The sequence below is a fragment of the Actinomyces israelii DSM 43320 genome (assembly GCF_000711965.1).
In the GTDB taxonomy this organism is placed as follows: domain Bacteria; phylum Actinomycetota; class Actinomycetes; order Actinomycetales; family Actinomycetaceae; genus Actinomyces; species Actinomyces israelii.
On sequence record NZ_JONS01000005.1, the window covers coordinates 1 to 56,665 of the forward strand.

Below are 56,665 nucleotides of genomic sequence, written 5' to 3' on the forward strand. Positions count from 1 at the left end.
ACGGCCGCCGGCGCCCCGGAACCAGGCCGAGACCGAGGACCCGGACCAGGACCTGCCCGGCGCCGGGACGCAGGACGCGACCCAGTCGCTGGCGCACACGACCAGGATGCGGCCCTTCCTGCACCCCCTCGTCACCTACACCAGGACCCGCTACCCGCGCATGGGCACCCACCGCCCCCCGTGAACCGCACAGCCCAAGAACGACCCCGGCTCCACCAGCGGCGCACCGGCCTGGACACCACCTTCCTGACCCTCGCGTGCCTGATACTCCTAACAGCAGTAGACGCAGAAACCTACAAGATCATCCTCAAATGACCTACAGAACACGAGAAGGGGCCCGCACCACACGGTGCAGGCCCCCGCCCTCTGTTGTTACTTCAGACGGTGGCCGGAAGCCTGTCGACGATGCCGGCGAGCCGTTCGTCGAAGTCGGAGCCGTATGGCAGCAGAGTGCTTGCCTCCGAGCGCTCGCGCGACGGCTCGTCCCGTCCGCTCAGCGTCTGGAACACAGCCAGTGTTCTCCCCTCGGACTCGATCGAGGCGGTGACGCGCTTGCGCCGGCCGGAGCGCAGCCCTACCGTGTTACTGCGCACCAGCCCTCGCGCTGCTACCGCCGAGCTGGACATGAGGTCTGCGATCTGTCGGAAGATCTTCGTCGTGAACCGCTCCCCCTCGCGCTCGCGAATGAAGGCGAGACCCTCCGCGCGTACCGCTGCGAGAGCCACGAGGTTGAGAACGTCGCCGATATTCTCGTTGGCGGTCCGGGCCGTGATCTCACCGCCCTCAGTACCCGGGTCGCCGGGAACGAACGCTCCTGCCGGTCGGGCGATCCTGTCCCAGGCTGTCAGGAAGAACGGGGAGTCGGTTGCTGCGCCGGCGGTGCGGAGATGAGACATGGTGGAGCCGTCGTCGGTGATGACCCACCCTCCGGCGCTGGCGCGCACGGACAGGACGACGCCGTCGTTGTCACTGTAGTAGGCGGGCACCCAGACGACGAGTCCGTCGGGTGTCTCCATCGCCTCGAGCCCGTCGTTGAGGGCTCCCAGGTACTTGGAAGTCATGGTCCTGGCGTCCACGCTGATCACCTCTCCTCCTTCTCTGGCGGATCGACCCATGTCAGCGTGTCGGTAGACACGTGGCAGAGGCCGGCGAATGCCATGAACATCATGCGCCGATCGTCGTTGGTGACGCTAGAGGAGATGGGGCACTCGGGGAATGAGTCGGGCACGAGGACGCACTCCTCGCCGCCGTCGGCACTGCGGTAGGTGTGCATGTGGGTGGCATGGCCGAATCCGTGCCCGTTGCCGTGGACGCAGACGCGGCGGATGGGCACGTCGGCCCCACGGTAAAGCAGAGAGATTGCCCAGGGGCGAGGCGTGTTGTACTGCATCTGCAGGTAGACGCCCTCAAACCTCGATGGTGCCGGTAAGAACCGTGACGCGGTTACGGACGTCGCGGGGCTTGTCTGAGGTCCACACCATCTCGCCGTCCGTGCGAGCCCCGGATGACTCCCCGAGCAGGTATCCCATCACCGCGGGGCTGATCGCCCCGACCGCGTGGCGCAGCCTCTCGCGCTTCACCATGAAGGCCTCCACCCGCCTGCCAGGCCGACCAGAACAGTTCCGACAGGGGTACGCCGACGCATAGAGAGTCCTTACCGGGAAGAGCCGGAGCCCTGAAGATGTTATGCGCTCACGGCTGGGATCGTGCGCGGTAGACGACCCTGACCGCAGGCGTCAGCTACTGCAACAGTTTTTACAGTGGGCGCGTATCAGGCGGCTTCGCTCGTGCCTGCCGCGATCTGTCGGCTCTCCCGGTACTGCTCGGCGGCGGGCTCCTCGGTGAACTCGAGCAGGTTGCCGGCGATCCTGGTCAGGGCGTCGCGGACCTCAGCGGGAGTGACGTAGAAGAACTCGCGGCGGTTGTTGATGCGGTTGACGCGCTTGTCTGCGAAGTGGTGGTGGAGGCTGGTCTCCACGCCTACCGCATCCTCGGAGAAGAACAGGGCGTGGACGTCGAAGTTGAATGGAACGGAGGCGTCGCCGAGCTCCTTGACCCGGTCCATCGGCTCGAGGCGGCGGGTCATGCCGATCTTGACCATGCGCTCCCCGAAGGAGCCGATGTTGGAGATGACGTAGACGTAGCCGGCGCGGATGTTGGCGGTGCGGAAGTCGACGGTCTCGATCTCCGCGTCGACCTCCTCCATGCGCGTGCGCATCTCGACGGCCTCCTCGGTGCGCCCCTGCGCCTCCAGCTGAGCGAGGACGTTGCGGTAGTGGTCTCTCTGCTTGGCGAGGCGGTCACGCTCGGCCTGCAGCTCCTTCTGGGCCTTGCGCTCCTCGCGCAGCCGGGCCCGCTCCTCGCGTTCCGCCTCCTTCTCCGCCTTCTTCGCGTTCTGGTGCTCCAGGGCCAGCCGGAGCTCTTCGAGGCGCAGGTGGTGGTAGCGGTAGTCGATACTCAGATCGATCATGGTTCCGAGCCTCTGAGCCTGGTCGCGAGCACGTTCTAGGCGCTTCCTGGCGGCCTCGCCGTTGCCGGCCTTGACAGTGAGGACGCAGTTCTCGGCCTCGGCGTTGTAGGCCCGCAGCATCATCTTGGACATGTCGGCCACGAACTTGCGGCCCTGGGCGGCCGAGTTGTTGAAGGTGAAGGTGGTGCTGGCCTGGACGGCCGTCTTGTCGCGAACCATCTTCTTGATCTTGGCCCTCGTGTCGTCGAGCCTCTCCTTGAGCCTTACAGAGGACTCTGCCGGGTGGGGGTAGCTGCTCAGTCCGGCGTCGGTGAGGACCTGGGCGTCAGCCAAGTGTACGTCGAGGTCCGCGAGCCGCTGGGCGCGGGACCTGATCTCTCGGTCGGCAGCCCTCACCTGCGCGTCGCGCTGGCTGAGGGCCGCGTCCAGCGCCTGAAGCCTCTGCTCGCCGTTGATCCGTCGGTCCTCCTGCTCTGCGTGGATGCTGTCATAGCGCGCCTGCTCCTGGGCCACGGCGTCGCGCATCCGCAGGACGTCACCGCCACCGGCCTGCACCAGGACCTGTCGTAGTGCGGCGATCTCCTGCTGCGCGGCGGCGTACGCCTGGTTTCCTGCCGCGATCTGCTGCTCGAGCTGGGCGATCTTCCTTGATCCGAACACAGACCTGCTCCTAAGAGATGCTTCGGGGGGCGAGCACATGATAGTCGCCTCTTTTATGCTTGTGCGACGGCGATTATGCGACGCGCGCGGAAAGGCTCCTGGAAGCCCTCGATCGCCCAGACGGGGTACATCGAGCTCGGCGGCGGTCGCCCCGGCGCCGGGGCGACCGCCCGTCCGGCCGGCCGACGGCCGGCGGCTCAGCCTCCCGGCGCACCGCCGTCGTCGGGGCTGAAGACCTCATCGACCCGCAGCCCGAACACCTCGGCGATCGCGAAGGCCAGCCGCAGCGACGGGTCGTAATTGCCGTTCTCAATGGCGATGATCGTCTGCCGCGACACCCCCAGCGCCTCGCCGAGCTCCGCCTGGGTCCAGCGCCGCTCCCGGCGCAGGCTCCGCACCCGGTTCCACATGGCAGGCCGCCCGCGGGTCAGAAGTAGCGCCGCCGGGCCAGGAACGCCCCGAGCAGCCAGCCGGCCATGAGGATCGCGTAGGCCCACATGAAGGACAGGTCGGCCAGGCCGAAGGCCTGGAAGAGCCCGATCACCAGAATGATCGGGGTCCCGACGGCGAAACCGATGGCGAGGGACTCCACCACGAGGCTGCGGGCGAGCTCGTCCACGTCCCGCCAGTGCAGCATGATCGCGCGCACGAGCAGCACGACGGCGGGCAGCACGACGGCGGCGCCGAGCATCCGCCACGGCGGGGCCGCGGCCCGCCCGATGAGCAGGGCGACCGCGAGCAGCGCGCAGTAGGCCGCCATCGCCACGGACAAGCGCACGAGGTAGCGGCGGGTCGCGGGCTCCATGTTCCGAGGCCTCACAGGCTCCACCACCCTTACTGCAGCGACCAGATCAGCATGGGAAGCCCCAGTCCGAGCAGGTCCATCAGCCAGTGCCCGACGGCCAGCGGCGCCACCCGCCTGCGCCATGTGAGCAGCCCGGCGAACACGAGCCCGGCCAGGAAGGTCCGCACCACGTTGGCGACCATGGCCTGGGCGTCGGGAAGGGCGAAGCCGATGTGCTGGAGGCCGAAGACGACGGAGGCCGCGAGCACGGCCCCGACCAGCCCGATGCGCCCCTGGAGGCGGGGCTGGAGGTAGCCGCGGTAGAGGGCCTCCTCGGCGAGCCCGATGGTCACCGGCATGATCGTGATGCTGAGCACCCCGATCCACAGGGGCACCGGAGGGTACGACGGCGCGGGCGGCGCCCCCTGGTAGGCGACGAGGTTGCCGACGAAGAAAGCGGGCATCCACGCGACCAGGATGATGAGCCCGCACAGCAGGCCCCAGCCGACGTCGGCGCCCCGGAAGCTCAGCAGGTCGGTCAGCCCGCGCCCCTCGGCGCGCAGAAGGCGGTGGACCAGGGCGAGGGTGACGACGTCGATCACGACGATGAGGACGTTCATCCACAGCAGGGGCCGCCCCATCGCCCAGAGCGCGGCGCCGAAGGCGATGACGAGAGCGGGCCGGGCCCCCATGGCCAGGGCCAGGCGGGACCAGGGGGTGCCGACGACGGGGGCTGCGGCGTCGGGAACCGCTGCGGCGTCGGGGGCGACAGGGGCAGCGGCGCCGGGAAGGGCGGGAGCGGCAGTGCCGGCGCCGACGCCCGGGGAGGCGGGATCGGAGGAGGAGACCATGGGCAGAAATGTATGGTTTCCTTGACATTTGCGTCAAGAGTCCTTCACATTTTGAGATAGCCCCGCCTCGCTCAGGGAAAACCCGGATGCCGTCCCCCGCGCCCTTCCCTACGCTGGTCAGTCGTGAGTACCACGACGTCGCGACCCACTGCCCGCCGGCCCCGCTTCCTCGTCGTCGCCGGGCACCCCGACCCGCAGAGCTACTCCCACGCGCTGGCTCGCGCGTACGCCGACGCCGCCCAGCAGGCCGGCGCCACCGTCACCTTCCTGGACCTGGCGACCACCGACTTCGACCCGGTCCTGCGCGGGGGCTACCGGAAGCGCATGCCGGAGGACCCCTTCATCACCCACTCGCAGAACGAGCTCGTCGCCTGCGACCACCTGGCCCTGGCCTTCCCCACCTGGTGGTCGGCCGAGCCCTCCCTTCTCAAGGGCTGGTTCGACCGGGTCCTCACGCCCGGCATCGCCTACCGGTACCGGACCGGCAAGCTGATGCCCGAGCGGCTGCTCGACGGTCGCACGGGCACCATCATCACGACCTCCCACGGTCCGCGCCTGTGGACCCGGCTGGCGCCAGGAGGGTCGGTGTCCCGCGTCGGGCGCGCGGTCCTGGGCTACTGCGGGGTGCGCGTCACCCAGTGCCTCGTCATGGGCGGCATGGAGGGCGAGAAGGACACCCCGCAGCAGCGTCGGGACTTCCTGGGGCTGGTCGCCGAGGCGGCGACCCGCGAGGTCGAGACCATCAGGCGCTCCCGCTGAGGCCGCCGTGCCCGCCGCAGGCGCGGCGACCCCGGCAGGCAGGTGCGGGCGCCCCGTGAGCCCCGACCGCCGGCGCACTGCCACACAGGTCCGGTAGAGGGGCCGGCTCAGTAGTGGTACCGCACCTGGAGGATGATCAGGTCATCGCCATCGACGAGGTAGACGAGACGGTGCTCCTCGGTGACTCTCCGGGACCAGGCTCCGGGAGCGCCGTACCTGAGCCGCTCGGGCTTCCCGATTCCCTCATAGGGGTCGCGGAGCACGGCGTCGATCAGCCTGTTGACCCGCCTGAGGACGGTGCGGTCCGCGCGCCGCCAGTAGACGTAGTCCTCCCAGGCCGACTGGTCCCACACGAGCCTCACGGGCTCAGTCCCGGTCCAGGTCGTGCCCCTCGGTCCGCCCGGTCCGGGCCCGCTCATAGGAGTCGAGGAGCCTGCGGGCATTCGCAGGGGACCGGAAGAGGTAGGCGGTCTCCTTCCACGCCTCGTACTCATCGGCGGGCATGAGGTAGGCGCGGCCCTTGCGTGAGACGATCTCGACCGCCTCACGATCCTCGTTCACCTGCTCGATCAGCGGGTACAGGGTCCGGCGGGCCTCACTGGCGGCAATGGACATCACTCACCTCCGACTCGTACCGCTTTATGGTACAAGACGACGGCGCGCCGCGGAAGCCCTTCACACGGCCGCTCCAGCCGCCCCGTCATGCCGGCAGAATCAGGCGGCCGGCAGGCACCGTCTAGGCGGCTCTGGACGCGGTCCTGCGGCCGCGCCCGCGCCCGCCGCCTCCCGTGCGACGCCTCCCGCGCTGTCCGCCCTGCCGGTCACTCCGCCGGTCATCGCGCCGACCCGTCTGCCGGCCGCTCTGCTGCCCCCTGCGTCCGCCGGAGGGCCCGCGCCCGTAGCGCGGTCGGGTTCCGCGCCCCGCCTGCTCGGCCGACGCCCGCCCCGCAGGGCCGCCTCCCTTGACGGCGACGCCCTCGGGCATGTCCTCGGCGGCGACGACCGGGGCGACCTGGCCGACCAGGGCGGTCACGGCGTCGTCGTCGGGCCGGATGCGCTCGATGCCGGCCCGGATGCCGGCCTTCCTGAGCAGGGCCCGGACGTCCTCCTTCTGCTCGGGCAGCACGAGGGTGACGACGACGCCGGCGGCCCCGGCCCGGGCGGTGCGCCCGGAGCGGTGCAGGTAGGCCTTGTGCTCGGCGGGCGGGTCGACGTGGACGACCAGCTCGACGCCGGAGATGTCGATGCCGCGGGCGGCGATGTCGGTAGCGACCATGACGTGGGCCTGGCCGGTGGAGAAGGCGCGCATGGCGCGCTCGCGCGCGTTCTGGCTCATGTTGCCCTGGAGCTCGACGGCGGGGATGCCGTCCCGGGTGAGCTTGCGCGCCAGGCGCCGGGCCAGGTGCTTGGTGCGGGTGAACAGGATGCGCTGGCCGGCACCGGAGGCGAGGCGGCGCACGACGCTGTCCTTGACGGCCTTGTCCGCCACCATCCACACGCGGTGGTCCATGGCGTCCACCGGCGAGGTCGAGGGGTCGACGGCGTGCTGGAGCGGGTCGTGGAGGAACTCGTCCACGATCCGGTCGACGCCGCCGTCCAGGGTGGCGGAGAACAGCAGGCGCTGGCCGCAGGCCGGGGTGGCGCGCATAATGCGGCGCACGCCGGGCAGGAAGCCGAGGTCGGCCATGTGGTCGGCCTCGTCGAGGACAGTGACGGACACGTCGTCGAGGCTGACGACGCCCTGCCCCATGAGGTCGAGCAGGCGCCCGGGGCAGGCGACGACGATGTCGATGCCCCCGGCGAGGGCCTTCTCCTGGGGCCTCTGGGACACGCCGCCGAAGACGGTGGTCACGCTCAGCTCGAGCGCGTCGGCCAGGGGCCTGATGGTCTCGGCGATCTGGAGGGCGAGCTCGCGGGTGGGGGCCAGGACCAGGCCGATGGGGTGGCCGGCGCGGGCCATGTCCTCCTCGGCGAGGCGCTGGACGAGCGGCAGGGCGAAGGCGAGGGTCTTACCGGACCCGGTGCGCCCGCGGCCGAGCACGTCGCGCCCGGCGAGGGTGTCGGGCAGGGTCGCGGTCTGGATGGGGAAGGGGGCGGAGAAGCCGCGGGCGTCCAGGTCGGCCACGAGGTCGGCGTCGACGCCGAGCGAGGCGAAAGTCGCGGGCACGGCGGCGGGCGCGGCGGGCCTGGTGGCGGGCGCGGCCGCCTTGGAGCGGCGACCGGAGCGGGAAGAAGTGCGCGTGGTGGGCACGGAAGTCCTGTCGTTCGGGACCGGGCGCACGTCGGACGCGGGGCGGCCGGGGCGTGCGCGTCGGTGCGTTGAGGTGCCGGCGTTCGGGGCTCGACGGCGCGAGGTCGTCCTCGGACGCGCGCCGGAGCCGGGGCACCAGCCGGGCCGCGGCGGGACGCCGGGCCGGTGGCACACTCTTCCACACGCCGCCTGCCCGCGCCATGATACGAGCCTCACACGCGGCGCCGGCAGTGCCCGACAGCCGACCGCACGACCTCCGCACCCTCGGAGGCCGGCTCCGCCGGGCCCACGAGCGCCGAGCCGGCCGGAGCTGCACATGGGAGAGCGGGCCCCTGGCGGAGCTGACGCCGCTTTTCGCCGGGATTCCGCCAGTTCTCGACGTACGGCCAGATTCGCTGACGTGCTCCCATGTGCACAGAGGGGGGTCTGCGCACATGGGAGCGTCTCGTCCGCGGCCGCCAGCGCAGCGATTCCGCATGATTCCGCGGTTTTGTCCGGTACGAGTCGCACTCGAATGTGCAACACCCTCTTGACCGGCTCTCAGGTCCGCGGCTGGGCGCCGCCGAGCCGCGCCTGTGCGCCCCGGGCCCCGTCCGAGTGGCGAGTCAGAGGTTGTTGACCCACGCCTCGCGGTGGTTGGAGAAGAAGCTCAGCGGCTCGTAGATGACGACGAACTGCCCGCCGGCGGCCACATCGGCGTCGAAGCAGACGTCTCCGCTCGTGCTACCGCCGTCAATGAGCTTGCCGGACTGAAGAATATTGGTCGACCCGGTGAACCCGGTATTGACGATGGCCCCGGAGGGGGACAGCAACTTGAACTCCAGGATATTGAAGTCGACCTCTTTTCCGGAGGAGTTCTGCATAGTGACGCTGGTGCACGCAGTGGAACCAAGCGTCGAGTCTCCCGCCACCAGCGGGGCGGAGGTGATGGTGACCCCCTTGGCAGTGATGGACTCACCGGCGTTGACCGCCACGTCTCCGTCCTGAATACCGTTGTAGGTGGTGGTCGACGAGGGGTCGCCCGAGTCGCCGGAGTCGGCCGCGGGAGCCGCCTGGCCCGCGGGAGCCTGGCTCCCCTGGGCGGCCGCTCCCCCGTCACCGCCGGGCGCCGTGGAGGTCCTGGCGGTGGTCCCCTTGTCGCCGCCGCCCGATATCGAGCCGATGACGCCAATGGCCAGAAAAACCGCGAGGGTGATGAACCACCACCTTTTCCATAGGGGCTTTTTCGGTTGAGGAGCCGGAACATAAACTACTTGTGGCTGCTGACCCCCGTAGGGTTGCGCAGGCTGAGACACAGCAGACTCCTTTGCGACACAAAAAGGGAGGGGTGCCTCGAAGATTACCTTCCCCCCGCTCCAATGCAAGTCCTATTTGTCGCAAAACAGGGCCGCGACAGGCCCTATTTATCACGAACTGGTCGCGGTCCCGCCCGCATCCCGTCGAGATAGACATTTTCGGATGAGGTAGACGGTGTCACCGTCTACCTCATCCGAAAATGTCTATCTCGACGAGGGGCCTAAACGACCCGGAGGACGAGGGCGATGGCGCCGATGACCATCATGGCGACCACCGACAGGACCGTCTCCATGAGCGACCAGGTCTTGAAGGTCTGCCCCACCGTCATCCCGAAGTACTCCTTGACCAGCCAGAAACCGGCGTCGTTGACGTGGGAGAGGAACACCGAGCCCGCCCCGATCGCCAGCACGAGGAGGGCGACCTCGACCGGGGGCATGTCCGCGGCCAGCTGCGCCATGATCCCCGCGGCGGTGATGGTGGCGACGGTCGCCGACCCCGTGGCCAGGCGCACCGCGACCGCGACGAGCCAGCCGGCCAGGAGCGCCGGAACCGCCGCCTGCTGGATCCAGGTCGCGATAATGTCGGCGATGCCGGAGTCGACGAGGGTCTGCTTGAAGCCGCCGCCGGCGCCCACGATGAGCAGGATCCCGGCGATCGGCCCGAGGGAGGCGCCCACCCGGCCGGCCACCTCGTCGGCGTGCAGGCCCAGGCGGGTGCCGAAGACGTACATCGCCACCAGCACCGTGATCAGCAGCGCGACAACCGGCTGGCCGACGAACAGGGCGGCGTGCACGGCGGCACTCGCCCCCTTGGGCGCAACGGTCTCCACGACGGTGCGCAGGAGCATGAGCACCACGGGCAGCAGGACGACGGCGATCGAGGTGGCGAAGGAGGGGCGCGGGCCCTCGTGGGCCTCGTCGGAGCCGCCGAGGGGCTCGGGCGCCTCGATGGGCACCCACCGGGCCATGACGCGCGCGGCGAGGGGGCCGGAGATGATGACGGTGGGCACGGCCACCAGCAGCCCCAGGCCGAGCGTCAGCCCGAGGTTCGCACCGACGGCGTCGATGGCGATGAGCGGGCCGGGGTGCGGGGGCACGAGCCCGTGGAGGGCGGACAGGCCGGCGAGCGCAGGCACGCCGACGAGGATCAGGGGCTGGTGGGCGCGGCGCGCCACGATCATGACCACGGGGATGAGCAGGACGATGCCGACCTCGAAGAACAGCGGGATGCCGACGACGAAGGCGATCAGCGCCATGGCCCACGGAAGGCGGGGCCCGGGCGTGCGCGCCAGGATGGTGTCGACGATCTGGTCGGCCCCGCCGGAGTCGATGAGCAGCCTGCCGATAATCGCCCCGAAGGCGATGAGCGTGCCCACACCGCCGATCGTCGATCCGAGGCCGGCGGTGAAGGCGGTGAAGGTCTCGCCCAGGGGGATGCCAGCGACGACGGCGAGCACCGCCGAGCCGAGGGTGAGCGCGAGGAAGGGGTGCATCTTGCGCCACACGATGAGTGCGACGATGACGGCGATGCCGAGGACCGCCGCGGCGACGAGCCGGGCGGGGCTATCGGTATGGGTCACCGGGTCGGCGGCGGGAAGAGCGAGTGTCAGAGTGGACATCGTTGTCGTCTCCAGGTCGAGGTGGATGGGTTGAATAGGTCTCAGGCAGGGCGGTCCGCGCAGGCGCGGCGAGGCGGATCAGGCGTGCTCGAGCGCGGCGAGGATGGCGTCGAGGGTCTGCTCGGGGGTGGCCCGGGAGACCACGGTGACGCCGTCCTCGTCGTCGGCCAGGGGCTCGAGGGCGGCGAACTGGGAGGGCAGGAGGGTGGAGGGCATGAAGTGGCCCTTGCGGTGGGTCATGCGCTCGCGCAGCTCATCGGGCTGGGCGACCAGGTGGATGAAGAAGACGCGCCCCTCGGCCCCGGCGAGGAGGTCGCGGTAGGAGCGCTTGAGGGCGGAGCAGGTGACGATCGTCCTGACGCCCTCGACGGCGCGCGCGCTCATCCAGTCGCGCAGGGCCTCCAGCCAGGGCCACCGGTCCTCGTCAGTCAGGGGGACGCCCCGGCTCATCTTGGCGATATTGGCGGCCGGGTGGAAGTCGTCGGCCTCGGCGATGGGCCAGCCGAGGGCCCGGTGGAGGTTGTCGGCGGCGGTGGACTTGCCGCAGCCCGCCACGCCCATGAGGACGAGGTGCTCAACGGAGGTGGTCATGAGATCTCCTTGACGACGTCGTTGTCGATCACTAGTACTACTAGTATAGCGTAAACGTAGCATCAATGGAATGGGTGTGGGCTCGTTCCGCGCCCCGGGCGCCCCGGCGGACGCGGACCGCCGTCAGCGCCGAAGGCGCGTTTCTCGATCAGGCCTCCGCCGGCCGCCCGCTACACTGGCGCCGACCGTGCGGGTCGGCCGCGCCGCATGCCCGTACAGGTCGCCGCCCGGGTCGCCGCATCTTGCCGCCCCACCCACGCCTCACCCCTCCGGGAGCCCGACCATGCCCGCCACCGACCGACGCCACGAGGTCCTCGACGCCCTCGGGCGCGCCATCGTCGGCGGCGAGATCGCCCCGGGCGCCTCACTGACCCTGGAGGACGTCCAGTCCCGCCACGGGGTGTCGCGGACCCTGGCCCGCGACTGCGTGCGCACCCTGGAGTCCCTCGGCGTGGTCGAGTCGCGCCGTCGTGTCGGCATCGTGGTGCGCCCCCGCGAGACCTGGTCGGCGCTGGCGCCCCAGGTGGTGCGCTGGCAGCTCGACGTCGACCCCCACGGCCCCAAGCTCGGGGCGCTGACCGAGCTGCGCGCCGCCATCGAGCCGGTCGCGGCCGCGGCCGCCGCCCGCCGCGCCACCGAGGCCCAGCGATCCACGCTGCTGACCCTGGCGGACGCCATCCGCTCCACCGGGACGGCCACCGGGAGCGTGGCCTCCTACCTCGGGGACGACATCGCCTTCCACAGCCTCGTGCTCGAGGCGAGCCACAATGACGCCTTCGAGGCCCTCACCGGCGTCGTCGCGGAGGTCCTCTCCGGGCGCGCGCGGCTGACCGGGCAGGTCCAGGTGCCCGTGGCGGAGGCGCTGGAACTCCATGTGCGCGTCGCCCGCGCGATCGCGACCGGGGACGCCGCCGCGGCCGAGGCCCGCATGCGCGAGCTGGTCGCGGAGGTGCGCGAGGCGCTGCTGGACCGCGGCCTGCGGGGCTTCCTCGACAGCTGAGCGCTCCGGGCGGCGCCCCGCCGGCTCAGCCGCAGGCGCGGCGCCCGACCGCCCGCCGTCGCGCCCCGCCGCTCGCCCCCGCCAGGGCGACGGCCGCGGACACCAGCGCGAGGCCGGCCATCTCCCATCCGTTGGGCAGCTGGCGCAGCAAGACCACGCCCACGAGCAGGGACGTGGCCGGCATGAGGGAGGACAGGAGCGCGAAGGAGTCCGCACCCAGCCGCCCGAGCACCACCTGCTCCAGCCGGTAGGGCACCGCCGTCGACAGCACACCGACCCCCGCCACCATGGCGGCGGCGGCCGGAGAGCCGAGGGCGCCGCCGGCCGTCCCCACGGCGAAGGGGGCGTAGACCAGGGCGCCGACCACCATGCCCACCGCCAGGGAGTCGGCACCGGCGCCGGCGGCCGCCACGCGCCCGCCCAGGATGATGTAGGCGGCCCAGGCGGCGCCGGCCCCCAGCGCGAGCAGCACCCCGGCCCTCTGACCGGGCTCGCCCGGGTCGACTCCGAGCCCGGAGATGGAGACGACGCCGAGGAGGGCCAGGGCGGCGGCCGCGCGCGGACGCCATCCGCGCCCGGTCACGACGGCGACCGCCACCGGCCCCAGGAACTCCAGGGACACGGCCGTCCCCAGCGGCAGCAGCGAGATCGCCGCGTAGAAGACGACGTTCATGGTGGCGGTGGCCGCTCCGAAGACGGCGGCCGCCAGCAGCGCCCGCCCGGTCCACCGGCGGCGCCAGGGCCGCCTGAGGGCCACCAGCACGACGGCGCCCACCGTCAGGCGCCACCAGGCCACCGTGGTGGAGGGCATGAGCGCGAACAGGGTGACCGCCAGCCCCGCCCCGAGGTACTGGGAGAGGGCGGAGGCCATGAAGATCAGCGGCGCCGGGAGACGGTCGGCCGCGGAGGCGACCCCGGCGCCCGTCCGGGCCTGAGCGGCCCGCGGTGCCGCCCGGGCCGGGGTGCGGGAGTCGTCGGAGCTCACGGCCGCATTGTCGGCGCCTCGGCGGCCGTCGCGCGAGCTGCAGCCAGTGCCGTCCAGACAGACGCTTTCGGACGAGACAGACGGCGACCCCTCCTGCCTCGTCCGAAAACGTCTGCCTCGACGCCGGGGCCCGGCCCGCCCCCTGGCGCTCAGCCCAGCACCGCGGCCGCGAGCAGAACGACCGGGACGAAGCCGGCGGTCGTGATCAGCACGGCGTCGCGGCCCAGCGGCTTGGCCACCCCGTAGCGGGAGGCATACATGAAGACGTTCTGGGCGGTCGGCAGGGCGGCGGCGGTGATGGGCACGAGCAGCCCCGGCCCGCGCAGTCCCGCGCCGAGCCCGAGCAGCCCCGCCAGGCCGGGCGCGACGAGCAGCTTCCACCCCACGGCCCAGCGCAGGGCGACCCGGCTGGCGGCGTCGTGGGCCGGCTCGGGCGGTGACGCCGGGGCGTCGTCTGCGAGCGGGGCGCGCATGCGGGAGGCCGCCAGGCTCATGCCGAGCGAGAGCATCATGAGCGGCACGGCGATGCGCCCGAGGGTGTCGAGGGCCTCGCGCAGGCGCCCGCCGGCGACGCCGTCCAGGTCCGCCCCGCTGAGGTTGACCGCGGCCCCGGCCGCCACGGCCAGTAGCAGGGGGTTGCGCAGCGGGATGGTGAAGGTCGCCAGGCGCGAGGGGCTGCCGCGACGGGTGACGGTGTCGAGGATGACGAAGGCCGCAGGCGTGATGACGAGCAGCTGGAGGAGCAGGACCGGGGCGATGGGGGCGGCGTCTCCCAGGACCAGGACGAGGACGGGGATCCCCAGGTTGGCGGCGTTGACGTACCCGGAGGCGAGCGCGCCGATGGTCGCCTCGGCCGTCGTGCGGTGCAGGAGTAGGCGGTGCAGGACCCAGGCGCTCAGGATCGCCGCCGACTCGGCCGCGAGCGCGACGAGCGTGCCGGTGCCGGCCACCGCCCCCAGGTCGGCGTCGGCCAGGGTGCAGACCAGCAGGGCCGGGGTGGCGGCGAAGAAGCAGACGCGGGTGAGCACAGCGTCGGCGTTGCGGGGGACGGCACCGGTGCGCACCAGCAGCCAGCCGACGCCGATAACGGCGGCGAAGACGGCCAGGCCGCCAATGACCCCACCCACGGCCGGGCCTCAGCCGACCGGTTCGAGGTCCACCCACGTGCCGGCGTGGTCGGAGACGACGAAGGTGCGGGTCCCCCAGGATGCGGCCTGCAGGAGGGGGTGGCGCGCACCGCTCCAGGCCGGCGCGCCCGCCGCCGGGAAGGCGGGGGCGCCGTTGACGCCGGTGGGCCACGGGTCGGTCAGGACGTGGTCGATGCGGTGGTCGGGGCCCCGAGCGGGGTAGGTGGGCCCCTCCCCCAACCGGCGGCCGATCCCGAGCGGGGCGACCTGCTCGGCGCGCAGGTTGTAGTCGCCCGCCAGGAGGTGGGGGCCGGGCAGGGTGGCGAGCGCGCCCCAGGCGTCGGCGAGCTGGCGGGCGGCGGTGTCGGCGCGGGTGGCCAGGTGGGTGGAGCCGACCGACAGCTCAGCGACGCCCGCCAGCGCGTCGCCCGGGGCCAGGGTGGCGGTCAGCAGGTTGCGCATGGTGGAGGTCGCCAGCTCGTAGCCGCGGGGGTCCCAGGCCGGGCGGTCGGCGCGGCGCGCGAGGGTGGCCGGCCCGCGCCCGAGGCGCCGGACGCGCCAGGCCGCCACCGGGCGCCTGCTGAGCAGGGCGTTGCCGAAACCCGCCGGGGGGCGGCCCAGCAGGGTGCGACCCAGGCCGAGTGCGTCGTCGGCGGGTGTGGCCAGGGCGGATCGCCGGGGGCGGCGGCGCAGCCCGGCGACGGGCCCGGCATAGGTGGCGGCGAAGCGGTGGTGCTCCCAGCCGAGCAGCTCGGCCAGGACGGCGGCCTGGTCGAGGCGGCCGGAGCGGGCCTGCCCCTTGTCGACCTCCTGGAGGGCGACGACGTCGGGGGCGAGCTCGGCGATCTGGCCGGCCAGGGCCGCCAGGACGGCGCGGGCGGCCTCGGGGTCGCGGATGTCCGCGCCGGCGACGCCGGTGTCCGGGGCGTCGGCGGCGCCCGCCCCGGGTAGGGCGTGCTGGAGGTTGAGGCTCAGCAGGCGCAGCACGTCAGGTCCCCGGGACGCCGTCGGCGGCGGCACTGCCGGCGGTGCCGCCGCCCGGAGCGGCGTCGAAGGTCAGGGACACGGAGTTCATGCAGTAGCGCCGGCCTGTGGGAGTGCGGGGCGCGTCGTCGAAGACGTGGCCCAGGTGGGAGCCGCAGGCGGCGCAGCGGACCTCGGTGCGCACCATGCCGTGGCTGGTGTCGGTCAGCAGGGTCACGGCCTCGGAGTCGGAGGGGTCGTAGAAGGAGGGCCACCCGCAGCCGGAGTCGAACTTGGTGGTGGAGCGGAACAGCTCGGCGCCGCAGGCGCGGCAGCGGTAGACGCCCTCGCGCCTCTCGTCCAGCAGGGCGCCGGTGAAGGGCCGCTCCGTGCCCGCCTCGCGCAGGACGTGGTACTCCAGCGGGTCGAGCAGGGCGCGCCACTGGGCGTCGGTGCGGGCGATGGCCGCCGGGTCGAGGCGGGGCGCCGCAGCGTTCTGGCGGCTCTCGTCATTGTTGTCGGTCACGCCCCTATGGTGACCCGGCGTCGTGGCGGAGGCGAGGGGCGTTCACGCACCGGGAACGCGAAAAGCCGGTCGGCCCGGCGGCGGGCGCTCCCCGCCGCCGGGCCGACCGGCTCCGGATGCTTACTGAAGGTACTTCTTCTGCTCGTCGGTGGAGATGATGCTCGTGGACTGCCCGGCCGCGGTGTCCGCCCGGTGCTGGGGCTGGGGCACGGGGGCCCCGTCGGCGCGCCACTCGGCGTCGCGCGCCAGGATCCGGCGTCGGCGCACCTTCTCGCGCCGCGTGCGGCGCAGGCGGGAGTGGCCCTTGGCGGCGGCCCGCACACGGGCGTCCTCGATGGGGTCGTCCTCCTTGGGCCGGCGCACGGCCGTCGTCTCGGCGCCGGGGCCGACGGCGGCGCCGTCGTCCTTCTGGAGGGCGACGAGCTCCTCGGCCAGGCGCGCCACCTGCTCGGGCTGGGGGTCCTGGGTGACGGCGACCTGATCGACCTCCACGCGCGTGCGCGGCAGGGCGTAGGGCGCCTCCTTCTGGAGCCAGGCCACGATCTCCTCGCGCACGTAGCACTGGAGGGTGAAGACGTCGGAGGGGTTCTTGCCGGACACGGCGACGCGCAGCGTAACCGTGCCGCCAGCGGTGTCGGTCACGTCGAGGTTGGCGGTACGGCCGTCCCAGACGGGCGAGGATGCGACCAGGCGGGCGAGCTCGGCGCGCACCGAGGCGACCGGCACCCGCCAGTCCAGGTCGAGGGTGAGGGTGCCGGTGTGCTGCGTGCCGCGCCGCGACCAGTTGGCGAAGGGGGTCTTGGTGAAGTAGGTCGAGGGGTAGATGAGACGGCGGTCGTCCCAGACGCGCACGACGACGTAGGTGAGCGTGATCTCCTCGATATAGCCCTGCTCCTCGTCCACGACGACGACGTCGTCCACACGGATCGCGTCGGTCACGGCCAGCTGGAGGCCGGCGAAGACGTTGCCGAGCGTGGACTGGGCGGCGAGACCGGCGATCACCGAGACCAGACCGGCGGAGGCGAACAGGGAGCCCATGGCGAAGCGGGCCTCGGGGAAGGTCATGATCGCACCCACCAGGCCGCAGATGATGATGATCGCCTCGGCTACGCGCCGCAGGATCTGGGCCTGGGTGGTGACGCGGTTGGCGCGGCCGGGGTCGCCGCTGGAGCGCACGCCGCTGACGATGCTGGCCTCCAGCGCCTTGACCAGGCCGACGACGACCCACGCGACGGCCAGGATGATGCAGATGCGCAGCGTCTGCATGGCGTACTGGACCCAGTCGGGCGTGGTGACCGCGAAGACGGCCAGCTGCGCGCCGAGGTAGGCGCCGGTGAGCCCGCCCAGGGCGTACAGGGCGTTGCGCGTGTAACGGCTGATCTCCGCGTAGATGGTCTGACGGCGTCCGAGCGTGCGCAGCACGACAATGCCGACGAAGGCGATGGCAATGCCTGCCAGGGCCCCCAGGCCCGCCCGCAGGGCGATGTAGAAGACGTTGACCGTGGTCGTGGCGACCGCTTCAACGGTCTGGGTGACGTCGGTGGTCGAGGGGGCTGAAGGAGAAGGGTCGGTGGAGGGATCGGCATCAGCGGCCGCCCGCACGCCAGGTGCGAGGGCCGCACTCGCCAGGACGGCGAGAGGAAGGGCGGTCATGCCGGCACCCTAGGGCCCGGTCCTGGGAGCCGGCTGTGCGAGACGGCAGGCGGCGGGGGCCGGGCAGCTCGACCTCCACCTCGATGCCCGTCGCTCAAAGGTCCTCGGCCGCCCCCAGCAGGCACTGCCCCACCTCGTCGACCAGGTCCACCCGCGCCGTGGGCGCCGGGGCGGGGCCGACGTCGTCACCAGCGCGATCGGCTCCATCGGCTCCGTCTTGGCACCACCACCTGGCGCTCCCTCTCTTCGTCGAGATCGGTCGTATTCCGGCTCGAGATCGGTTCACTTCCGCGCCGAGATCGGTCCGGTCCGACGGCAGGCGCCCCCACCGTCGGCCGTCCGCCGCCTCTGCGGGTCCCGGCCCGCCCCTGCACGCGGTCGTGCCCTCACTCACCGGGCCCGGTCGGTCAGGCGATGTCCGCGCGCCGCAGCACTGGCCGGCGCCGCCGCTCCGCCGCGGAACCGCGGAGTCCCGCCGATCCTCATCGAGTACGGCAGTGCCGGTCACCTTAAGAGTGCGTGGGAGCCGTCTTTTCCGGCCGAGACCGACCCCCAAGACCCCGGCAGCGCCCAGCGGGCCACGGACCGGCGCACGAAGAGTCCGCCGGACGCCGCGATCCACCTGCGTCCGCCTCGGGGCAGGCCGGGGCGGGCTCCTAGACCGTGATCGGGTGCAGCGCCCGGGCGCCCGACCGTCCCGGCCCTCGCCCCCGGAAGCAACCACCTGGATGATCGAGCCCGGGCGCCACGACGCGGCGACAGCAGCACAATAACGCTAGACGTACTACGTCTATCATAGTACGTTGGATGTATGAAACCTGCTCGCCCCCCGACCGGAGGAGGCGTCCGCGAGTGATCAGCGCCGACGCCATCCGCGGCTACATCGACCTCATTGTGCTGTCTCTCCTACGGGACCGCCCCTCCTACGCCTACGAGCTCGCCAAGACCATCACCGAGGTCGCGGCGGGCGAGTACACGATCAAGCAGACCACGCTCTACTCCGCGCTCAAGCGCCTGGAGGCCGCCGGGCTCGTCTCCTCCTACGCGGACACCTCGGCCTCCGGCAAGCCCCGCACCTACTACCGCCTCACCGACGACGGCGCCGTCCACCTGACGGACAAGCTCGCCGAGTGGGAGGACACCAAGACCCTCATCGACCGATTCGCGCAAGGACACCGCTGATGGACGCTATCGACACCTTTCTCGACGCCATGTTCGCCCCCTACCCCACCACCCCGCGCCTTCTGGAGGCCAAGGGCGAGCTGCACGCCATGATGGAGGACGCCTACGCCGACGCCATCAGCAGGGGCAAGACCCACAATGAGGCCGTCGGTCAGGTCATCACCGACTTCGGCAACCTCGAGGAGCTCGCCCCGGCTCTCGGCATCCTCCCCGACATCCGCTCAGCCCGGACCGGCAGCGCGGCCGCTGCGCCTCAGGCCGCGCCCGGCGTCGGCGGGGCGCCCGGCAACGGTGCGGCACCCGCCGCAGAGCCCGGATACCCCGCCGTCACCCTTCCAGAGGCGCAGGCGCTCGCCGAGGCCCGCCGGACGACCGGCCGGCTGCTGGGCCGGGGCGTCGCCCTGTTCATCCTGTCCCCCATCCCCCTGCTCATCGCGAGCGGGCTGAGCGGCGACGGCACGAGGCCGAGCGGCCTCGGCGCGCAGTGGACCGTCCTCATCGGCCTCGTCCTCACCCTGGGGACTGTCACGGCTGGGGTGCTCACCCTCATGCGGCGGCACCGGTCCTTCGTGGGCCTGGAGCACCTGATCGACGGAAGGTTCACGCAGAACCCGGTCGCCTCCGCCTGGGCCGCCCGCCTGCGCGTGGACAACGAGGGGCCCCGCTCACGCGCCCTCATGGCCGCCGTCGGGCTGTGGATCCTCTCGCCGATCCCGACCGTGGCCGCGCTCACCCTCTCCGGCCAGTACAACCTCTACCCCGCCCTCGGCGTCGCCCTCACTCTCGCGCTCGTCGCGACCGGCCTGCGCATCCTCCTGCCGACCTCCTGGGCGTCCTCGACCCACGAGACCCTCATCGAGGAGGGCCGCCCGGCGGCCGGTCCGGGGCAGTGGGTCCGGTGGGACACGGGCAACCCCGTCGTCAGCGCCATCGCCGCCATCTACTGGCCCACGACTCTCGTAGTCTTCCTGGTCTGGGGAGTCGTCTTCGACGGATGGGGCATCTGCTGGATCGTGTGGCCGGTCGCCGGCGTCCTCTTCGGCGGGTTCTCCGCCTTCATCTCCGCCCTGTCCGGTCGACGGGTCGGGCGCTGAGGCCGCCGGGCTCGCCCCGAGCATCCCCCTCGGCGCTCTCCACGCCGCGCCCGGCCCCGACGTCGGGACCGGACCGATCTCGACGCGGAGGTGAACCGATCTCGGCGAAGGGGGGCGCAGGAGCGGGAGGGGCGAGCGCGGGGCGGACAGGGGCGGCCTCAGACCTGCCGGTCGGGCTCCCACCGCCTGGCCATGCGCTCCAGCTCGGCAATGACCTCACCGGTGTCCCACCGCCCGGCACCGGAGACATAGCCGACGACGAAGGCCGTCATGGGCGCACCCGGGCGGGAGGGCCCGTGGGCCACGGCGGAGATGAGGGCCAGGAGATCGTCGCGGTGCTCGGCCACCACCTGCGGGTCGAGGTCGAGGCGCTCGCACACGGCGTCCAGCCAGTGCTGCATCTGCTCCATCTTGACCCGCTCGTCCCGCAATCCCCGCCCCTTGTCGTTGCGCCCCGGGAAGGGGCCGTGTCTCACAGGCGGGCCCGTTCCCGCCTGGCCGGTGCGCCGCGCACCCGACCCGCATGATACTCACACGACCCGGATGCCTGCACACCCCTGGAAATCGGCTGCTCGGCCGTACCACACAGGCGCCTTGCGAGCCGCGCCGACCCGGGCTACGCCCGCGCCGTCCCCGGCCGCCCGCGGGCCCTCTGCGCATCAGAAGGAGGACTGGACCCCGACTCCGCCCTGGAGGAGGTGGAGTGGGCCCTCTCCGCATCAGAGGGAGGACCGGCCGTCTTCGACAGCGCCTCCAGGACCCGGCTGCGGCCCAGAGAGGTGCGGCCCGACGCCGAGATCCGCGCCAGCTGCCAGGGAGGCGCCAGGGAGATGAAGGTGTTCATCACCAGCTCCGGGGCATCGACCATCCCGGTGCGCATCCAGGAGGTGATGACAACCAGGGTGTTGTGGACCTGCTGGGATATCGCCATCGTCACCCACAGCTCGCTCACCGGCTGGTCGAGGTGGCGCACGAAGTCCTCGACGTACCGGGCGACCACCTCCTCGAAGTAGGCGGAGATCCGGGCGCGCACCAGCGCCCCCTCCTCCCCCAGGAACACGTGGCGGTAGATGTCGGCGTCGGCGCGCACCTGCTCGAGCACGCCGATGTAGGCCTGACGCCAACGCAGCAGGTAGTGCTCCGGGTCGTCCTCCAGAAGCGTGTCGAGCCCGGCCAGGGAGTCGGAGAGCCGGTCAATGAGATGGGCGGCCAGCAGGTCCGCCGGGGTCTGGGCGTGGGCGTAGAAGGTCGTGCGAGACACCCCGGCGCGCGCAGCGATCTCCGAGACGGTCAGGAGCTCGGCGGGCCTCTGCGCGGCGAGCTCGCGCAGGACCTCGATCAGCCGGTGGCGGGCGCGCAGGTAGCGGGGATCGTCCTGGGTCCTGCGGGACACGCTCCCGTCCTTCCTGCGTCCAACCGCCGGTAGCCTGCCTCAATCCTCCCACCGTGCGCGCCGTCGAGCAGCGAGCGGACGCGCCGTCTGAGCGATTCTCGGCATCCGCACATCACGCATTACAGCATCCCGGCACGCGCTCGCGTGCCGGCGAGGCCGATCTTCCCCAGCGATGGCGCCGCGCCCACGACAACTATCCAACAGATGTTCATTAAAGATACTCTGGGGTCCCGGGATCGACGACGTTTCACCGCTGTCAAAGGAGACACCTGTGACCCCAGCTGACTCCAGGGTCGTAGTCGGCCCTTCCGCCGGAACCTCCCGGCGCTCCTTCCTCAAGTGGTCGGGCATTGCCGCCGGCGCCGCCGGCCTGGTCGCCACCGCCACCTACCTGGGGATGCCGAGCAGCAGCCCGCCGCCGGCCCGCGCCGTCGAGGGCATGGAGGAGGCGGACAGGACCGTCTGGTCGGCCTGCACCGTCAACTGCGGCTCGCGCTGCCCCCTGCGGCTGCAGGTCAAGGACGGCACGGTGGTGCGGGTCCTGCCCGAGAACACCGGCGATGACACCCTGGGCAGCCAGCGGGTGCGCGCGTGCGTGCGCGGCCGATCCATCCGCCACCGCATCTACAACCCGGACCGGCTCAAGAAGCCACTCAAGCGCAAGCCGGGCACCAGGCGCGGCGATGGCCAGTGGGAGGAGATCTCCTGGGAGCAGGCTCTGACCGAGATCGCCGAGAAGATGACCCGGCTCAAGGCCGACTACGGCAATGAGGCCTTCTACATCAACTACGGCACCGGCACGCTGGGCGCCACCATGGCCTGCTCCTGGCCTCCGGACCAGACGGCCTTCGCCCGCCTGATGAACTGCTGGGGCGGCTACCTGGACCACTACTCGGACTACTCCACCACCGAGATCACCGCCGCCTACCCCTACTTCTACGGCAGCTGGACCGCCACGAACTCCCTGGACGACGCCGCCCACTCCAAGCTGCAGGTGCTCTTCGGGAACAACCCGCTGGAGACCCGCATGTCCGGCGGCGGCCACACCTTCGTGTCCCAGCAGACCCGCAGGCTCTCCGGGGTGCGCACCATCGTCGTCGATCCCCGCTACTCCGAGACCGCCGCCCTGCTGGCCGACGAGTGGGTGGCGGTGCGCCCGGGCACCGACGCCGCCCTGATCGCCGGGATGATCCACGTCATGCTCGCCGAGGGCCTGCACGACCAGGCCTTCCTGGACCGCTACTGCATCGGCTTCGACGAGCAGCACATGCCCGCCGGCGCCCCGGCCGGAGCCTCCTACCGCTCCTACATCGAGGGCAAGGGGCCCGACGGCGTGGAGAAGACCCCCTCCTGGGCCGCCGAGATCTGCGGGGTGCCGGCCGACCGGATCATGCGCCTGGCCCGTGAGATCGCCGGGGCCAAGCCCTGCGCCATCAACCAGGGCTGGGGCCCGCAGCGCCATGCCAACGGCGAGAACGCCTCGCGCGCGGTGTTCCTGCTGGCCTGCGTCACCGGCAACGTCGGCATCCCCGGCGGCGGCACCGGGGGCCGGGAGGGCTCTCCGTCCCTGCCCCTGGTGCGGACCTTCAACACCTCGACGGTCAACCCCTCCAACCGGATCATCTCGGTGTTCTCCTGGCTCGACGCCATCGACCACGGCGAACAGATGGACACCTTCAACGCCGGGGTGTGCGAGAAGCCGGAGCCGGGCGTGCGAGCAGCCAAGGTCCCCGTTGACGAGCAGGGGAGCCCCACCAACGTGGCGCTGAGCGTCCCCATCAAGATGGTGTGGCAGTACGCGGGCAACTCCCTGGTCAACCAGACCGGGGACAACAACCGCTCGGCGGAGATCCTCCGGGACGACTCCAAGTGCGAGCTCATCGTCGTGTGCGACATCCAGATGACCGTCTCGGCCCGCTACGCCGACTACCTGCTGCCGGGCACCTCCGCCGCCGAGGAGTTCGACCTCCACCCCGGGGAGAACGCCTCCCCCATGGCCTACGGGATCATGTCCTCCCAGGCCATCGAGCCGCTCTACGAGTGCCGCTCCGTGTTCGACATCTGCGGCCGGCTCGCCGAGATTCTGGGGGTCTCCGACGCCTACTACGACGGCAAGGACCGCGAGGGCTGGCTGCGCGACGTCATCGAGACCTCCCGCGCAGAGGACCCCGACCTGCCCACCTACGAGCAGTGGGTGGAGATGGGCATGTACCGCCGCAACGCCGGTCCGGTCGTCCCCCTGGATGACTTCCGCGCCGACCCGGAGGCCAACCCCCTGAAGACGCCGTCGGGCCGCATCGAGATCTACTCCCAGCGCCTGGCCAAGATGGCCGAGAAGTGGACCTGGGACGACTTCCGCCCCGCCCTGGCCGGGGACCTGCTCGCCCCCCTGCCGGAGTACACCGAGACCTGGGAGGGGCCGGCGGAGGCGCGCGGCTCGGAGAAGTACCCGCTGCAGATCATCGGCCACCACTACAAGCAGCGCACTCACTCCACCTACGGCAATGTCGACTGGATGAAGGAGGCGCACCACCAGCACCTGGCCATGAACCCCGTCGATGCCCGGGCCCGCGGCATCAGCAGCGGAGACCTGGTCTTCGCCTACAACGACCGCGGCACCATCCGCATCGAGGCCCGCGTCACCGAACGGATCGTGCCCGGCGTCGTCGACCTGCCCCAGGGCGCCTGGTACGACCCCCGCCCCGCTGACGAGGTCGCCCCGCCGCCGGGGGCCAATCCCGACCGGCCCGTGGACGTGGCCGGCTCGGTCAACACCCTGACCTCGTTGCACCCCTCCCCGTTGGCCAAGGGCAACGCGGTCCACACCGCCACCGTGCAGGTCGTCAAGGCCTAGGACTGCCACAGGAAGTGAATCACCATGACTGAGAGCCTCACCCGGGAACGCGCCGCCTACGGCTTCTTCTTCGACCAGAGCCTGTGCACCGGCTGCAAGGCCTGCCAGGTCGCCTGCAAGGACAAGCACGACCTGCCCGTGGGCGTGACCTGGCGCCGGGTGGTGGAGTACGCCGGCGGCACCTGGCAGTGCGCGGGCAGCACCTTCTCACCCAGCGTGTTCGCCTACTACACCTCCGTGTCCTGCAACCACTGCGAGGACCCCGTGTGCGTCGAGGTCTGCCCCACCACCGCCATGTCGGTGCGCGACGACGGCACGGTGTGGGTGGACCAGGACAAGTGCGTGGGCTGCCGCTACTGCCAGTGGGCCTGCCCCTACGGCGCGCCCCAGCTCGACCCGCGCAGCGGCCACATGTCCAAGTGCGACCTGTGCTACGACTACCGCTCCACCGGGCAGGACCCCGCCTGCGTCAGCGCCTGCCCCTCACGCGCCCTGGACTGGGGGCCCATCGAGCGGCTGCGCGCCGAGCACGGAGACCAGGCGGGCATCGCCCCCCTGCCCGACCCCTCTTTGACCAAGCCGCACCTGGTCATCAAGCCGCACCGCGACGCCCAGAGCTGGGACGAGGGCACCGGCAGCATCATGAACCCGAAGGAGATCTGATGCGCACCGAAGAGCTGCCCATGATCCTGTTCACGGTCATCGCCCAGATGTCCGTCGGCGCCTTCTGGGTCCTGGGGGCGGTGCACCTGTTCGCCCACCTGCGCGGCACCCGCCCCCAGACCGTCGACCGGGTGAGCACGGCCGCCATGTTCGCCGTCGGCCCACTGCTGGTGCTGGGCTTCGTCGCGGCCTTCTTCCACCTCGGCGACCCCTTCCACGCCCTCAACACGCTGCGCCACCTGGGCTCGTCCTGGCTCAGCCGCGAGCTGGCCGGCGGGACCGCCTTCGGGACGCTGGGCATGGCCTTCGCCGCCTGCGAGTGGTTCGGCCTGCTGAGCCGCCGCCTGCGCGCGGTCCTGGCCGCGCTGACCGCCGCGGCCGGCCTGGCGCTGGTGGTCTCCATGTGCGGGGTCTACCAGTCGGTGCGCACCATCCCCGCCTGGCACACCCCCGCCACCAGCGTCTTCTTCGTGGCCTCCACGCTGCTGACCGGCTCCCTGGCGGTCGGCGTCGCCCTGCTGGCCACCTGGACGCTGATGGCACGACGCCGTCTGCCCGGCGGCGAGCGGCTCGCGCCCCTGTGGGCCCGCCTGCACCTGGACGCCTCCGAGCCCCTCACCGCGGAGGTGACAGCCCTGACCACCCGGGTCCTGCGCGGCATCACCCTGCTGGCGGCCCTCAGCGGCATCGTCATTATGGTCGCCTACCCCCTCCACCTGCTCACGCTGTCCAACGGCAGCCCGGCCGCGCGGGTCGTGGCCGAGCACTATCTCGGGCCGGTGCTCACCGCCCGTCTCATCCTGCTGGCCGCCGTGGTTGTAGCCGCCGGGATCTTCGCGCACGTGCGCGCCCGCACCTCCGAGCGCCCGAGCCCCGCACTGAGCTGGATGCTGACCGGCACGCTGCTCGCAGCCGTCGTCTCCGAGATGCTCGGACGGGCCCTGCACTACGAGGGCCTGGTCCGCGACGGCCTCAACACCGTCCAGTACACGCTCGGCTGACCGGCACCGCAACGAGCTTCATGAGGAGCGCCGATGACTGACACCGCCACGCTGGACGCCTTCGCCGAGGCCTTCGGCGTCCTGGGACGGCTGCATCTCGCACCGGCCGCCGCCGAGGACATGGAGGGGGTCGTGGCCCTGCTCGACCAGTGGCCGCTGCTGCACGCCCCCGCCGCCGACCCCCACGACCCGGCCCTGGCCCACGCGCTTGAGGCGCTGCGCCGCTCCCGCGAGCTCGGCGAGACCGCCGAGCAGGCGCGTCGGGACCACGACCGGCTCTACGGGCGCACCGCCGCCGCCACCGTCCCGCCCTTCGAGTCCGTGCACCGGGGCGAGGAGGGCCTGGTCTTCGACACGCAGACCCTCCAGGTGCGCCAGGCCTACCGGGCCGCCGGCCTGCAGGCCCCGCGGCTCAATCGCGAGCCCGACGACCATATCGGCCTCGAGCTCGACTTCGTCGCCCGGTGCTGCCGGCGCGCCGTCGAGGCCCGCGAGCGGGGCGAGGACGCGCTCGCCAACGCCCACCTGACCGCAGCCGCCCGCTTCACCGCCGAGCACCTGGGGACCTGGGCTCCCGCCATGCTCCAGGCGGCGGCCCGGGCCGCCGACACCCGGTGGATGCGGGGACTGGCGCTGCTGACCGCCGCGGCGCTCGGACAGTGGACCCGGATGCTCGGCATCCACGTGGTCGGCGTGGAGGCGCGCACCGGGCACCGCCGTCGGCGCGTGCGGCGCGGTGAGGGCCGGTGAGCGGATCCGGAGCCGAGGCTGCCGGGCTCGCCCGGTCCGCCGTCGCCGCAGGCAGCATCGCCGACGACGGCGCCGCCCCGCTCGGCGACCGGTCCGGGGAAGAACGGCCGCAAGAGCCCCGCAACGGGGCCGTCAGCCGGGTCATCACCGGCTCGGGGCAGCCCCGAGAGGCTCGTACTCGCCCCGAGCGCCCTCCTCGGCGCTCTCCGCGCCGCCCGGCCCCGACGTCGGGACCGGACCGATCTCGACGCGGAGGTGAACCGATCTCGAGCCGGAGACCTACCGATCCCGGCGAAGGGGCGAGGGGCGGAGCGGCAAGAAGATGGTGAGACGGAGCGAAGGCCCGGAACCTTGTGGGTTCCGGGCCTTTCGCGGTGGCTCCGACCGGCGTCGATCCGGTGACCTTTCGATTTTCAGTCGAACGCTCTACCAACTGAGCTACAGAGCCTCGGGATGGCATCGGCCCGGCCTCAACAGACCGGACCGACTCTCCGCGACCTCGACGGGACTTGAACCCGCGACCTCCGCCGTGACAGGGCGGCGCGCTAACCAACTGCGCCACGAGGCCTCGTTCGGCACGAAGCCAGACTCTTCATGAGCGATCTCACTTGCACGAGCCAGTACCCCCAACGGGATTCGAACCCGTGCTACCGCCGTGAAAGGGCGGGGTCCTGGGCCGCTAGACGATGGGGGCCCACTGCCCTTGGCGTCGTCGCGCCTCGAACCGGGTAGAACAGTATGGGTCCGGGCTCCCTCCACGCAAATCCCCCCGGCGTGAGTCTGCTCACCGCGGTGCGGTGTGAGAGGCTCGGCCCATGAGCCCGGTGCACCTGTCCGACAAGGAGTTCGAGACCGCCGTCGGCAACGCCCTGGACTCGATCCCCGACCGGCTCGCCGCCGAGATGGACAATGTCGTCGTCCTCGTCCGCGACGAGCCCGAGCCCGAGCTGCTCACGGAGGCCGACTACGACGCCGACGGCCTGCCGACCCTCCTGGGCCTGTACGACGGCGTCCCCCTCACCGAGCGCGACGAGGCCTGGTCGATGGTGCTGCCCGACCGGATCCTGATCTTCAAGGGGCCGCTGGAGCGCTGGTGCGCGACCCGCGAGCGGCTGGTCGAGGAGATCGAGGTGACGGTCATTCACGAGATCGCCCACCACTTCGGCATCGACGACGACCGCCTCCACGAGCTCGGCTGGGAGTGACCCGCCCAACCCCGCGCACGTCTCATGGCCGGAGCGGGAAGTGGAATAGGGTGGCGAGCATGGACGACCACTTCCTCACCGGTCCATCTCCTTCTGCCGCCCGCCGGACGGTGGGGCGGCGCCCCGTGGTCCTCGCCGGCCTGTTCGGGGTCGCGGCCCTGGCCGGGTGCGACGCGAAGAGCCCGGCGTCCGACTCACAGCCCACGGACGACCCGGCCACCACGAGCCCGGCCGCCGCCCCGGTGGAGTCATCGCCTGCGCCGGACCCCGGGGCCACCGCCTCCTCGTCCCCGGGGCCGCTGGAGGGCTGGACCATGGAGCAGAAGGTCGGCCAGCTCCTCATGGTCGGCGCCGAGACCTCGGGCGCTCAGAAGGCCGCGCTCGACGCCGTGTCCGCCCACCACATCGGCAACGTCTTCATCGCCAAGCCGACCCGGTCCGGGGCCGACGCGGTGCGCGACGTCGTCGCCTCCCTGACCGGCCTTGTGGGCCCCGAGACCACCCACAGCACCCCGATGCTCGTGGCCACCGATCAGGAGGGCGGCCAGGTCCAGGTCCTGGGCGGAGCCGGATTCTCCGACATCCCCTCCGCCTCCGAGCAGGCGGCCACGTCCCGGGACGACCTGGCTGCCGAGGCCCAGACGTGGGGCAAGGAGCTCGCCGACGTCGGAATCACCATGAACCTGGCGCCCGTAGCCGATCTCGTTGACATCTCGGACCCGTCGAGCAACGGCCCCATCGGCAAGTGGGAGCGCGAGTACGGGCACGACGCCGCCACCGCGCTCGACCGCGCAACTGCCTTCGCCCAGGGGATGGAGGCCGCAGGCCTCATCGCGACCTACAAGCACTTCCCCGGCCTGGGCCGGGTGACCGCCAACACGGACACGGCGGACGGCGTGACCGACGACGTCACCGCACGCTCCGACGACCCCGCCGTGTCCGTCTTCGCCGACGCGATCGCCAGGGGTGCCAAGGCCGTCATGGTGTCCTCGGCGATCTACTCGCTCATCGACTCCTCCGCGCCGGCCCTGTTCTCGCCGGTCATCGTCACCGACATGCTCCGCGGGGACCTCGGCTTCACCGGGGTCGTCATCACCGACGACGTCTCGGCCGCGGCCCAGGTGCAGGACCGCACGCCCGCCGAGCGCGCCGTCCAGGCCGTCAGGGCCGGCTGCGACATCGTCCTGGCCTCGGCCGATGCCACCATCGTTGCCGACATGGCGCAGGCACTCGTCGCCGAGGCGCAGGGCGATCCCGACTTCGCCAAGCGGGTGGACGACTCCGTCGCCCGTGTGCTCGCGCTCAAGAACGGCTCGTAAGCGAGTCGAGCGCCCGGCCCCGGGGCACGAGGCTCGGGGCCGGGCACGGACTCACCTGTTCACTGTCGTCCCCTCCGAGGGGCCCTTGGTGTCGATGTACTTGGCGAAGCAGTGCTCGGCATCGAAGCCCTGCGCCTCGCACCAGGCGTTGGCCTCCGCCGCGGTGCTGTACGGGGTGCCGGCGATCGTCACCCAGTACTGGCCACCGGCGTCGAAGACGGGCCAGTCCTCGCTGTACAGGAGCTTGGCGCTGGGGTACTTCTGACGCAGCTCGAGGAACTCCTGGAGCGTGGCGCGGTTGTCCCAGGTGATGCCGTCGGCGACGAGGCCAGGCTTCTTCGAGGACAGCTGCGCCACCCACTTGCCGGTCAGGCTCCTGGTGATCGTAGGCTTGTCGTGATCGGCCTGCCATCGCAGGGAGGACCCCGCCGCCGACTCCTCGGAGGTCGAGTCCCTGCTCGTCGTGGAGGCTGCCGCCGACGACGGGCCGGACGAGCCGGAGGCGCTCGAGGTGCCCGCGGTGGCTCCGCCCGCCCCGGAGTCACGGTCCGGAGTGCAATCAACGGTGACGGTCTTGACATCCACGTCGTCGGCCGTGCGGAAGAAGTGCCCGTCCCCGAAGCGGAGCATCAGCGATGTCCCAGAGTCAGGAATCACGAGCGGCGAGTCGGAGAAGTCGAAGTCGCCCGAGGCGATGAGGGCGTCGGCCGACCCGGTGCCGTCGGATCGCGACGGGCCCTTCATCTCGATGTGGTTGGCGGTTCCGCCCAGGACGTCGCCGCTGGGGCAGGAGGCGGTCACCTTGACCTCCACCTTGAGCTCCCCCTCTCCGTTCTTGACGGATGTGGGGGTGAAGGTGGGAGCGCTCCCGCACGGCGTCACGTAGTTCGTGGCGCTGGTCCCCGCAGGGTCATCGGCGGCGGACACCGAGCGCGAGTCCGAGTCCGACGTCGCCGAGTCCCTCGCCGACTTCTTCCCCTGGTGAGTCTTGCGACCCGTGCCGGGCAGGCTCAGGGCGACGGGGCTGTCCTTATAGATGGCGCTCATGAGGAACCACCCGCCTGTTCCACCGGCGAGCAGCAGCGCCAGAACGAGCGTGACGATCATCAGCTTGCGGGATCTCGGAGGCGACGCCGCCGAGCCACGGGAAGCAGCCGTCCGGTCCTGAGTCGGGACGAAGGAACCGCTAGAGGCATAGGAGCTGTTAGAAGCAGCGGCCATGGCGTGAGATGCGAAGTCCGCTGAGAACGGGGACACCGACGGAGAGGCGGATGCCCCCGCCGAAGACGCCACCGACGGCGCCGAAGACGCCACCGACGGCGCCGAAGATGCCACCGACGGCGCCGAAGATGCCTCCACCACCGGCGCCGAAGATGCCACCGACGGCGCCGGAGGCGCCTCCACCACCGGCGCCGGAGGCGCTTTCAACGGCAGCACGACCGGCACGGTCTTGTCCACCTGCGGCTCAGCCGCCGCTTCGGGCGCGTCCTCCCCCTTCTGGGGCTCGCCCGCGTCCGCAGGCGCGCTGCCATCGGTCTGGGGCTCAGCGGGCTCCTGGGGCTCAGTCTCGTCCTCGGGCTCGAAGCCGGTCTTCTCGGCCTCGTCCGCCCGAGACTCGGCGGCCTCCTCCTCCGACAGGACCACGCCCGCCCCCGGCTCACTCGCCTCCGCAGGCACATCCTCGGCCGCCTGCGGCTCGGCGGCCTCCTCAGGCGCGGCCCCGTCGGCCTGCGGCTCGGCGTCGTCCTCGGCCTGCGGCCCGGCGGCCTCCACGGCCTGCGGCTCGGCGGCCTCCTCAGGCGCGGCCCCGTCGGCCTGGGACTCGGCGGCCTCCTCAGGTCCTGCCTCATCCGCCTGCGGCTCGACGGCCTCCTCAGGCCCGGTCCCCTCGGTCCCTGCCTCATCGGCCTGGGACTCGGCGTCGTCCACGGCCAGATCCTCAGGCGCAGCCTCATCCGCCTGGGACTCGGCAGTCTCCTCAGGCCCGGCCTCATCGGCTTGGGACTCGGCGTCGTCCACGGCCTGCGGCCCGGCCAGCTCCTCAGACGCGGCCCCGTCCGCCTGCGGCTCGGCGGCCTCCTCAGGCCCAGCCCCGTCGGCCTGGGACTCGGCGTCGTCCACGGCCAGATCCTCAGGCGCAGCCTCATCCGTCTGGGACTCGGCAGTCTCCTCAGGCCCGGCCCCGTCGGCCTGGGACTCGGCGTCGTCCACGGCCTGCGGCCCGGCCAGCTCCTCAGACGCGGCCCCGTCCGCCTGCGGCTCGGCGGCCTCCCCAGGCCCAGCCCCCTCGGTCCCTGCCTCATCGGGCCTGTCCTCGTCCATCTGCGGCTCGGCGGCCTCCTCGGCCTCCGGCTCGGCCGGCTCCTCAGACGCACCCCCGTCCGCCTGCGGCTCGGCAGGCTCATCCGGTTGGCCTTCTTCAGGCGCGCCCTCTCCGGTTTGAGGCACCGTCTCCGCCTGCGGGGCAATGCCACGCGCCTCAAGCGCCCGCTGCACGGCCGGCTCCTGTATGCCGGACAACCACGTGAGCAGACTGGGGTAGGTCGTGGGATTCGAGGCCAGTGCCGCCCACAGGTCGGGCCTGTCCTGGGCGATGGCAGCCTGAAGCCTGTAATCGGTTGTCTGCGCTGCAAGGGACTCATCAGCCACGGCCACCGCCGCAGCAAGCTGTTCGGGATCCATGCGGGAAGCCTTCCAGAAGATCGCTGCCGTGCACTCTACAGCACAGCATCCCCCATCCGTCCGCGAGTACCGTGTCTTAAAAATTAGACAGAGCAACACAGAGCAACAGAACCCTGCTGCCAGGCGGGCCTCCGCCTCCTCCCCTCGACCTCCCCTCGACTGCGGCCCCGAGGTACGACCGCGTGAGACAGCAGGTCCGACCGCGCCTCGCCAGGGACGGCCCGAGACCCGGCCCCCGAGCGTATTCCCGCCGCAAGCGCGGCACTTCTCACCCCGCCAAGCGATACAACGCGCTGTCCCCTCCCCGGCGGCCTCCGATAACCTCCAGGCATCATGCCGATGCCTCTGCTGCACGCCGCCGGACGGCTCATCCCTGCCCCTGATGCACCCCTGCCGCAGCCGCCGTCCTCCCGCGTCCGGGCGCTGCTGGGCTGGCTCGCGCGCCGGGCCGCCGGACCGCTGACGGTGGCGGGCCTGGCTGCCGTCGTGTCCAACACGATCCAGGCGATCGTGCCCACCTTCCTGGGGGCCGCCCTGGATTCGGGCATCGAGAACGGGCTCAACGCGCGCCTGTGGACGATCTGCCTGAGCCTGCTGGTCCTGTTCGTCGTCTACGCCGTCGGCGACACCGCCCAGTCCTACTTCGGGGTACTCGCCTGGATGCGCACCAACTTCGACCTCGCCCGCCTCGTGGGCCGCCAGGTCTCCATCACCGGCGCCGACCTGCCCCACCAGGTCTCCACCGGCGAGGTCGCCTCGGTGGTGGCCTCCGACGCCCAGTACATCGGCAACTTCTTCGAGCGCCTGCCCCCGCTGATCGGCTCGGCCGTGTCCTTCGCGGTGGTGGCTGTGCTCATGGTCTCGGTCTCGGTGCGCCTCGGCCTCATCGTGCTCATCGGCATGCCCCTGGTCGCCTGGATCGTCACCCTGGTCATCAGGCCCCTCCAGCGGCGCCAGGCCGTCCAGCGCGAGGCCCAGTCCGAGGTCACCACTATCACCACCGACACGGTGGCGGGCCTGCGCATCCTGCGCGGGATCGGCGGCGAGGACGTCTTCGCCCGTCGCTACCGCGAGGCCTCCCAGGAGCTGCGCCGGCGCGGCGTCGAGGTGGCCGGCACGCAGTCGGTGCTCATGAGCCTGCAGGTGCTCCTGCCGGGCCTGTTCGTCGCCGTCGTCGTGTGGGCGGCCGCCCGCATGGCGATCGACGGGGCCATCAGCGCCGGCGAGCTCGTCACCTTCTACGGCTACACGGCCTACCTGTCGTGGCCGCTCATGGTCTTCTCCGCCTCGGTGCAGGACTACACGCGCGCCATGGTCGGGCTGCGGCGCCTGGGCAGGCTGCTCGACGTCGTCCCGGCCGCGGGCACCGCCGCCGAGCGCCTGGCCCTGGATCCCGCCGACGGCGAGACCGCGGCCGGCGAGATCATCGACGTGGCCTCCGGGGTGCGCTTCGCGCCGGGCCGCATGACCGCCGTCGTCGCCGCCGACCCCGGGGCCTCCACCGCGCTGGCCACCCGGCTCGGGCGCTTCGACGACGACGCCCCCGCGGTCACCCTGGCGGGCAGGCCGCTGACCGGCATGCCGCTGCGCGACGTGCGCGCCTCGATCGTGGTCTCCGGCGCCACCGCCGAGCTGTTCACCGGCACGCTGCGCGAGGCTCTGGACGTGCGCGGCGCCGCGGCGCACGAGCCCGTCGGCGTGGACGCGCTCGTGGCCGCGGAGGCCGAGCGGGCCGGGGTGGACGCCGCCGACCAGGACGTGCACCCCGCCGCCGAGGAACTGCCCGGCGACGACCGCCTGCTCGCGGCCCTGGAGGTCGCCGACGCCGGCGACGTCCTGACCTCCCTGGACCGGGGCCTGGCCGGCATGATCACGGAGAAGGGCCGCTCCCTGTCCGGCGGCCAGCGCCAGCGCGTGGCCCTGGCCCGCGCCCTGCTGACCGAGGCCCCCGCCCTCGTGCTCATCGAGCCGACCAGCGCCCTGGACTCCCACACCGAGTCGCGCGTGGCCCGCCGTCTCCACGCCGCGCGGCGGGGGCGCACCACCATTGTCGCCACCGAGTCGCCGCTGGTGCTGGAGGCCTGTGACGAGGTCGTCCTCCTGGGCGACGACGGCGAGCGGGCGCGCTCCACCCACCGCGAGCTGCTCGCCCGCGCCCGGGAGGGGGACCCGGACGCGCTGGCCTACCGGGCCGTCGTGGCCCGGGCCTACGGCGAGCAGCCGGACGACGGCGGCGCCGGCAGCGGCCCGGACGGCGACGGCGAGCCCGCCGGCCCGAGCGAGCCCGCCGGCCCGGACGCCGCCACCGCGGCCGGGGCGGCGAGAAGCTGATGTCGCTCCCCGTCGCCCCCGGCAGGGTCGCCCTGCGCAAGACCTTCCGGATCATGGCCTCCTACCGGTGGCGCTTCGCGGGCGTGCTGGCTCTCCAGGTGGTCGCGGTCCTGGCGACGCTGGTGGCCCCGCAGCTGCTGGGCCGCCTGGTCACGCGCGTGGCCGCGGGCACCGGCACCGCCGGCTACGTCGACCGGGTCGTCCTGGTCATTGCGGTCGTCACCATCGCGGGCGCGGTCGTCAACCGCTTCGCCCAGATGTACGCCCGCACGCTCGGCGAGTCGGTCTTCGCCGACCTGCGCGAGCGCATGATGAACCGCGTCGTCCACCTGCCGCTGAGCGCCGTCGAGTCCGCCGGCACCGGCGACCTCGTGGGCCGCACCACCAACGACGTCTCGCGCATCGAGTTCCTCGTGCGCGTGGGCATCCCCCAGATCATGGTGTGCACGGTGACGATCGTGTTCACCATTGTCGCGGCCGCCGCCAGCGACCCGCTGCTGGCCGCCGGCCTGCTCGTCATCGTGCCGCCCGTGTGGGCCATGATGAGCTGGTACCTGCCGATCTCGGTGCCCGCCTACCGGGCCGGCTCGGCGGCCTTCGCCCGCCTCAACGGCGCGGTGACCGAGACCGTGGAGAACGCCGAGACCATCGACGCCCTGGGCATCGGGACGCACCGCGAGGCCGTTATCGCCGCCTCGGTCGAGGAGGCCTGGGGCCTGGAGCGGTACACCGCCGAGCTGCGGCTGCGCCTGTTCCTCGTCCTGGACGTAGCCTGGCGCGCGCCCGTCGTCGTCATCCTCCTGTGGGGCGCCCTCCTGGCCGCCGGCGGGCACGCAAGCCTGGGGGCCATCACCACGGTGTCCCTGTACGCCATGGAGCTGCGCAAGCCCATCGCCCAGCTCATGTTCTGGATCGACCTGATCCAGGTCTCGCAGGCCTCGCTCTCGCGCATCCTGGGCGTCGAGGAGGTGCCCGCCGACCGCGCCCCCACCGGCGAGCTCCCCGACGGGAGGCACATGGTGCTGCGCGACGTCCGCTTCTCCTACCGGGAGGGCGTGGAGGTGCTCCACGGCATCGACCTGGACCTCGTGCCGGGCGAGCGACTCGCCGTCGTCGGGCCCTCCGGATCGGGCAAGTCGACCCTGGGGCGCATGCTGGCGGGCATCAACCCGCCCACCTCCGGGACGGTGACGGTGGGCGGGGTGCCGCTGACCGACCTGGCCGAGACCGAGCTGCGACGCCACGTGGCCCTGGTGACCCAGGAGCACCACGTGTTCGTGGGCACCATCGCGGACAACGTGCGCCTGGGGCGCCCCGACGCCGACGACGCGACCATCCGCCGTGCCCTCGAGGCCATCGGGGCCGGTGCCTGGGTGGACGGGCTCAAGGACGGGATGGGCACCATGGTGGGCTCCGGGCACCTGGCGCTCACCCCGGCCCAGGCCCAGGAGGTGGCCCTGGCGCGCCTGGTGCTGCTGGACCCGCACACCCTCATCCTGGACGAGGCGACCTCGCTGCTCGACCCGCACGCCGCGCGCACGCTGGAGCGGACGCTGTCCACCGCGCTGGCGGGGCGCACGGTCGTCGAGGTGGCGCACCGGCTCTACACGGCGCAGGACGCCGACCGGGTGGCCGTCGTCATGGACGGGCGGATCGTGGAGCTGGGCACGCACGCCGAGCTCGTCGCCCGCGGCGGGGAGTACGCGGGCCTGTGGGAGGCGTGGAGCCAGGAGTAGACGCCCGGCTCCAGGGGGGACTCAGCGCTTACTACGCTCCTTTGTCCCTTACTACGCTCCTTCTCCTCGTACAGTAAGGGACAAAGGAGCGTAGTAAGCGTCCTGGGCGCCACCGGACCCCGCTCGCCGCCGAAGCGGTACCCCGCCGACGCCCGCCGTGTGAGATTCTGTGCACGGTAGATTCACACACGACGCTCGCCGCCGCGAGCACCCGCACCGGATGAAGGTCGATCCTATGACCCAACAGCCACAACCACCCCGCACGCCGCTCGCATCGGCGGCGCGCCGCCCCGATCAGCCCACGATCGGCGAGCTGATCAGCCGCATCTCCGAGAACGTCTCGGGCCTGATCAAGGGCGAGATCGAGCTGACCAAGGCCAAGGCCCTGCGCGTGGCGAGCGCCGCGGGCGCGGGTGCGGCCCTCCTGGTGGCCGCCGCCGTCACCGCCCTGTTCGGCCTCGGCTTCCTGCTGGGCGCCGTCGTCGACCTGCTGGCCCTGGTGATGCCGGCGTGGGCGGCCAAGCTCATTGTCGCCGTCGCCCTGTTCGCCGCGGCCGTGGCGGCGGCGCTGCCGGGCAGGGACCGGCTGAAGGCGGCCAGGGCCGACCTGCCCGAGCCGCAGGTGCGGCTGCACGAGGACGTCGACGCCGTCAAGAAGGCGGTCGCCTCCGGCCTGGAGAAGGGCGGTCGGCGGTGAGCCCGAAGCAGGTGACGCAGCCGGGGCAGCGGCCCCCCGCCCGGTCCCCCGAGGCCATTGAGGCCGCGCTGGCCGCGCAGCGCGCCCAGCTGGTCGACGACGTCGAGGCGCTGGCCGCCGTCATGGCGCCCGAGGCGCTGAAGTCGGTGGCGCACCGGACGGTCCAGGGTACCGCCGCCGAGTGGCGCAGGCGGGCCGGAATCAGCGCGGCCCGTCTCAAGGCGCGCGCCGGCCTGGTGAGGGACGACCCGCTGGTGCGCGAGGCGCCCGCCGGCTCCTGCCCCATAGGCTGCGCGTACCTGAGGGCCGCGACTGCGAGGATCTCCCCCGCCTCGGTCCGCAACCGGCTGGCTCAACTGGTCGACGACGCCCGCGACGGCGAGCCCGTCTCGCTCGCCATCGTGACCGGCGCCGTCGCCGTGCTGGCGGGGCTCAGCGCGGTCGCCGTCGTCAAGGCGGTGCGCCGGTGAGCGGGCGGACCGCCGCGCGGGCGCTCGAGGGCCCCGAGGACATCGAGGCGAGGCTGCGGGCCCAGCGCGAGACGCTGGCGGCCGGCGTGGACGAGCTGGCGGCGCGGGTGGACCCGCGGACCCGGGCGCGCCTGGCCGGGGAGGACCTGCGCGACCGCGCCGAGGCCGCCACCACCGGCCTGCGCGACCGCGCCGAGGCCGCCGCCACCAGCCTGCGCGACCGCACCCGGCGGACCGTCGAGGACGCGCGTGCAGGCGACTCCGAGGCGATCAGGCAGCTGGCCGCGGCGGCCGGCGGGGCGCTCGCCGTGTCGCTGGTCGTCGGCCGGATGCTGCGGCGCTGAGGCCCGCCAGGCGCTCGGCACCGGCGGGGAGAGCCCGGGGAGCCGTCCGGATCCGGCCGCGTCGGCGGGGCTTTCCCCGAGGAACGTGACGCCCGCCGCGTGGGCGGTGCCACGGCCGCAGGGGCGGTGCCGAATGGTGCTGACACGTGCGCTCGTTGTACGGTTGGGCCACGACACATTTGCCCAAGTGAAGCGCGTCCATGTGCGCGCCCAGAGATTGTTGGAGGGGGTCGAGCCTATGGGGCGCGGCCGTCAGAAGGCCAAGGCGACCAAGGTCGCCCGTAAGCTCAAGTACTTCAGCCCGGCGACCGACTACGCGGCACTCGAGCGAGAGCTCGTCTCCCGGTCGTCGGGCACCGAGTCCGACGACGAGGTCGACTACGAGCAGCTGGCCGCCAAGTACGCGGTCGACGATGACGACTGGGACGACTCGGATGGTTCGGACGTCAGCGGGGCGGGGCCAGGCCGTCGGAGTTGACCCGGGGTTGACACGGAGGGGTCGGCAGGCGCTGCGCCTGCCGACCCCCTTTTTTTTGCGCCCGCCCCTCTTGCAGCGCGCGACGGGCGGGCGCATACTCGGCACCAGGGCCGACCGGCAGTCGGTTTTAGTTTGGAGATTCGCATGGCCCCACAGCACCTGAGCGCCCCGGTCCGGCAGGCGCAGATCCTCGACGCCGCCCACCGCCTCTTCCTCGCCAAGGGCTACGACGCCACCACGATCGAGGACATCCTGGACGCCGTCGGCATCGCCAAGGGCACGCTCTACCACCACTTCCCCGGCAAGGAGTCGATCCTCGACGCGATCGTCGTGCGCGCCTCGGACGCGATCGCCGAGCGCGCGGCCCGCGCCGCGAGCGCGCCGGGGCCCGCGCCGGAGCGCTTCCTGGCGGCCGTGGCCGCGGCGCGCGCACCCGAGGAGGACATCGAGCTCGCCCAGCAGCTCCGTTCGAGCGGAAACCTGCGGTTCCACGTCCTGTCCATGACCGAGGGCTACGCGCGCCTGGTCCCCATCCTCACCCGCGTGGTCGAGGAGGGCGTCGCGGCCGGCGAGCTGAGCACGCCCGACCCGCACGGCAGCGTCGAGGTCATTCTCGCGGCCGGGCTCACCCTGCTCGAGGGCGGCATCTTCCCGCCCGCGGAGGACGGCGGCGGCGCCTCGGCGGCAGACGCCTCAGCCGCGCGGCGCCAGGCGGCTCTGGCGCGCGCGGCCGCCCTGCTCCTGGGGGCTGACCCCGTCTCCATCTCCGTGCCCAGGCGCTTCTGACGCCGAGCCCGCCCGGGCTCCCTCAACGCCGAGCACGCTCCGCCGCGCTCAGGCGGTGCGGTAGCTCCCGAAGACGTCCACGGCGCCGCCGTCCACGCCCTTGGTGCCGGCCACCAGCCGGCCCCGCGGCCCGTAGCTCTGCGCCTCGTGGACGCCGCCGAGCACCCAGGCGGGGATATCGGCCGCCTGCGCCACGCCCAGGACGGCGTCGGCCCACTCCGGATCGACGACGGCGACCATGCCCACCCCCAGGTTGAGGGTGCCCTCCAGGTCGTCCCACGGGACGGAGCCGAGCCGCCGCACGAGGTCGAAGACAGGCGGGACGATCCAGCCGGAGCGGTCGACGTCGGCGACCAGGTCGGCGGGCAGGACCCGGGCGAGGTTCGCGGCCAGACCCCCGCCGGTGACGTGGGACAGCGCGTGGAGCGGCGAGGGCGCCGCGTCCGGGCCGAGCGCCCCGAGCATGGCCAGGCAGGCCTTGGTATACAGGCGGGTCGGCTCGAGCAGCTCCTCGCCCAGGGTGCGGCCGAGCTCGGGCACGGTCCGCTCCAGGCCCCAGTCGGCGTCGGCGACCACGCGCCGCACCAGGGAGTAGCCGTTGGAGTGCAGGCCCGAGGAGGCCATGGCGATCAGGACGTCGCCGGGGCGCACGCGCTCGGGCCCCAGCACCCGGTCGGCCTCGACGACCCCGGTGGCGGCGCCGGCGAGGTCGTACTCGTCCGGGTCCATGAGGCCGGGGTGCTCGGCGGTCTCCCCGCCCAGCAGGGGCGTGCCGACGGAGGCGCAGGCGGCGGCCACGCCGCGCACGATGTCGGCGATGCGCTCGGGGACGACGCGCCCGCACGCGATGTAGTCGGTCATGAGCAGGGGGCGGGCGCCGACCACGACAATGTCGTCGACGACCATGCCGACCAGGTCCTGGCCGATGGTGTCGTGGACGTCGAGGGCCCGGGCGATGGCGACCTTGGTGCCCACGCCGTCGGTGGAGGCGGCCAGCAGGGGGCGGCGGGCCCCGCGCAGGGAGGAGACGTCGACCAGGCCGGCGAAGCCGCCGACTCCCCCGACCACGGCCGGCGTCATGGTGGCGGCCACGGAGGCCTTCATGAGCTCGACGGCGCGGTCGCCGGCGGCGGTGTCAACCCCGGCGGCGGCGTAGGTGGTCCCGGCGGCCGGGACGACGTCGGCGGCGGCGGGCTGGGGGCGGGGGCTCATCGGCTGGCTCCTTCGGCGGGGTCGGTTGCAGCGGGTGCTATGGGCGCGGCAGGCCCGGTGGGCGCGGCGCCCGGACGCGCCGGGGCCGGCCGGGGGGCGGGAGACGCGCTCGCGGTCAGGTCGGGGCGGGTGATCCGGTCCGGGGGGATGGGCGCGAAGACCGGCTCCCCGGCGTCGTCGGCGCGGCGACGGTAGACGGCGGGCACCCGGGAGACGGGCAGCGTCCCCGGCACCGCCCCCTCGGCGGGCGGGGGGATGGGGTAGTCGCCGGTGAAGCAGGCGGTGCACAGCTGGCTGCGCGGCTGCCCAGTGGCCTCGACCATGCCGCCGACGGACAGATAGCCGAGGGAGTCGGCGCCGATGGACTCGCGGATCTGCTCCACGCTCATGGAGGTGGCGATGAGCTCGGCGCGGGTGGCGAAGTCGATGCCGTAGAAGCACGGCCACAGCACCGGCGGGGAGGAGATGCGGATGTGGATCTCGGCGGCGCCGGCCTCCCGCAGCATGCGCACCAGGGCCCTCTGGGTGTTGCCCCGCACGATGGAGTCGTCGACGACGACGAGCCGCTTGCCGGCGATGACCTCGCGCACGGGGTTGAGCTTGAGACGGATGCCGAGCTGGCGCAGGGTCTGGGTGGGCTGGATGAAGGTGCGCCCGACGTAGGCGTTCTTGACCAGTCCCTGGCCGTAGGGGATGCCGGAGGCCTGGGCGTAGCCGATGGCGGCGGGCGTGCCGGACTCAGGGGTGGCAATGACCAGGTCCGCCTCGACCGGGTGCTCTCGGGCCAGTGCCTCCCCCATGGCGTTGCGGGAGGCGATGACGGACCGGCCGGCGATCTTGGTGTCGGGACGGGCCAGGTAGACGTACTCGAAGACGCAGCCCGAGCGGCGCGGCCGGGCGAAGCGGGTCGAGCGCACGCCGTCGGCGTCGATCTCGATCATCTCGCCGGGCTCGATCTCGCGCACCGGGCTCGCTCCGACGATGTCGAGGGCCGCGGTCTCCGAGGCCACGACCCAGCCGCGCTCCAAGCGCCCCAGGACCAGGGGGCGCACGCCGTGGGGGTCCCGGGCGGCGTACAGGGTGTGCTCGTCCATGAACACCAGGGAGAAGGCGCCGCGCAGCATGGGCAGGACGCGGCGGGCCGCCTGGGGGACGGTCAGCGGGGCGGGCCGGGCCTCCCCGACGGGGTGCGCGCCGCGGCGGCCGGGGTCGTCGGGGTCGTCGAGGTAGAGGTCGGCGTCGGGGTCGTCAGGCGGGCCGCCGGCAGCGGCGCCGACACCGGCTTCCCGGGCCGCGAGGCGTCCGCGCTCGGAGACGAGGTTCATGAGCGCGGCAATAACGGCGGTGTCCGTCGAGGAGCCGCGACCGAGCTCGCCGCTGAGGTCCTCGCCGCTGGTGGCGCGCACCGCCTCCATGAGCTCGCGGGTGTTGGTGAGGTTGCCGTTGTGGGTCAGAGCCAGGGTGGAGCCGGCGACCGGCCCGAGCATGGGCTGGGCGTTCTCCCAGGTGGTGGCCCCGGTGGTGGCGTAGCGGACGTGCCCGACGGCGAGGTGCCCGGTCAGGGAGGACAGGGTGCGGTCGTCGAAGACCTGGGAGACCAGGCCGAGGTCCTTGTAGACCAGGATGTGGGAGCCCTCGGTGGAGGCGATGCCGGCGGCCTCCTGTCCGCGGTGCTGGAGGGCGTAGAGCCCGAAGTAGGCCAGGCGGGAGACCTCCTCGCCGGGGGCCCACACGCCGAAGACGCCGCACTCCTCGGCCGGGCTGGGCTCGAGCTCGGCCAGGCGGCCTGCCGGGGCGGCCCGCCGGGGCGATGTGACGGCGTCGGGCGGGGCGGGGCGGATGGTGGTCAGGGTGCTGTCGCCGAGGCTCACCCGATCAGTCTTCCACACGCGGCCCGCCGGGCCGGGATCTTCCCAGGTGTGGAGGAGCGGCCGCGGGAGACGCCCGCAACGGCGACGGCGTGCTGCGACCCGGCGGCCCCTCGGCGCGCAAGCCTGCGACGGCCCGGCGAGACGCGACGGCGCCCCCTCGCCGAGATCGGTTCACTTCCGCGCAGAGATCGGTTCGAGGAGCCCGCCGGGCGCCGCAATCCGCCTGCGCCCGCCTCGGGGCACGGCAGGAATTGCATGAGGAGCGTGGGTCTTGAGTCGATCCGCCCGCACCCGTCTCGGGCGCGGGCCGGGACGGGCGCCGGGACCGTGAGCAGGCGCAGCGCCCGGGCACCCGCCTGGCGCACCGGAACGTGAACGTACCTTCCCAACGTCAACGTGCCTTTCTCCCATCCTTCTGAGGTCTACCCCCAGAAGGATGGGAGAAAGGCACGTTGACGTGACGAACTTCCGTTGACGTTGAGGCTCCCCGCCCGCCCCGGCCGGCGCCCCCGGGATCACCTGGGCCCTGTCGCGGATGCCGCTGGGGCCGGAGGCCGGCGCCGGCGGCGTGCGACGATCCGGCCGAGAGGAGGGGACCGCACATGGGAGAAGAGGAGCCCGCCGGGGCGAGTGCGACCTTTCCGCATGATTCCGCCGTTTTCGACTACCCGTCAAGATGAGCTGCCGCGCTCCCATGTGCACAGACCCCCCTGCGCGCACATGGGAGCGCGGCAGCTCATCTTGACGAACCCCGAAGAACCGCAGAATCTCAACGAAACACCGCACCCGCCCCGCGAAAGCCTTCCCCTCCCATGTGCAACCCCGCCCGCGCACCCTCCCACTCGGCCCCAACCGCGCGCGAGGTGTGGGACTGATCCCGCTGAGGGGCCGGGTGCATCTGGATCGGCCCCAACCGCGCGCGGGGTGCAGAGCCAAGGCCGCGCGTGGGACGGGCCTCCGGGGGCGGGTGTCCGCCAGAATGACATTAGAGTGCCCCGGTCCCGTACACCTCGGAGGAATCCTTGCAATCATGCGGTTCTCCATTCGCGCTTCGGCGTCTTGGCCGGTCAATGTCATTCTGATGGACACCCATCCGACCCGACCCGCGCTGGAGCGCGGGTGGACGCCCGCCCAGCCGGTCGCAACGCCATCAGCGCCCTCGCGCCCGGCGCCATGACCGGCCTGCCCTCGATCGGCTGCCGCCGGCCGGCAGACGGGCGGCGGCACCAAGCGGCGGCGATCGGCTGCCGCCAGCCGCCAGCCGGCAGGCGAGCTGCGCAACACCGGACGGCTGGCACCGCACGGCGGGCGGCACGCTCCCCGGCCCCGCAGACTCAGACGACGAGCCACAGGGCGCCGGTGAGGGCGAACCCCACCAGCCCCGCGATGGTGGACAGGGCCGTCCACGTCTTCAGGCCGTCCTTGACCGACAGGCCCATGTACTTGGTGACGATCCAGAACCCCGAGTCGCTGATGTGGGACAGGCCCAGCGCACCGAAGCCGATCGCCATCTGGATGAGGACGACCTGGACCGCGGAGTACCCGCCGGCGGCGATGGCGTCGGCGAGCAGCCCGCCGGTGGTCAGGATCGCCACAGTCGCCGACCCCTGGGAGGCGCGCAGCGCCAGCGAGATGACGAAGGCGGTGACAATGATCGGCATGTGGATGCCGGCGAGGGCCTGGGCCAGGGCGTTGCCGATGCCGCTGGCCACGAGCACGGCGGCGAAGACGCCCCCGGCGCCGGTGACGAACACGATCGTGGCCACGTCCGGCAGCGCCGAGTCCAGGACCTTCCCGCGCTGCTCGAGGTTCCAGCCCTGCTGATGCCCGATAATGACATAGGCCAGGAGCACGGCGGTGAGCAGCGCCGTCGTGGAGGACCCGAGGAAGCCCAGGACGGCGTGGGCGGCGGCGCCCTCCTCGGTGACCAGCTGCCCGACGGTCCCCAGCATGATCTGGGCGATCGGCTCGACGATGAGGAAGACGACCGTGCCCGGCCCGGTGGCGTGCGGCCTGGCGATCACGCCGCCGGGCCGGTAGGCGGACTCGGCGCTCTCCTGCGCCGAGCCCAGGGGGCTGCCCTCGAGCACGATGGAGTCGACCTTGAACAGCCGCGAGGCGTAGAAGGCGGCGACGGCCACCACCGCGCACACGGGCAGGGCGATGATCGTGAGCAGCCCGACGTCCACGCCGAGAGTGGCCGCGGAGGCGACCGGCCCGGGGTGGGGCGGGATGACCACGTGGAGGGTCAGCAGGGTGGCGGCCACGGGAAGCCCGATCTTGAGCGGGCTGATCCTGGCGATGTGCGCGAAGCCGAAGACGATGGGCGCCAGGATGATGAAGCCGACGTCGAAGAAGATCGGGATGCCCAGGATGAAGGAGGCCGCGGTGACCGCCGCGATGACGCGGTGGCGCCCGAGGATCCTCGTGAAGCGGTCGGCGAGGGTCTCGGCGCCGCCGGCGGCCTCGATGGCGCGTCCGAGCATGGCGCCCAGGCCCACGATGATGGCGACGGTGCCCAGGGTCTTGCCCATGCCGTCGATCATGGTCTGGACGACGTCGCCCACCGGGATGCGGGCGGCCAGGGCGAGCACCATGGAGACCAGGATCATGGACACGAAGGCGCTCATCCTGGCCCGGATGACCAGAACCAGCAGGACGGCGATCGCTCCCGCCGCGAGGAGAAGAAGGACGGTGGCGGACATGGGCGCCCTCAGCCCTTCTCGGGGGCGACGACGGTGATGACGCTGGAGTCGTCGCAGGCCCCCAGGCCGCGGGTGGCGCCCTGGAGGTAGAGCTGCTCGGCGGCCGCGGCCACGGGGGTGGACAGCCCGGCGCCCTTGGCGGCGGCGGTGACGATGCCCATGTCCTTGACGAAGATGCTGAGGGCGGAGCGCACCTCGACGTCGTCGGCGCCTCCGGGGCCGTAGGCCTGGAGCATGCGCGGGCCGCGGTCGCCCAGCATGAAGGAGGAGGCGGCACCGGCCATGAGGGCCTCGAGGGCGGTCTCGGCGTCCAGGCCGAGGGCCCGGGCCAGGGCGAGGGCCTCTCCGGCGGCGGCGATGTGGACGCCGCACAGGAGCTGGTTGACGGTCTTCATGGCCTGGCCGTCGCCGGGCGCGTCGCCCACGCGCACCAGGGTGGAGGCCATGGCGTCCAGGACGTCCTCGGCCGCCGCCCAGGCGTCGTCGTCGGCGCCGACGACGACGAGCAGGTCGCCCTCGCCCGCCCGCACCGGGCCGCCGGAGACGGGGGCGTCCACGAGCCTCAGGCCCGCCTCGGCCAGGCGGGCGGCCACGGCCCTCACGCCGGCGCCGCCGACGGTGGAGGTCAGCAGGACGACGGCGCCGGGCGCCATGTGCGCGGCGATGCCGTCCCGGCCGAACAGGAGGGTCTCGAGCTGGGCCTGGTCGCGCACGGCAACCAGGACGACGTCGGCCCCGCCGACGGCGTCGGCGGCGCTCGCGGCCGGGGCGATGCCGGCGCGCTCGGCGGCGGCCAGGCGCTCAGCGGTGATGTCGAAGCCGCGGACGGTGAAGCCCCTGGACAGGTTCTCGGCCATGGGCAGTCCCATGGCGCCCAGTCCGAGGACGGCGATGGTGGTGGTCATCATGATCTCCTTTGATCGGCCGGGCCGGTGGGGCCCGGTGGGTTGGGTGTCCCGGCGCCCGCGGGCGCCGCGGTCGGTCGGGCGCGCTCAGCCGTTGAGGGTGGCCACGACCCGGGCGAGGGAGTCGTCGTCGCCGACGTTGCCGGCGAAGACGATGTAGGGCACGCCGGCGGCGGGCCCGTCCTGCGGCTCCCACAGGGAGACGATGCCGGGCAGCATGGGGCCGCGCACGAGGGCCCGGTTGATGCCCAGGCCGCGGCCGGCGACGTCGGAGGAGGTGATGCCGCCCTTGGCGATGACGAAGCGGGGGCAGCGCGCGGCGACGACCCGCTGGACGACCTCGACGACGGCGGCCGACACGCGCCGGGCGAAGTCGAGGGACTCCTCGGCGTCCCGGCCGGCCACGAAGGCGCCGCCGCGGCGTACGACGACGTTGCCGGACCTCAGCGCCCCGGCGGCCCGCTCGGCGACGGCGAGCACGTGGGCGTCGCGCCGGGCCGGGTCGAGCACGGCGGGCACGTCCAGGACGACCTCGGGGGTGGCGGTCGCGGCGCGCAGGGCGTCGACCTGGCGGCCGGTGAGCCCCACGTGGGAGCCGACGACGACCAGCCCGCCGGCGGCGTCGGAGTCGGGGGCGAAGTCGGCGGGCCGGGCCTCGGCGGCGCTCAGGGGCGCGCGGGGGGCCTGGCCGATGCGGGCGCGCACGAAGGGCGGGCCGACGCGGTAGACGAAGGTCGCCCCGGCGTCCTCGGCGCGCTGGAGCGCGCGGGCCAGCAGGAGCAGGTCGTTCTCCTCCACGCAGTCCACGGCGATGGGGGCGCGGTCCCGGGCCGCCGACAGGGCGGCGACGACGGCGTCCTCGTCGGTGCGCAGGGTGGCCAGGTCGATGACGGCGACGTCGGCGGCACCAACGGCGCCTGCGGTCTTCTCCTCGACCCATGCGGGCAGGAACGAGGCGCTGTAGCCGAAGGTCTTGTCGCCGGCGAACTCGGTGCGGCCGACGGGGACGAAGCCGTCGGCGGGGCCGCCCGCGTAGTGCGTGCCGTGGACGGTGAGGCGGCCGGCGTCGGGGAAGGCCGGGGACAGGATGATGCCGTCCACGCGGGTGCCGGCCCGCTCCAGGAGGTCGGCGATGGTGGCGGGCTCGAGGGGGTAGTGGCCGCGCAGGGTGGAGTCGGAGCGGGAGACGAAGGCGACGCGGGCACCGGCGCGCTCGGCGGCGGCCAGGGCGTTGGTGACGACCTCGACGTTGACCCGCTCGGCGTCCGTGGGATCCAGGCTGCGGGAGTTCGTCATGACGTAGACGGCCGGCGCGCCGGTGGACAGGGCCCAGGTCAGGTCCTCCACGCTCCAGCCGGTGACGACGGGCAGGTCGGCGACGGACTGGGTGCCGGTGGGGTCGTCGTCCAGGACGACGAGGGTCCGGTTCAGGGCGGCGGCCACACCGGCCGGGTCGACGGCGGGGCCGGCGGGCAGGCCGGCCGTGAGCTCGTCCAGGGTCTTCATGGGTGCACTCCTTTGTGACGTCAATGCGGTTGTCGTGCGGCTTCTCGCCGCGGTTGCGGGGATTGTGGCGGTTGGGCGGGCCGGGGCGGCCGCGGGCGCGTCGGCGGGACGGCGGCCGGGCGGGTGGCGGTCGGTGCGGGTTCAGGCGGTGTACTCCAGCAGGTCGTTGGTGGTCTGGTCCATGTGGGCGCGCATGGCCGCCTTGGCGGCGTCGGGGGACCCCAGGCGCAGCGCCGTCAGGATGCGCTCGTGCTGGACGACGGCGTGGGCGCGCACCTCGTGGTGGGCGGAGGTGACGCGGCGCGCCACGACGAGCTCGTCGCGCAGCGGGGCGAAGGTGACGCCGATGAAGGGGTTGGATGCGGCCCGGATAATGTGGTCGTGGAAGTCGAGGTCCGCGGCGACCGCGGCGTCGACGTCGTCGTCGGCGTCCGCCCGGCGCAGCGCGGCGATGGCGGCCTCCATGGCCCGGAGCCGGTCGGCGGTGATGCGCGCGGCGGCGAGCCCGGCGGAGCCGACCTCCAGCATGCGGCGCACCTCGAGCAGCGCCAGGCCGACCTCGCGCTCGGACCCGTTGCGGCGGGCGAGGGCGGCCAGGCTGCCCAGGTCCTGCCAGGCGGCGGGTTCGTTGACGTAGGTGCCCGAGCCCTGGCGCGCGGACAGGACGCCGCGGGTGGCCAGGACGCGGGTGGCCTCGCGGGCGGTCAGGCGCGAAACGGACAGGTCGGAGGCGAGGGCGCCCTCCCCGGGCAGGGCGGCGCCGGCCGGGTAGGTGCCGTCGACAATGCGGCGCAGCAGCTCCTCGACGGCGGCGTCGACACGGCTCTGGCTCACTCACTCCCCCAATTCCTCTGAGGATTCGCAGAGAGTGTAGACGGCGTCAGCTATGGGCGCAAGACCCCTTCCCGCGCACCCACCAGGAACATCCCTGACTTACCAACTAATAGCAGTGATGAGGTATCACGGCCAAGCAGCACTCACCGCAGCCGCAACCGCCAACCCCTCTGAGCAATTGCGCTGGTCGGTTCCACTCTGCATCACCACGTGCAGCCGCCCGGGTGCGAGGAGCGGATCCTCGCACCCGGGCGGGTGAGCGGGCGCGTTGGGCGCGGCCTCAGCGGGCGCGCGGCCCGGCGGCCTTGGGCGGTCGCGACGGCCCCGAGGGACGGCCGCGACCCGGCCGTCTCAGGCGACGGCGACCTCGGCGGCGGCCTTCTTGTTCGCGGCCAGCTGCTTGAGCGCCAGCACGCCGGCGCAGGTGATGAGCGCGCCGACAATGATCGCGACGACGAACCCCAAGAAGTTGTCCATGGCGAAGAACACGAAGATGCCGCCGTGCGGGGCCCTGGACCCGGCGTGCATGGCCATGGACAGCGCCCCGGTCACCGCGCCGCCCACCATGGCGGGCGGGATGATGCGCAGCGGGTCGGCCGCGGCGAAGGGGATGGCGCCCTCGGAGATGAAGGAGGCGCCCAGCAGCCAGGCGGCGCGGCCGTTGTCACGCTCGACGTCGGTGAACAGCTTCGGGCGGATCGTGGTGGCCAGCGCCAGGGCGATGGGCGGAACCATGCCTGCGGCCATAACGGCCGCCATAATCTCGTAAGGGGCGGTGTTGTCAGCGGAAGCCGCGGCCAGGCCGGCGGTGCCGAAGAGGTAGGCGGCCTTGTTGACCGGACCGCCCAGGTCGAAGCACATCATGAGGCCCAGGATGACGCCCAGGAAGACGCCGGCGCCGTTGTCGGCCATGGTGGTCAGGGACTGGGTGAGCCAACTCATGAAGGAGGCCAGCGGCTTGCCCAGCAGCATGTACATGATCGAGCCGGCCACGGCTGTGGTGCACAGCGGGATAATGACCACGGGCATGAGGCTGCGCAGCCAGCGCGGCGCGTTCAGTCCGGCGAGCCAGGCAGCCATGTAGCCGGCGAGAATGCCTCCGATGAGACCTCCGATGAAGCCCGAGTTCGTGGCGATAGCCACCAGCCCCATAATGAAACCAGGGGCAATGCCAGGGCGCCCAGCCAGGCCGAAGGCGGTGTAGCCGGCCAGCGCCGGGACGAGCAGGCCCATGCCCGTGTTCCCCAGCAGGAACAGAACGGCGCCGATATAGGCCATGAGCGAGGAGCCGAACAACGCGTGGCCGGCAGCGTAGTTCTCGTTGGACAGATCCGGCAGGTTCCACAGGCTGGTGGCGAGAATGCCCTTGTCGGGGTCGCCGACCACAATGTTCTTGGCGGTGGCGGTGATGTCGTAGCCTCCGAACAGGAACCCGAGCGCGATGAGCAGACCGCCGGCCGCCACGAAGGGGATCATGTAGGACACGCCGGTCATGACCGAGCGCTGGAGGCGCCGGGCCCAGTGGACGTTCTCCTCCTCGGCGTCGTCGGCTGCCTCCCCGCCGGCGGGCACGCGCACGGCGTCGGGATCCTTCATGGCCGCCAGCGCCTGGTCGATGAGCGCCCCGGCGTCGTTGACGGCCGCCTTGACCCCGACGTCGACCATGGGCTTGCCTGCGAAGCGGTCGCGCCCCTTGACCGGCAGGTCGTGGGCGAAGACGACGGCGTCGGCGCGCTTGATGAGGGCGGGGTCGAGCCAGTCGATCTTGCCTGAGCCCTGCCCCTCGATGCTCACCGTGACGCCGCGCTCCTTGCCCGCCTGCTCCAGGGCCTCGGCGGCCATGTAGGTGTGGGCGATGCCGGTGGGGCACGAGGAGACGCCCACGATGACGGTGCCGTCCGCCGACAGGTCGGGGGCCTGCGCCTCGGCCGCGGGCTCGGCGGCCTTACCGGCGTCGGCGGGCTCGGGCTCAACCTGCTCGGTGACGATGCGGGCGACGTCCTCGGGCGTGGTGGCCTTGCGCAGGGCGTCGGTGAACTCGGGGTCCATCAGGCCGCGCGCGAGCTTGGCCAGGAGCTGGAGGTGGAAGTCGTCCGCCCCGGCGGGAGCGGCGATCATGAAGACCAGGTCCGCGGCCTGCTCGTCGGCGGCGCCGAAGTCCACGGCCTCGGCCAGGCGGGCGAAGCCGAGGGAGGGTGCGAGCACGTGCGGGCTGCGGCAGTGCGGGATGGCGATGCCGCCGGGGATGCCGGTCGGGGCGGTCGCCTCGCGGGCGAGGGCGTCGCCGGCCAGACCCTCGGTGGTGTCGGCGCGCCCCGCGGAGGCGACGACCTGGGCCAGGAACTCGATGACGTCCTTCTTGGTGGAGCCGGGAAGGGCGTCGAGCCGCACGAGCTCGGGAGTGATCAGGGGTGTGGACGCCTCGGAGGGCGCTGCGTTAGGGGGCATGTTGCTTCCTCGTTGTCCGATGGATGCTGGGGCCGGGTGGCGCGTCAGCGGGTCATGGGTCGGGGCGCGGGCTCAAGAGCCGGGGCGCCGGCTGGTCAGGGGCTGGGCTCTCAGGCGAGCCGGGTGACGACGACCTCCTGCTCGGGCAGGTCGCCGGGTGTGGGCAGGGTCGTACCGGGCAGAGAGGCCGCCGCGGAGCCGTAGGCCATGGCGGTCCTCAGCCGCTCGGGCTCGTCGCCGCCGCGGACGTCGGCCAGCACGTAGCCGGCGACGGAGGAGTCCCCCGCGCCCACCGTGGAGGCGACCGGCACCTTGGGCGCGGTGGCGTGCCAGGCGCCTCCGCCGGTCACCAGGACCGCCCCGGCGGGGCCGAGGGTGGCCATGACGGCGCCGAGTCCCAGGTCGATCAGGATGCGGGCGGCTTCGGCGACGGGGGTGAGGTCCCCGTGCGCGGCCCCCTCCTCCAGGGCCATGGCGCGGTCGGCGGGCAGGCCGACGAGCTGGCCGAGCTCCTCGCCGTTGGGCTTGACCAGGTCGGGGGCGGACTCGGGCAGGCCTGCGGCGAGCGCGGCCAGGGGCTCGTCCGAGGTGTCGACGGCGATGCGCAGGCCGGGGGCGGACCCGCGCAGGAGGCGCACGAGGCGGGCGTACCAGTCGGCGGGCACCCCGGGCGGCAGGGAGCCGGACAGGACCGCCCAGTGGCGGGCGCCCTCGCCGGCGGCCGCGGCCGTCGCCGCCTCCAGGAGCGCCGACTCCACGGCGTCGATCTCCTCCGGGCTCAGCGCGGCGCCGGGCTCGTTGAGCTTGGTGGTGGTGCCGTCGGGCTCGGTGACCGCGGTGTTGATGCGGGCGGGCGCGGCCACGGTCACCGCGTGCGTGCTCAGGACGGCGGAGCCGGTGGAGGGGGCCGCGGCGGCGGCCTCCAGGGCGAGCAGGAGCGGGTCGTGGGCGGCGGCGGGCAGGACGGCGGCGGCCGGCTGTCCCGCGGAGACCAGGACGCGGGCGACATTGACGCCCTTGCCCCCGGGCTCGACGACGACACCGCCCAGGCGGTTGACGCCGCCGCGGACCAGTGGGCCGGGCAGGCTGACGGTGCGGTCCAGGGACGGGTTGGGGGTGAGGGTGACGATCATGGGGTGACGACCTCGCTTCCTAGGGCAGTGAGAGCAGTGGCGATAGCGGTGGGCAGTGGCGAGTCGGTGACCAGCAGGTCGATGTCGGCCAGGTCGGCGAAGGACACGAGGTGCTCCTGGCCGATCTTGGTGGCGTCGGCCAGCACGACGGCGTGCTTGGCGGCGCGGATCATGGCGCGCTTGACGGCGGCCTCGTCGGGGTCGGGGGTGGACAGGCCGTGCTCAGCGGTCAGGCCGTTGGCGCCCATGACGGCGACGTCGACGCGGGTGGCGGCGAGCGTCTCGAGGGCCTCGGGCCCGACGGCGGCCTGGGTGATGCCGCGCACCTGGCCCCCCAGGATGCGCACGGTCAGGTCGCTGCGCCCGGCCAGGAGCGCCGCGGTGAGCACGGAGTCGGTGATGACGGCGAGGTCGAGCCCGCCGGGGAGGCGCCGGGCGAGGGCTCCGACGGTGGTGCCGGCGTCGAGCAGGACGGTAGTGCCCTCGCGCAGGCGGAGGTGCGGCAGGGCCGCCTGGGCGATCGCCTGCTTGACGGTGGAGCCGACGAGCTCGCGTTCGGCGACGCCGGTCTCGGGCAGGGCCAGGACGGTGGCGGGCACCGCGCCGCCGTGGACCTTGCGCAGCGCCCCGAGCCGGTCGAGCGCGGTCAGGTCGCGGCGGACGGTCTCGACGGTGACGTCGTAGCGGGCGGCGAGCTCGGTGACCGAGACGCGCCCGTCACGGGTGACGGCGTCGACAATCGCCTGCTGGCGCTGCTCGACATTCATGCGCACCCCCTCGACCGTCTTGCCCGTTCGGACACCCTGGTGCCCGAACGGGACCTGATCTTACGCCCGACCGGGCATAAGGGGAAGGGGCGGTGCGCAGGAGGCCGCGTCAGACCCGCAGCAGCGGCAGGTAGGCGGACAGGTCGCAGCGCTCCCCGGAGGCGTGCAGGGCCCCCTCGGCCACCGCCTGGTCCCAGGCGAGCCCGCCGGTGGCCAGGGCCAGCCAGGTGCCGGCGTCCGTCTCGACGACGGACGGCGGCGTGCCGCGGCGGTGGACCGTCCCGGCGACCGCCTGCGTCACCCCGTAGGGCGGGACACGCACCTCGACGGCGCGGCCGGGCGCGCAGGCCGCCAGCTCCTCGAGCGTGAAGCGGACGGCGGTGGCCAGGGTGCGCCGGTCGGGTGCGGCGGTCTCGTCAGCGACTCGACCGGTGGCGGGTCCGTCAGCGGCGGCCTGGCCCGCGGCGCCGGCGGCGCCCCGGACACTGGCGGCGGCCCACCGACGAACCGCCCGGGCGCCTGCGGCGGGATCGATCCGACGTCGAGCTGGCATGGCCCCAGGCTACGCCCCGCCGCCCCTTTCGCCGAGATCGGTCCAGTTCCGCGCCGAGATCGGTTGCCTGCACCGCGTCAGTCGTAGGCTGGAGGATCGTCCGGCGTGCGCGCCTCGGCGGCGCCATCGGCGACGTCGTCGGGCTCATCGAGGTCCTCCTCGGCGCGCCCGCTGCGGATCAGGAAGATCGTTCCGGCAAGGACCAGCCCGAGGGCGAAGACCCCGATCCCGATGGAGGCGCCGGTGCGCGCCAGGTCGCTGCCGCGGTCCGACCGCCTGACCGGCCGCGGGGCGACAATGATCTCCTCGGCGCGCGCAGTAGTGGCGGGCTCGCGGCTCACGCCTTTGCCCGCGCCCCCGGAGGCGGCGCTGACGGAGGCGCCGTCGTCGATGGCCTCGGCGTCGGCGCCGGGCGTGGCGCCGTCGGCGGCGCCACGCGAGTCTGAGCCGGTGGCGGCGTCCCGCCGATCGGGCGGCGCCGTCGCCTCGGCGGAGGCCTCGGAGACGATCTTCCCGACGCCGTAGGCGTCCGCGGCGCAGTCGGAGGCCCTCAGGTCCTTGACCGCGGCACCGGCCACGGAGACCTCACGGGTGGCGGCGCTGTAGACCAGCGAGACCTCGGCGAGGCCGCGGCCGTCGTGGTCGGCCTGGAGGACGGCGATGTCCCGGCCGTCGGTCGACGTCACGGTGGCGGGCCCGCCCTCCCCCGGGCGAGTGACGTGGCTGCGGCCGCCCAGGACGACGTCGACGCTGCCGGTGAGCCGGGCGGCCAGCTCGGCGGCGTCGGCGTGGGCGAGCACGACGACGACGTCAGCGGCACCGGTGCGCTTGAGCTCGGCGGCCCTGGCGTTGGCGGCCTCGGCCGCGGGGGCGACCGGGGATGGCGACTCGTCGGTCGCGACGCCGATGAGGCCGACCTTGACGCCACCGACGTCCCTGATGAGCGCGCCGCCGTCGCCCTCGGCGTCCAGGGCCGGGTCGGCGAGGTTGGCCGCCAGGTACGGGAAGGCGGCCGCGGGCAGGATCCGGCTGGTCAGGTCGTCCATTCCCCTGCCGAGCTCGTGGCCGCCCAGGGCGGAGGCGTCCACGCCCATCGCGTTGAGGACGTCCAGCGCGAGCCGGTCCTCCAGCGGCGCCGGGGAGGCGGTCGAGCCACCGACATTGTCGCCGGAGGAGACGAGCAGGGCGTCCGGGCTCGACTCGCGGGCCCGGGCGACCTCGCACGCCAGGGTGACGGCGCCGGGGCCGGTCACCGCCCCGGTCGCGGGGTCGGCGGTTCTCTCAATGCGCCCGTCCAGGTCGGTGATGCCGAGCACGGTGATGGTGGTCGTGGCGGCCGCGGTCTGCTCGGCCGCGGCCGCGGGAGGGAGAACCGTTGGGGCGAATGCGCCCAAGGCCAGCGCCGCGAGTGCAGCAGCCGCCTTCGCACAGGGATTCGGTCGCATGGCGATCCTGGTTGGGAGGAGGTGGGAGTGGGTTGGAACAAGGGTAATCTGCGACGGCGGCCGCGTCCTCCTGCGCGACGCAATCGTCTCCGACCCGAGACCGCTCCGAGACCCCGCGGCGCGACGGCGCCCGGCCGCCCCCTCTCAGGGCCGGTCGGGCGCCGTCGTCGCGGCGGGCGCGGGCTCAGACGATGCCGTGGGCCATCATGACGTCGGCGACCCGGGTGAAGCCGGCGGCGTTGGCGCCGAGCACGTAGTCGCCGGGGCGGCCGTACTCCTCGGCCGCGGTCACGCAGGAGTCGTGGATGTCGGTCATAATGCCGTCGAGCTTGGCCTCGGCGGTGGCGAAGTCCCAGCGGGTGCGGCCGGCATTCTGCTCCATCTCCAGGGCGGATGTGGCCACGCCGCCGGCGTTGGAGGCCTTGCCGGGCGCGTAGAGGATGCCGGCGGACTGGAAGGCCTCGACGGCCTCGGGGGTGGAGGGCATGTTGGCGCCCTCGGCCACGACGGTGCAGCCGCCCTTGAGCAGGGTGGCGGCGGCGTCGCCGTCGAGCTCGTTCTGGGTGGCGCAGGGCAGGGCCACATCGACGGGCACGTCCCACACCCGGCCCTCGGTGACCAGGCGGGCGCCGGGACGGCGCTCGACGTAGTCCTTGACGCGGCCGCGCTCGACCTCCTTGACCTGCTTGAGCAGGTCGAGGTCGATGCCGGCCTCATCGACGACGTACCCGGAGGAGTCGGAGAAGGTGATGGGGGTGGCGCCGAGCTTCTGGGCCTTCTCGATCGCGTAGATGGCCACGTTCCCGGCGCCGGAGACCGCGACCTTCTTGCCCTCCAGGGTCTCGCCCCTGGTGGCCAGCATGGACTGGGCGAACAGGACGGTGCCGTAGCCGGTGGCCTCGGTGCGCACCAGGGAGCCGCCCCAGGCCAGGCCCTTGCCGGTGAGCACGCCGGCGTCGTAGGCGTTGCGCAGGCGCTTGTACTGGCCGAACAGGTAGCCGATCTCGCGCCCGCCCACGCCGATGTCGCCGGCGGGGACGTCGGTGGACGGGCCGATGTGGCGGGAGAGCTCGGTCATGAAGGACTGGCAGAAGCGCATGACCTCGGCGTCGGAGCGGCCGTGGGGGTCGAAGTCGGAGCCGCCCTTGCCGCCGCCGATGCCCTGGGCGGTCAGGGCGTTCTTGAAGATCTGCTCGAAACCGAGGAACTTGATAATGCCGACGTTGACGCTCGGGTGGAAGCGCAGGCCGCCCTTGTAGGGGCCCAGGGCCGAGTTGAACTCGACGCGGAAGCCGCGGTTGACGTGGACCGCTCCGGCGTCGTCGACCCACGGCACGCGGAAGATGACCTGGCGCTCGGGCTCGACGACGCGCTCCAGGAGCGCGTTATCGGCGTAGTGGGGGTGCTTGGCGATGACGGGCTCCAGGGACTCCAGAACCTCGCGGACCGCCTGGTGGAACTCGGCTTCGCCGCGGTTGCGATCGACGACCTGCTCGTAGACCTTCTCGACAACTCCCTGCATGGGGACTCCTTCACTATTGTGCGAGGACTGCGGGAGGCGCACGACCGGATTGCGGGGCGCGTCGCCCTCGTCGAGGCACAACCCTGGCACCGCGCCGGAAACTGAGATGAAACATCTCACCCTCCGACAGCTTCCGGCCGTCACATCCGCGCCGGGATCGGTTCGTCCCGGCCCGTATGCTCCTCACCGTGACCGACATCCAGCGCACCCGCTACACCCACGGGCACTCCCCCGCCGTCCTGGCCAGCCACGCCCACCGCACCGCCGCCGACTCCGCCGCCTACCTCCTGCCCCGCCTGCGGCCGGGTCTCGACCTGCTCGACGTCGGCTGCGGACCCGCGACCATCACCGCCGACCTCGCCGAGGCGGTGGCCCCCGGGCGCGTCATCGCGCTCGACGGCGCACCGGCGGCGCTTCAGGCGGCGCGGGCGACCCTTAAGGCCCGGGGTCTGGCGGACTGCGTCGAGCTGGTCGACGGCGACGCGTGCGCCCTGCCCTTCGCGGACGCCTCCTTCGACGTCGTCCACGCCCACCAGGTGCTCCAGCACGTGGCCGACCCGGTGGCCGCCCTGAGGGAGATGCGCCGGGTGACGCGCCCGGGCGGGATCGTGGCGGCGCGCGACTCCGTGTACTCGGCCAAGGCCTGGTACCCGCAGCCGCCCGCCCTGGAGCGCTGGCGCCGGGTCTACATGGCCACGGCGCGGGCCAACGGCGGGGAGCCCGACGCCGGCAGCCGCCTGCTGTCCTGGTTCCGCGCCGCGGGACTCGGCGAGGTGGAGCCCTCGGCGTCGACCTGGTGCTACGCGACGCCTGAGCTGCGGGCCTGGTGGGGCGGGACCTGGGCCGAGCGCTGCCGCTCCTCCTTCGGCCCGCGGGCGGTCGAGCTGGGGCTGGCCGACCCCGATGAGCTGGAGGAGATGGCGCGCGCGTGGCACGAGTGGGCCGAGGCGGACGACGGCTGGTTCGTCGTCGTCCACGGCGAGGCTTTGGCCCGCCGGTAGCGGGCCGGGGCGGGGCCGCCCGCCCCGCCACGAGGGCCGGCCCGGCGCTGGCTCACAGGGCGGCGTAGGCGGCGTCGTCAACCGGCTCGAGCCACTCGTTGGAGGGGTTCTCGCCCGGGACCGCGAGCGCGATGTGGGCGAACCAGGAGTCGGCCTTGGCGCCGTGCCAGTGCTTGACGCCGGCGCGCGTGAACACGACGTCTCCGGGCGTCAGCGAGACGGCGTCCTTGCCCTCCTCCTGGTA

General features: G+C 72.8%; 53 protein-coding genes and 3 tRNA genes (1 of these 56 cut by a window edge). 19 read left to right on the forward strand and 37 right to left on the reverse strand.

The window, feature by feature from the left end; all coding sequences use genetic code 11:
• Window positions 1–184 (forward strand): hypothetical protein (locus O145_RS18570; RefSeq protein ID WP_043559811.1); only part of this gene is annotated, 184 nt, incomplete at its 5' end.
• A gap of 193 nt (window positions 185–377) precedes the next feature.
• On the opposite strand, the gene O145_RS03330 is transcribed toward O145_RS18570, so the two are convergent.
• The 7 genes from O145_RS03330 to O145_RS03360 form a co-directional block, all read right to left on the reverse strand.
• Window positions 378–1,085 carry a DUF1828 domain-containing protein gene (locus O145_RS03330; protein WP_043559813.1) on the reverse strand — a complete coding sequence of 236 codons (708 nt, stop codon included), beginning with the start codon at window positions 1,083–1,085 and terminating at the stop codon, window positions 378–380.
• Window positions 1,082–1,333 (reverse strand): hypothetical protein, encoded by a 252-nt coding sequence (locus O145_RS03335; RefSeq protein WP_156966583.1) that lies wholly within the window; start codon window positions 1,331–1,333, stop codon window positions 1,082–1,084. Before O145_RS03335 ends, O145_RS03330 begins: the two co-directional genes overlap by 4 nt.
• Before the next feature lie 73 nt (window positions 1,334–1,406).
• Window positions 1,407–1,583 carry a hypothetical protein gene (locus O145_RS03340; RefSeq protein WP_156966584.1) on the reverse strand — a complete coding sequence of 59 codons (177 nt, stop codon included), beginning with the start codon at window positions 1,581–1,583 and terminating at the stop codon, window positions 1,407–1,409.
• Between the two features lie 188 nt (window positions 1,584–1,771).
• Window positions 1,772–3,130 (reverse strand): SNIPE associated domain-containing protein, encoded by a 1,359-nt coding sequence (locus tag O145_RS03345; RefSeq protein ID WP_043559819.1) that lies wholly within the window; start codon window positions 3,128–3,130, stop codon window positions 1,772–1,774.
• A 197-nt stretch (window positions 3,131–3,327) separates the two neighbouring features.
• Window positions 3,328–3,540, reverse strand: coding sequence for a helix-turn-helix transcriptional regulator (locus O145_RS03350; RefSeq protein ID WP_043559822.1), 213 nt, complete (start codon window positions 3,538–3,540; stop codon window positions 3,328–3,330).
• Window positions 3,541–3,557: 17 nt separating this feature from the next.
• Complete coding sequence (locus O145_RS03355; RefSeq protein WP_043559823.1) at window positions 3,558–3,935, reverse strand: hypothetical protein; 378 nt, start codon at window positions 3,933–3,935, stop codon at window positions 3,558–3,560.
• 29 nt (window positions 3,936–3,964) lie between these two features.
• Window positions 3,965–4,765 carry a CPBP family intramembrane glutamic endopeptidase gene (locus O145_RS03360; RefSeq protein WP_043559824.1) on the reverse strand — a complete coding sequence of 267 codons (801 nt, stop codon included), beginning with the start codon at window positions 4,763–4,765 and terminating at the stop codon, window positions 3,965–3,967.
• Window positions 4,766–4,888: 123 nt separating this feature from the next.
• On the opposite strand from O145_RS03360, the gene O145_RS03365 reads away from it, so the two are divergent.
• Window positions 4,889–5,524 (forward strand): NAD(P)H-dependent oxidoreductase, encoded by a 636-nt coding sequence (locus O145_RS03365; RefSeq protein ID WP_043559826.1) that lies wholly within the window; start codon window positions 4,889–4,891, stop codon window positions 5,522–5,524.
• Window positions 5,525–5,631: 107 nt separating this feature from the next.
• Here O145_RS03365 and O145_RS03370 read toward each other — a convergent pair whose 3' ends face one another.
• From O145_RS03370 to O145_RS03395, 6 genes are all read right to left on the reverse strand, one after another.
• A complete protein-coding gene (locus tag O145_RS03370; protein ID WP_043559828.1) occupies window positions 5,632–5,886 on the reverse strand; it encodes a Txe/YoeB family addiction module toxin in 255 nt (84 codons plus the stop codon).
• 4 nt (window positions 5,887–5,890) lie between these two features.
• Window positions 5,891–6,139, reverse strand: coding sequence for a type II toxin-antitoxin system Phd/YefM family antitoxin (locus O145_RS03375; protein ID WP_043559829.1), 249 nt, complete (start codon window positions 6,137–6,139; stop codon window positions 5,891–5,893).
• A gap of 121 nt (window positions 6,140–6,260) precedes the next feature.
• Window positions 6,261–7,775 (reverse strand): DEAD/DEAH box helicase, encoded by a 1,515-nt coding sequence (locus tag O145_RS03380; protein ID WP_084682343.1) that lies wholly within the window; start codon window positions 7,773–7,775, stop codon window positions 6,261–6,263.
• A 605-nt stretch (window positions 7,776–8,380) separates the two neighbouring features.
• Window positions 8,381–9,070: a DUF4352 domain-containing protein gene (locus O145_RS17915; protein ID WP_156966586.1), complete on the reverse strand. Its 690-nt coding sequence runs from the start codon at window positions 9,068–9,070 to the stop codon at window positions 8,381–8,383.
• 221 nt (window positions 9,071–9,291) lie between these two features.
• Window positions 9,292–10,689, reverse strand: coding sequence for a GntP family permease (locus tag O145_RS03390; RefSeq protein ID WP_043559831.1), 1,398 nt, complete (start codon window positions 10,687–10,689; stop codon window positions 9,292–9,294).
• Between the two features lie 78 nt (window positions 10,690–10,767).
• Entirely contained in the window at window positions 10,768–11,280 is a 513-nt protein-coding gene (locus tag O145_RS03395) for a gluconokinase (protein WP_043559832.1), read from the reverse strand.
• Between the two features lie 283 nt (window positions 11,281–11,563).
• Between O145_RS03395 and O145_RS03400 the strand changes: the two genes are divergently transcribed.
• Window positions 11,564–12,280 (forward strand): FadR/GntR family transcriptional regulator, encoded by a 717-nt coding sequence (locus O145_RS03400; protein WP_043559834.1) that lies wholly within the window; start codon window positions 11,564–11,566, stop codon window positions 12,278–12,280.
• Window positions 12,281–12,305: 25 nt separating this feature from the next.
• Here O145_RS03400 and O145_RS03405 read toward each other — a convergent pair whose 3' ends face one another.
• From O145_RS03405 to O145_RS03425, 5 genes are all read right to left on the reverse strand, one after another.
• Window positions 12,306–13,265: an EamA family transporter gene (locus O145_RS03405; protein WP_052374613.1), complete on the reverse strand. Its 960-nt coding sequence runs from the start codon at window positions 13,263–13,265 to the stop codon at window positions 12,306–12,308.
• 149 nt (window positions 13,266–13,414) lie between these two features.
• On the reverse strand, window positions 13,415–14,392 hold the full coding sequence (locus tag O145_RS03410; RefSeq protein WP_043559837.1) for an AEC family transporter: 978 nt from the start codon (window positions 14,390–14,392) through the stop codon (window positions 13,415–13,417).
• 9 nt (window positions 14,393–14,401) lie between these two features.
• Complete coding sequence (locus O145_RS03415; RefSeq protein ID WP_043559838.1) at window positions 14,402–15,379, reverse strand: endonuclease/exonuclease/phosphatase family protein; 978 nt, start codon at window positions 15,377–15,379, stop codon at window positions 14,402–14,404.
• 1 nt (window position 15,380) lies between these two features.
• The gene (msrB, locus tag O145_RS03420) at window positions 15,381–15,881 is read right to left on the reverse strand and encodes a peptide-methionine (R)-S-oxide reductase MsrB (RefSeq protein WP_052374615.1); all 501 of its coding nucleotides are present in this window, start codon (window positions 15,879–15,881) and stop codon (window positions 15,381–15,383) included.
• Between the two features lie 120 nt (window positions 15,882–16,001).
• Window positions 16,002–17,534: a mechanosensitive ion channel family protein gene (locus O145_RS03425; protein WP_043559840.1), complete on the reverse strand. Its 1,533-nt coding sequence runs from the start codon at window positions 17,532–17,534 to the stop codon at window positions 16,002–16,004.
• Window positions 17,535–18,386: 852 nt separating this feature from the next.
• Here O145_RS03425 and O145_RS03430 point away from each other — a divergent pair.
• On the forward strand, window positions 18,387–18,716 hold the full coding sequence (locus tag O145_RS03430; protein ID WP_043559843.1) for a PadR family transcriptional regulator: 330 nt from the start codon (window positions 18,387–18,389) through the stop codon (window positions 18,714–18,716).
• Entirely contained in the window at window positions 18,716–19,810 is a 1,095-nt protein-coding gene (locus O145_RS03435) for a permease prefix domain 1-containing protein (protein WP_052374617.1), read from the forward strand. Before O145_RS03430 ends, O145_RS03435 begins: the two co-directional genes overlap by 1 nt.
• Window positions 19,811–19,968: 158 nt before the next feature.
• Here the strand turns inward: O145_RS03435 and O145_RS03440 are convergent, their stop codons facing one another.
• Both O145_RS03440 and O145_RS03445 read right to left on the reverse strand, forming a co-directional pair.
• Complete coding sequence (locus tag O145_RS03440) at window positions 19,969–20,286, reverse strand: DUF6457 domain-containing protein (RefSeq protein ID WP_229118321.1); 318 nt, start codon at window positions 20,284–20,286, stop codon at window positions 19,969–19,971.
• Between the two features lie 140 nt (window positions 20,287–20,426).
• A complete protein-coding gene (locus O145_RS03445) occupies window positions 20,427–21,203 on the reverse strand; it encodes a TetR/AcrR family transcriptional regulator (protein WP_052374619.1) in 777 nt (258 codons plus the stop codon).
• A 271-nt stretch (window positions 21,204–21,474) separates the two neighbouring features.
• On the opposite strand from O145_RS03445, the gene O145_RS03450 reads away from it, so the two are divergent.
• Genes O145_RS03450 through O145_RS03465 form a run of 4 tightly spaced genes read left to right on the forward strand, consistent with a single transcriptional unit; the run spans window position 21,475 to window position 26,471 of the window.
• Window positions 21,475–24,057: a DMSO/selenate family reductase complex A subunit gene (locus tag O145_RS03450; RefSeq protein ID WP_052374620.1), complete on the forward strand. Its 2,583-nt coding sequence runs from the start codon at window positions 21,475–21,477 to the stop codon at window positions 24,055–24,057.
• 24 nt (window positions 24,058–24,081) lie between these two features.
• Window positions 24,082–24,720, forward strand: a complete 639-nt coding sequence (locus O145_RS03455; RefSeq protein WP_043559847.1) for a DMSO/selenate family reductase complex B subunit — start codon at window positions 24,082–24,084, stop codon at window positions 24,718–24,720.
• Window positions 24,720–25,721: a dimethyl sulfoxide reductase anchor subunit family protein gene (locus tag O145_RS03460; protein WP_043559849.1), complete on the forward strand. Its 1,002-nt coding sequence runs from the start codon at window positions 24,720–24,722 to the stop codon at window positions 25,719–25,721. The genes O145_RS03455 and O145_RS03460 overlap by 1 nt, the downstream gene beginning before the upstream one ends.
• Before the next feature lie 33 nt (window positions 25,722–25,754).
• Window positions 25,755–26,471 (forward strand): TorD/DmsD family molecular chaperone, encoded by a 717-nt coding sequence (locus O145_RS03465; RefSeq protein WP_052374622.1) that lies wholly within the window; start codon window positions 25,755–25,757, stop codon window positions 26,469–26,471.
• 375 nt (window positions 26,472–26,846) lie between these two features.
• Here O145_RS03465 and O145_RS03470 read toward each other — a convergent pair.
• The 3 genes from O145_RS03470 to O145_RS03480 form a co-directional block, all read right to left on the reverse strand.
• Window positions 26,847–26,919 (reverse strand) — tRNA-Phe (locus O145_RS03470).
• A 46-nt stretch (window positions 26,920–26,965) separates the two neighbouring features.
• Window positions 26,966–27,039 (reverse strand) — tRNA-Asp (locus tag O145_RS03475).
• Window positions 27,040–27,092: 53 nt separating this feature from the next.
• A tRNA-Glu gene (locus tag O145_RS03480) sits at window positions 27,093–27,165 on the reverse strand.
• Between the two features lie 121 nt (window positions 27,166–27,286).
• Between O145_RS03480 and O145_RS03485 the strand changes: the two genes are divergently transcribed.
• Both O145_RS03485 and O145_RS03490 read left to right on the forward strand, forming a co-directional pair.
• Window positions 27,287–27,676, forward strand: a complete 390-nt coding sequence (locus tag O145_RS03485; RefSeq protein WP_043559851.1) for a metallopeptidase family protein — start codon at window positions 27,287–27,289, stop codon at window positions 27,674–27,676.
• 59 nt (window positions 27,677–27,735) lie between these two features.
• The gene (locus O145_RS03490; protein WP_084682345.1) at window positions 27,736–28,995 is read left to right on the forward strand and encodes a glycoside hydrolase family 3 N-terminal domain-containing protein; all 1,260 of its coding nucleotides are present in this window, start codon (window positions 27,736–27,738) and stop codon (window positions 28,993–28,995) included.
• Window positions 28,996–29,046: 51 nt separating this feature from the next.
• Here O145_RS03490 and O145_RS03495 read toward each other — a convergent pair whose 3' ends face one another.
• Window positions 29,047–31,677 carry a variant leucine-rich repeat-containing protein gene (locus O145_RS03495; RefSeq protein ID WP_052374623.1) on the reverse strand — a complete coding sequence of 877 codons (2,631 nt, stop codon included), beginning with the start codon at window positions 31,675–31,677 and terminating at the stop codon, window positions 29,047–29,049.
• Window positions 31,678–32,010: 333 nt separating this feature from the next.
• On the opposite strand from O145_RS03495, the gene O145_RS03500 reads away from it, so the two are divergent.
• The 7 genes from O145_RS03500 (at window position 32,011) to O145_RS03530 (ending at window position 38,519) form a co-directional block, all read left to right on the forward strand.
• Window positions 32,011–34,008 carry an ABC transporter ATP-binding protein gene (locus O145_RS03500; RefSeq protein ID WP_229118322.1) on the forward strand — a complete coding sequence of 666 codons (1,998 nt, stop codon included), beginning with the start codon at window positions 32,011–32,013 and terminating at the stop codon, window positions 34,006–34,008.
• A complete protein-coding gene (locus tag O145_RS03505; RefSeq protein ID WP_043559854.1) occupies window positions 34,008–35,744 on the forward strand; it encodes an ABC transporter ATP-binding protein in 1,737 nt (578 codons plus the stop codon). The genes O145_RS03500 and O145_RS03505 overlap by 1 nt, the downstream gene beginning before the upstream one ends.
• Before the next feature lie 235 nt (window positions 35,745–35,979).
• Window positions 35,980–36,441 (forward strand): phage holin family protein, encoded by a 462-nt coding sequence (locus O145_RS03510; RefSeq protein ID WP_043559856.1) that lies wholly within the window; start codon window positions 35,980–35,982, stop codon window positions 36,439–36,441.
• On the forward strand, window positions 36,438–36,911 hold the full coding sequence (locus O145_RS03515) for a hypothetical protein (protein WP_043559858.1): 474 nt from the start codon (window positions 36,438–36,440) through the stop codon (window positions 36,909–36,911). The genes O145_RS03510 and O145_RS03515 overlap by 4 nt, the downstream gene beginning before the upstream one ends.
• Complete coding sequence (locus O145_RS03520) at window positions 36,908–37,255, forward strand: DUF3618 domain-containing protein (RefSeq protein WP_043559861.1); 348 nt, start codon at window positions 36,908–36,910, stop codon at window positions 37,253–37,255. The genes O145_RS03515 and O145_RS03520 overlap by 4 nt, the downstream gene beginning before the upstream one ends.
• Window positions 37,256–37,493: 238 nt before the next feature.
• Window positions 37,494–37,733, forward strand: coding sequence for a DUF3073 domain-containing protein (locus tag O145_RS03525; RefSeq protein ID WP_043559862.1), 240 nt, complete (start codon window positions 37,494–37,496; stop codon window positions 37,731–37,733).
• A gap of 144 nt (window positions 37,734–37,877) precedes the next feature.
• Window positions 37,878–38,519: a TetR/AcrR family transcriptional regulator gene (locus O145_RS03530; protein ID WP_043559864.1), complete on the forward strand. Its 642-nt coding sequence runs from the start codon at window positions 37,878–37,880 to the stop codon at window positions 38,517–38,519.
• Window positions 38,520–38,567: 48 nt separating this feature from the next.
• Here the strand turns inward: O145_RS03530 and purM are convergent, their stop codons facing one another.
• From purM to gdhA, 12 genes are all read right to left on the reverse strand, one after another.
• The gene (gene purM, locus O145_RS03535) at window positions 38,568–39,731 is read right to left on the reverse strand and encodes a phosphoribosylformylglycinamidine cyclo-ligase (protein ID WP_043559866.1); all 1,164 of its coding nucleotides are present in this window, start codon (window positions 39,729–39,731) and stop codon (window positions 38,568–38,570) included.
• Window positions 39,728–41,602, reverse strand: a complete 1,875-nt coding sequence (purF, locus tag O145_RS03540; protein WP_043559868.1) for an amidophosphoribosyltransferase — start codon at window positions 41,600–41,602, stop codon at window positions 39,728–39,730. Before purF ends, purM begins: the two co-directional genes overlap by 4 nt.
• A gap of 1,334 nt (window positions 41,603–42,936) precedes the next feature.
• On the reverse strand, window positions 42,937–44,307 hold the full coding sequence (locus O145_RS03545) for a GntP family transporter (RefSeq protein WP_043559870.1): 1,371 nt from the start codon (window positions 44,305–44,307) through the stop codon (window positions 42,937–42,939).
• Between the two features lie 8 nt (window positions 44,308–44,315).
• A complete protein-coding gene (locus O145_RS03550) occupies window positions 44,316–45,212 on the reverse strand; it encodes an NAD(P)-dependent oxidoreductase (RefSeq protein WP_043559872.1) in 897 nt (298 codons plus the stop codon).
• Window positions 45,213–45,299: 87 nt separating this feature from the next.
• A complete protein-coding gene (locus tag O145_RS03555) occupies window positions 45,300–46,718 on the reverse strand; it encodes a four-carbon acid sugar kinase family protein (RefSeq protein ID WP_043559874.1) in 1,419 nt (472 codons plus the stop codon).
• 141 nt (window positions 46,719–46,859) lie between these two features.
• A complete protein-coding gene (locus tag O145_RS03560) occupies window positions 46,860–47,552 on the reverse strand; it encodes a FadR/GntR family transcriptional regulator (RefSeq protein WP_043559876.1) in 693 nt (230 codons plus the stop codon).
• A gap of 351 nt (window positions 47,553–47,903) precedes the next feature.
• Window positions 47,904–50,000: a PTS fructose transporter subunit IIABC gene (locus O145_RS03565; protein ID WP_043559879.1), complete on the reverse strand. Its 2,097-nt coding sequence runs from the start codon at window positions 49,998–50,000 to the stop codon at window positions 47,904–47,906.
• A gap of 110 nt (window positions 50,001–50,110) precedes the next feature.
• The gene (locus O145_RS03570) at window positions 50,111–51,133 is read right to left on the reverse strand and encodes a 1-phosphofructokinase family hexose kinase (protein ID WP_043559881.1); all 1,023 of its coding nucleotides are present in this window, start codon (window positions 51,131–51,133) and stop codon (window positions 50,111–50,113) included.
• Entirely contained in the window at window positions 51,130–51,900 is a 771-nt protein-coding gene (locus tag O145_RS03575) for a DeoR/GlpR family DNA-binding transcription regulator (protein ID WP_043559884.1), read from the reverse strand. Before O145_RS03575 ends, O145_RS03570 begins: the two co-directional genes overlap by 4 nt.
• A gap of 109 nt (window positions 51,901–52,009) precedes the next feature.
• Window positions 52,010–52,453, reverse strand: a complete 444-nt coding sequence (locus O145_RS03580; protein ID WP_043559886.1) for a sterol carrier family protein — start codon at window positions 52,451–52,453, stop codon at window positions 52,010–52,012.
• Between the two features lie 77 nt (window positions 52,454–52,530).
• Complete coding sequence (locus O145_RS03585) at window positions 52,531–53,898, reverse strand: bifunctional UDP-sugar hydrolase/5'-nucleotidase (protein ID WP_156966587.1); 1,368 nt, start codon at window positions 53,896–53,898, stop codon at window positions 52,531–52,533.
• A 184-nt stretch (window positions 53,899–54,082) separates the two neighbouring features.
• Window positions 54,083–55,420, reverse strand: a complete 1,338-nt coding sequence (gene gdhA / locus O145_RS03590; RefSeq protein ID WP_043559887.1) for an NADP-specific glutamate dehydrogenase — start codon at window positions 55,418–55,420, stop codon at window positions 54,083–54,085.
• Between the two features lie 176 nt (window positions 55,421–55,596).
• Between gdhA and O145_RS03595 the strand changes: the two genes are divergently transcribed.
• Window positions 55,597–56,421 carry a class I SAM-dependent methyltransferase gene (locus tag O145_RS03595; RefSeq protein ID WP_043559889.1) on the forward strand — a complete coding sequence of 275 codons (825 nt, stop codon included), beginning with the start codon at window positions 55,597–55,599 and terminating at the stop codon, window positions 56,419–56,421.
• Between the two features lie 52 nt (window positions 56,422–56,473).
• Here O145_RS03595 and O145_RS03600 read toward each other — a convergent pair whose 3' ends face one another.
• Window positions 56,474–56,665 carry the 3' end of a cupin domain-containing protein gene (locus tag O145_RS03600; protein ID WP_043559892.1) on the reverse strand. 246 nt of this gene lie beyond the right edge of the window, so 192 of the gene's 438 nt are visible here — the last part of the coding sequence; its start codon lies off the right edge, out of view; its stop codon occupies window positions 56,474–56,476.

Excerpts from the sequence above, each read along its gene's own strand:
- O145_RS03485 (WP_043559851.1), top strand. The coding sequence starts at position 27,287 with ATGAGCCCGGTGCACCTGTCCGACAAGGAGTTCGAGACCGCCGTCGGC.
- O145_RS03360 (WP_043559824.1), bottom strand. The coding sequence starts at position 4,765 with ATGGTCTCCTCCTCCGATCCCGCCTCCCCGGGCGTCGGCGCCGGCACT.
- O145_RS03525 (WP_043559862.1), top strand. The coding sequence starts at position 37,494 with ATGGGGCGCGGCCGTCAGAAGGCCAAGGCGACCAAGGTCGCCCGTAAG.
- O145_RS03530 (WP_043559864.1), top strand. The coding sequence starts at position 37,878 with ATGGCCCCACAGCACCTGAGCGCCCCGGTCCGGCAGGCGCAGATCCTC.
- O145_RS03455 (WP_043559847.1), top strand. The coding sequence starts at position 24,082 with ATGACTGAGAGCCTCACCCGGGAACGCGCCGCCTACGGCTTCTTCTTC.
- O145_RS03425 (WP_043559840.1), bottom strand. The coding sequence starts at position 17,534 with ATGACCGCCCTTCCTCTCGCCGTCCTGGCGAGTGCGGCCCTCGCACCT.
- O145_RS03505 (WP_043559854.1), top strand. The coding sequence starts at position 34,008 with ATGTCGCTCCCCGTCGCCCCCGGCAGGGTCGCCCTGCGCAAGACCTTC.
- O145_RS03435 (WP_052374617.1), top strand. The coding sequence starts at position 18,716 with ATGGACGCTATCGACACCTTTCTCGACGCCATGTTCGCCCCCTACCCC.
- O145_RS03585 (WP_156966587.1), bottom strand. The coding sequence starts at position 53,898 with ATGCGACCGAATCCCTGTGCGAAGGCGGCTGCTGCACTCGCGGCGCTG.
- O145_RS03495 (WP_052374623.1), bottom strand. The coding sequence starts at position 31,677 with ATGGATCCCGAACAGCTTGCTGCGGCGGTGGCCGTGGCTGATGAGTCC.
- O145_RS03355 (WP_043559823.1), bottom strand. The coding sequence starts at position 3,935 with ATGGAGCCCGCGACCCGCCGCTACCTCGTGCGCTTGTCCGTGGCGATG.
- O145_RS03565 (WP_043559879.1), bottom strand. The coding sequence starts at position 50,000 with ATGCCCCCTAACGCAGCGCCCTCCGAGGCGTCCACACCCCTGATCACT.
- O145_RS03460 (WP_043559849.1), top strand. The coding sequence starts at position 24,720 with ATGCGCACCGAAGAGCTGCCCATGATCCTGTTCACGGTCATCGCCCAG.
- O145_RS03395 (WP_043559832.1), bottom strand. The coding sequence starts at position 11,280 with ATGACCACCTCCGTTGAGCACCTCGTCCTCATGGGCGTGGCGGGCTGC.
- O145_RS03570 (WP_043559881.1), bottom strand. The coding sequence starts at position 51,133 with ATGATCGTCACCCTCACCCCCAACCCGTCCCTGGACCGCACCGTCAGC.
- O145_RS03510 (WP_043559856.1), top strand. The coding sequence starts at position 35,980 with ATGACCCAACAGCCACAACCACCCCGCACGCCGCTCGCATCGGCGGCG.
- gdhA (WP_043559887.1), bottom strand. The coding sequence starts at position 55,420 with ATGCAGGGAGTTGTCGAGAAGGTCTACGAGCAGGTCGTCGATCGCAAC.
- O145_RS03550 (WP_043559872.1), bottom strand. The coding sequence starts at position 45,212 with ATGACCACCACCATCGCCGTCCTCGGACTGGGCGCCATGGGACTGCCC.
- purM (WP_043559866.1), bottom strand. The coding sequence starts at position 39,731 with ATGAGCCCCCGCCCCCAGCCCGCCGCCGCCGACGTCGTCCCGGCCGCC.
- O145_RS03575 (WP_043559884.1), bottom strand. The coding sequence starts at position 51,900 with ATGAATGTCGAGCAGCGCCAGCAGGCGATTGTCGACGCCGTCACCCGT.
- O145_RS03555 (WP_043559874.1), bottom strand. The coding sequence starts at position 46,718 with ATGAAGACCCTGGACGAGCTCACGGCCGGCCTGCCCGCCGGCCCCGCC.
- O145_RS03595 (WP_043559889.1), top strand. The coding sequence starts at position 55,597 with ATGCTCCTCACCGTGACCGACATCCAGCGCACCCGCTACACCCACGGG.
- O145_RS03350 (WP_043559822.1), bottom strand. The coding sequence starts at position 3,540 with ATGTGGAACCGGGTGCGGAGCCTGCGCCGGGAGCGGCGCTGGACCCAG.
- O145_RS03390 (WP_043559831.1), bottom strand. The coding sequence starts at position 10,689 with ATGTCCACTCTGACACTCGCTCTTCCCGCCGCCGACCCGGTGACCCAT.
- O145_RS03545 (WP_043559870.1), bottom strand. The coding sequence starts at position 44,307 with ATGTCCGCCACCGTCCTTCTTCTCCTCGCGGCGGGAGCGATCGCCGTC.
- O145_RS03375 (WP_043559829.1), bottom strand. The coding sequence starts at position 6,139 with ATGTCCATTGCCGCCAGTGAGGCCCGCCGGACCCTGTACCCGCTGATC.
- O145_RS03465 (WP_052374622.1), top strand. The coding sequence starts at position 25,755 with ATGACTGACACCGCCACGCTGGACGCCTTCGCCGAGGCCTTCGGCGTC.
- O145_RS03400 (WP_043559834.1), top strand. The coding sequence starts at position 11,564 with ATGCCCGCCACCGACCGACGCCACGAGGTCCTCGACGCCCTCGGGCGC.
- O145_RS03500 (WP_229118322.1), top strand. The coding sequence starts at position 32,011 with ATGCCGATGCCTCTGCTGCACGCCGCCGGACGGCTCATCCCTGCCCCT.
- O145_RS03490 (WP_084682345.1), top strand. The coding sequence starts at position 27,736 with ATGGACGACCACTTCCTCACCGGTCCATCTCCTTCTGCCGCCCGCCGG.
- O145_RS03580 (WP_043559886.1), bottom strand. The coding sequence starts at position 52,453 with ATGCCAGCTCGACGTCGGATCGATCCCGCCGCAGGCGCCCGGGCGGTT.
- O145_RS03340 (WP_156966584.1), bottom strand. The coding sequence starts at position 1,583 with ATGGTGAAGCGCGAGAGGCTGCGCCACGCGGTCGGGGCGATCAGCCCC.